Raw genomic sequence first — 57,671 nt, 5'->3', positions numbered from 1 at the left:
CCTTTGAACAAGGAGGAACCTACCACGTAAATAAGCATTTGCGAAAGAGCAAAGCGTGTAACCTTGATAAAATCAATATTACACGCTGTTAGAATAAGGCTGAAACACGCGCAATCAGACCACTTTGCAGTGCACGGTTCCAAGTTTATCAATGCCGCCTTCAATAATATCACCACGCTGAATAGCGCCAACTCCGGCCGGTGTTCCGGTGAAAATGAGGTCGCCAGCTTTCAATTCAAACAGGGAAGAAAGATAAGCAATGCTCTCGCCCGCTTTCCAGATCATCTGATTGAGATCACCGCTCTGGCGTGTTTCACCGTTGACTTTCAACCAGATGGAACCCTCGGAAAGGTGCCCCGCTTCATCAACACGCACCAGATCACCACAAGGTGCCGAATGATCAAATGACTTGGCTGTTTCCCATGGGCGGCCGGCTTTTTTGGCCACGGCTTGCAAGTCACGGCGCGTCATATCAATGCCCACCGCATAGGCATAAACATGATTAAGCGCATCTTCCACGGCAATGTCGGCGCCGTCTTTACCAATTGCCACCACCAGCTCAATCTCGTGATGCACATCATTTGTCTGTGACGGATAAGGAAAATCAGCGCCGCCTTCCACCAGACAGTCAGGACTTTTCTGGAAGAAAAACGGGAAAGAACGGTTGGGATCACCACCCATTTCCACCACATGGTCAGCATAATTTTGACCAACGCAATAAATACGATGCACCGGAAAGCGTTCATCAATCCCTTTTACAGGCAGGCTTGCCTGCGGCTGAGGCGCGAAAACATAAGTCTGTGACATGGAATATCCTGTCTTTGCCAAGCTGCTTTTTAAAGTGTCATGATTTAGACGTATAAAAGCTAAGCGCACAAGTCCGAAAGATTAAACTTTTGCAAAGGTTTAAGCGGGATAAAATAAAGCAGCTATACAAAATAAAAATTGCTTTCATGCAACTAAAGCGGCAGACACGGATTATTATCAAACCAGCGCAATATTGATATCATAACACCAGCCGAATGCGCTAAACAGCATTGCAGATCATTCAAAAAACCAAAGAAGAACCGGAGCGCCGTGACAAAGATGAGTGATGATATAGTGATTAAAACTGTAGCAACCAAGCCTTATCTGGATCAGATGCCCGGCACGTCGGGATTGCGCAAGAAAGTTCCGGTCTTTCAGCAGGAAAATTATCCCGAGAATTTCATTCAGTCGATCTTTGATGTCAGCGGTGATGTAAAAGGCAAAAAACTGGTGATTGGCGGCGATGGCCGCTTTTATAATGATCAGGTCATTCAAAAAGCCATCCGTCTGGCCGTTGCCAACGGCTTTGGCCATGTGATGATCGGCCAAAATGGTATTTTATCGACGCCAGCCGTTTCTAATCTGATCCGCAAATATAAAGCGCTGGGCGGCATTGTGCTTTCTGCCAGCCATAATCCGGGCGGCCCGAAACAGGATTTCGGCATCAAATACAATATCAGCAATGGCGGCCCCGCACCGGAAAAATTCACTAATGCAGCCTTTGAGCGCTCAAAGGTTATTGATCAATATCTCACTGTTGAAACCAGCGACATTGATTTAAGCCAGATCGGCAAACATCAGATTGGCGCGACCACCATCGAGATTATCGACAGCGTTGCCGATTACGCCGAGATGATGGAGGACATCTTCGATTTTGATGCCATCCGCGCCTATATCCAATCCGGTTTCACCCTGCAATTTGATGCGATGCACGCCGTCACCGGCCCTTATGCCAAAGAGATTTTTGAAAAGCGTTTGGGCGCAGCTGAAGGCAGTGTCATCAACGCCGTGCCCCTGCCGGATTTTGGCGGCCAGCATCCTGATCCAAACCTGATTTATGCCAAGGGTCTTTATGATCTGCTGATGTCGGATAATGCCCCCGACTTTGGTGCGGCCTCTGACGGTGACGGCGACCGTAACATGATTATCGGACGCGGTATGTTTGTAGCACCTTCCGATTCTCTCGCAGTCCTTGCCGCAAATGCGCATCTGGTTCCGGCCTATTCAGCCGGATTAAAAGGCATTGCCCGCTCGATGCCGACAAGCTGTGCGGCTGACCGTGTGGCAGAAAAACTGAAAATCGGCATGTATGAAGTTCCGACCGGCTGGAAATTCTTTGGCAATCTGCTTGACCATCAAATGGCAACCATTTGCGGTGAAGAAAGTGCCGGAACAAGTTCCGATCATGTGCGGGAAAAAGACGGGCTTTGGGCCGTGCTGCTCTGGCTCAATATTCTGGCCGTGCGCCGCCAAAGTGTGGCCGATATTGTCAATGAACATTGGCGTCATTTTGGCCGCAACTATTATTCACGCCATGATTTTGAAGGCGTCGATACGGAAGTTGCCAACAAGGTGATGCAGCGTCTGCGTGGTGAGCTTGCCTCACTGGCTGGCACCAGCATTGATGGTCAAACTATCGAGAAAGCCGATGATTTCGCCTATCATGATCCGGTTGATCAATCGGTCAGCGCGCATCAAGGCATCCGCATTTTGTTTGATAATGGTTCGCGCATTGTTGTGCGTCTGTCAGGCACCGGCACCACAGGCGCCACCATCCGCATTTATATTGAACGCTATGAAGCAGATGAAGATAAGCTGGCGCTCGACACACAAGAGGCTTTGGCCGAACTGATTGCGATTGCAGAAAAGATCATACAGGTCAAAGCCATCACCGGCTTTGAAACCCCGACTGCGATCATTTAAAGCATAAAAAAAGGCCGGTTAACCGGCCTTTTTTATATCAATCAAAAACAATATTGGGTGCCTGACGACCACTGCCGCCCTCACCTGCATTGATATTGTCCCAAACCTTTTTAGCGATATCACGGTAGATTTTTGCGTGTTCGCTTTCTGGTTCTTTCGCCGTGATTGGTGTTCCGGCATCCGAATAAGCACGCACATCCATATGCAAAGGCACTTCACCTAAGAACGGTACGCCGATACGTTCGGCTTCCGATTTGGCTCCGCCATGACCGAAAATATCATAACGCGCACCCGTATCCGGCGCGATAAAGTAGCTCATATTTTCCACCACGCCCAGCAAAGGAATTTCCACTTTGCGGAACATGTTCAGGCCTTTACGCGCATCAATTAGTGCCAGATCCTGTGGTGTGGAAACAATGACAGCACCGGAAAGCGGCACTTTCTGCGCCATGGTCAGCTGCACATCGCCGGTGCCCGGAGGCATATCCACCACCATCACGTCGAGATTGCCCCAGTTCACTTCGCGCAGCATTTGCGTCAGCGCTGAAACCACCATAGGCCCGCGCCAGATCATCGGCGCATCTTCATCTACCATGAAACCCATCGACATCACTTTGATGCCATAGCGCTCCATGGGCTCAATACGCTTATCGCGGGTTTGTTCCGGCTGACCGGAAATGCCCAGCAAACGCGGCATCGACGGGCCGTAAATATCGGCATCCAGAATACCGACCTTCAAACCATTAGCCTGAAGACCGAGCGCCAGATTGACGGTGGTGGTGGATTTTCCCACCCCGCCCTTGCCCGAAGCTACAGCGATAATATGTTTAACACCCGGCACACCGGCTTTAGGCGGCAATGTTGGTGCCCCTTGCGGACGACCAGCCTGTGGCTGAGCTGCCGAACTAGCCGGACGCGCCTGCGGGCGTGGCGGCGGCGCATCATCACTGGTACGGCCACCGATTTTTTCAGCCGTCAGCGTCACCAGCGTGCTTTTAACACCCGGAAGGCTCGAGACCACTTTTTCAGCCATGCTACGCAGCGGCTCCAGCGCCTCAGCACGATCCGACGGCACAGTGATGGAAAAGAACACTTTACCATCGGCTATAAAAATATCCGAAACCAATCCCAGCGAAACAATATCGCCTTTAAAGTCCGGCCCTGTGACCTGCCGGAGTTGGGAAAGAACCTGTTCGCGCGTTACACCTGACATTGAGCCTTCATCCCGCATCATCATTTTGATACATATAGGGATAAAGCAGTTTGCAGGAAAAGGCCAACCCCTCAAAAGCACTTCACTGCAAATTCCGCTTATAGCCGCTTACCTGTGCTTCATTGCCATTTCACACGGGAGTGTTAAAACAGGCCAAACCATATCAGGAGCACTTTATGGCTAAAGCTATTCACAGTATGATCCGCGTGTTTGACGAGCAGAAATCAGTTGATTTTTATGCACGCGCCTTCGATCTTAAAATTGCCGAACGCATTGATTTTGAAGCCTTTACGCTCGTCTATCTGCGCAATGACGAAAATGATTTCGAGCTGGAACTGACCATCAATAAAGACCGTGAGACAGCTTATGATCTGGGTGACGGTTATGGCCATCTGGCCTTTGTCGTCGATGATTTGGATGCAGAACACAAACGCGTGACCGATTTGGGTTTTGCACCACGCGACATTGTGGAGTTTAAAAATGGCGACACACTCGTTGCCCGTTTCTTCTTCATCAGCGATCCGGACGGATACAAAATCGAAGTCATCCAGCGCGGCGGGCGCTATATTTAGCCCTTGGCAAGAGTACCTGTTCCAAGCTAAATATGCCTGTCATTACAGCAGATTGAATCCGGCAGAGGTTGAATGGTGCGAAACGCAAAGACAAAAACAGCATTTCTGATACGCTTTTTAAGCGTATTAGCGCTGTTTTTTGTCGCTTTTGCCCATAAACCAATTGAATTACGCGCGACAGAAAATTCAGAATTTTTACGTGCGGAATTCAGGCTGCCGGATGGTACTTTTCCGGTCATCTGCCTTGATAGCACACGTGATATAAACGGCAAACCCGGCGAAGGCCGTCATCTGCATGTGGCAGATTGCGATGCCTGCCGCCTAACTGCCAAGTTCATTTGTCCTGCGCCCGATGTTTCAAACGCCGCAGTGTTCCGGCTTGCTTTGGCTCATGGCGATATTTTACCTGAACCAGCCATGCGCCGTGCTGTCTACCCGCCGGCTGCACCTCCACGGGCTCCACCCGCCGCCTGATTTTTTCAAATTCCAAAAATTGCGCATGCCAGCAAAGCACTGCGCAACTAATAATTATTAAAAATCAGGATATTAAAATGTCAGTACGTTTTTTGGCAGCTACATCTGCCGTCGCGCTTCTCATCAGCCTTTCAGCCGCTCAGGCCCACTCGCATAACCCGGCTAAACACGAAGCCAATGCGCAGACAACCGAGCATGCCCATAAAAAAGATGGTCATGGGGAAAAAGAGCATGAAAAGCACGGTCACGACAGCCATGCTATGCATGCACAGCCGGTTAAGCTTGGTGATCTGACACTTAACAATCCGGCCGTACGTGCCACTGTCCCAGGCGCCAGCGTTGCCGGTGGCTACATCACCATCAACAATGGCGGGAAAGAAGCTGACCGCCTTATTGCGGCCTCCACTGCCACCGCTGATCACATTGAAATCCATGAAATGTCCATGGAAAATGACGTGATGAAGATGCGCCAGCTTAAAGACGGCCTGGAAATTCCTGCCGGTGAAACGGTCGAGCTTAAATCTGGCGGTTACCATTTAATGCTGATGAAACCGGCCAAACCATATGTGGAAGGTGAAAAAGTACCGGTCACTCTCGAATTTGAGAAAGCCGGCAAAATCGACATGGAATTTAATGTCACATCCGCCAAAGGTAAGGCTGCTTCCGGGCATAGTCACCACTAAATGATTTTAGCCTCCAAACGCTGAAAACGTTAAAAAATGCCGGATAAAGCCGCACGCTTTAACCGGCATTTGATTATCGCAACTATTTTAAAAAAAGTTTCAACAACGTGCCCTCTTACCGCCTTGGTTGCACTTTAACATCTGTAGTCGCGCAATTTGTCACAGCGCTTAAGAAAAGCGGCCAAGGCACTTTTCAGCTAAAATAATATTTGCTACTAGCAATGCAACAAACATGACTATTTTAGTCTAGAATAATTCTAAACTATTGAAATATAAAGAAAATACCTAAATTTCATTTGACAGATTGAAGAATCCAGCGTTCTATATCTGCAAATGAGCCTGACAAAGATGAATTCCTCATCTCAGTCAGTTTCGTTCAACCTTTAATGTCTGGGCCTTGAACCCGTTCGATTGGAGGACCTTATGTTTGGTCTTAAAAAAGACCGTTACATTGCGGAAAACGGATTGCAGCTGCAATTCCTAGCCGTAAGCAATGGTCAGCGCATATTAGCTTCTGCCTCTGGGGTTACGCCTTTTGCAAAAGCCCCTTATTCATATCACTGGGTTGCAGATAAAGCCTGTGAAGCAGCTCCGCGGAGGCTCGCATGAACCCGCGTATTGCCGAATTAAATGGTAGCAACACCTCATATTTTGACCGCATGCCGGAACGGCTGGTGCTGGAAGGTTATCGTCGCTGGATTGCAGGCTTCGAAACAGGCTCTGTGCTGCCATGGGAAATGACCTGGGCACTTTATAGCGATGCAGTTGGTGTTGATGCCAGCAAAGGTCTGATTGCAGAACTGTCGCAATTTGTGCGCGTACTGCGTCATTGCGCTTTATGCCCGCTGCATAGTTTCCCGTTTGATTCCCATCAGGTGTGTCAGGCTGAATGCTTAACCCTCGGGCTCATTTCCGCCATGCAAAACGGTGACCAAGTAACGATTGATGCCTGCCTTGGCTCTATCGCCTGCAAAAGCCGCTGTCTGGAAGTGGAAAAAGCAGCGCAGGATTTTGCTGATGCCCTGATGGCAGCAGATCAGATTTTGCTGCCGATACCGACAAATGCATTGATGAGTGCGCTTAGCCGCACATCGGCAGTGACCGTACATTAGAGTTCAATCGTGTATGAGGCGGTGCGGTCTTAATCAGTTGCCCCAATCCTCCCCCAGCCCTTAAGACTGACACTTAAGATACGCATCGCCGGACGACCAGTTAACCCCAAGCATTTGAGCGCAGTCTCCTCAAATGCCTCACACAACGGAGTGTGTTATGCTTGCCAGTACTGAAAAACGCCTCGGTCTGATTGCGGCTTCAGCTTTGACAGCAGCCTCACTGCTGATGATGAGCCAGCAGCATCCGATGACCACTTATAAAATGGCTGCAACCACAGCCACCACAGTTGTCCAGACAGTGGCAGAAACAAGCCTGCCGCAGCCTGCCAAAATGGTGATGAATTTTACTGATACACAACAGAGCGGCCAACACGTAGCAATGCGTTAAGCCTGCAGCACTTTAATCACCCAAACTTGTTAAAGTGCGCCGGATGGGGCTTTTCCTGACCTCTGGCCTCATCCGGAATTTATGAGATATCATCAGGCGCGCACAACGATCGGCGCTTTGCCTTCAGTGCGGTTATAGAGATCGATAATATCCTGATTCATCAAACGGATGCAGCCGGACGACATTGATTGTCCGATCGACCACCATTCCGGCGAGCCGTGAATACGATAGCCGGTATCCTGCCCGTTTTGGTAAATATACAGCGCACGTGCACCGAGCGGGTTTTGCGGCCCCGGCTCCATACCATTACGATATTTTTCCAGCTCCGGCTGGCGTTTAATCATTTCCGGTGGCGGTGTCCAACGCGGCCATTGCTTTTTATATTGCACATTGGCACGTCCCGACCACTCAAAGCCGGCACGACCAATCCCAACGCCATAGCGCAGAGCATCACCGCCCGGTTGCACCAGATAGAGATAATGATTGGCTGTATCGACAACAATCGTGCCTGGTGCCTCTCCGGTCGGATCAGGCACGATCTGACGGCGGAACTCTTTGGGTACTTTTTCATAGGGAATGGCAGGAAGGTTATAAGAACCTTCATTCACCGCCGCATACATCACATCCGGCGTGGTGATGGCTTTATCAACGCTGATCTGCGGACGCATCGGCGAAATGCCGCCGGTGCTCATCGGATCAACATCCATCTGAAAAGCCGACATATCCATCGACTGACAGCCAGCAATCGCAGTTAAAGCGAACGAGCCGGAGCCCAGCAGAAATATGCGACGGGTAAAATGCGCGTCAAGCTTCGCCATAAGTGTTTTCCGGTCATCATTAGTATGGGGTATGACCTTGCGCTTTTATGGTTTAAGAAGCGTTAATCCGGCAGGCAGATCAGCTTAAAAAGCCACCTGCCGGATCACAAAACAAAACGCTTTATGGCTTAGTAATCACGCTCATAAAACACACCAGCGCTGGAATTACCATCCGAGCCGACAGATGCTTTGGCCTTCAGATGACGGCTAATATCCATATTAACCGTACCCTTGGTCGCTCCCGCTGAACCGGCTTCAACGCCCAGATAGATATTATCACGGATATAGGTACCGGCGCGCACAGCGGTATTACCCTTCTGGTCGGTCACCACATCCAGATCATCCAGCCCGACGCCCTGACGGATACTACCCATCAAAGAGGTGCTCTTGCCACCAGCAAGCTCTGCCGCAGCAGCGGCCAGCTGTGCAATCTGGAAGGGCGACAATTCACTGATCGAACGATTGAAGAGCAAACGCGCCAGAACTTCATCCTGCGGTAATTCAGGTTGCGAACTAAAAGAGATGTCGAGATTATCGACAGTACCTTTAACCGTTACCAGTACGATGATGTCATTGCCTTCAGTGCGTGCAACAAAGTTGACCTGCGGATTAAGATCACCAATCAAGGTCACCTGTCCTTCGTCAAAGGTGATACGCTGCCCCATAATGCCGATACGACCACGCAGCAGATCAAAACCACCGACAGGCTGGATATTGGTCACAGGGCCGGTCAGACGCAAGCGTCCGCCCAGTTCCGTATCCAATCCACGACCACGAACAAAGATCTTGTTCGGAGCGTTGACCAACACATCAAGCTTGGCAACGCTTGGACGCGCGGAAGGGGTAGGAATTGGTCCTTTGCGGGTTTCAACCTTTGCCCGTGTGAGTGTGCGCATCACCGCAAGCGGTGTGTTGATATGATTGACATTGATGCTGGCCGCACCACCGCCCATGCTTTCCGGCACGGAGATTTCTGCACGCTCAATATCAATGCGGCCACCAATCAGCGGATCACGCAGCAACGGACCGGTAATCGACAAACCACCATTAACGGTTGCCACCACCAGCGTGCCATCAGCATATCGCGCACGGTTAAACTTGATTTCAATATTGGCAGGCATTGCAGCTGCCACATTGGTGGAAATCGTACCGCTGGCGCTCAGTGAACCGCCACTACCCAGATCAGCACTGACCTGACGCAGCGAAATGGTTTCACCGTCCAGACTACCCATCACATTGATATTGTTAAGACGGACATTGGTTTCCGGATCAATGAACTGCGCGCCATTGGTTGAGAACATACCGCGCAATTGCGGACGATCAAAACTACCTGAGACCGAAGCGGTCAAAGACAGTGTACCGCTCGCCTGCGAACCACGATCAGCGATAAAGCGATTGGCAAGCGCCAAAGGCACATTACCGGTCACATTAGCACCCAAGCCCTGACCGGAAAGCGGCACTTTACCACTGGCGCTGACATTCAGGCCTTTTGGCCCGTCAACTGTCAGACTGGAGAAGTTAACTGCCTGTCCGGCAAATTCACCGGCTGTATTGAGTGTTAAAGGCGCCAATCCGTTTTCACGCAAAAATGACGTTGAAAGCTCATTGCCCTTCAACGAGAACTTGGCATTCGGATTTTGCAATGTGCCGGTCACACGTGCTGTGCCCGTGACAAGCCCGCGCAAATCCTGCCCCTTTACCGCACCGTTCAAAACAGTGAGCGGCAATTGGGTGAGGTTCACATCCAGCGCCAGTTCGCCCTTGCCCAACGGCACACCACCATTGGCACGCACATCAATGCCACCACCGCCAAAGACGCGCGCATCAACATTGAGACGATTATTGGCTGACGTGCCTTTCGCATCTGCATCCAATGCTGCAATGCCCTGCTTTTTCAATTCAGCAGCGGTCACACCGCGTGCCTGCAAATCAAAACGGACATCCGGCGCATCGGCAGTACCAGTGATATGGGCTGTACCATTAACGATACCGCCAAGACCCAGAGCCGGCTGAACCGCATTGGCAAGCGCCAGCGGCAAGTCAGAAACAGCAACAGACAAATCAAACTTATCTGCCAGACCGCCATTCACTTTAACCTGACCACTATTGCCGCCATTGCTGGCATTAATCAGGACGTCGCCAAAGGAAATACGGCCATCATTCATGGCAATATCAGCAGGTGCTGCAAGGCTTGCATTAAGCTGCGCCTGTTTCACCTCTGCTTTTGCCAAGCTTAACAGGAAGCCGCCATCTTTTGGCTCCAGCGAACCGGCTGCATTGGCAACGGTGCCGATTGCAAGCTTGGTATTGGCGGTAAACTGTGTTTTCGAGCCTTGAGCATTCGCTTGCGCATCAAGCGTATCAATACCGAAATCACCAAGTTTGACTTTGCGTGCAGTTGCCTGACCATCAACAACCGGAACGCCCAGCAAATCCTGCGCTTTCATTGCAATATCGGCAGAATCAATGTGGTTGCCATTCGCCTTCAGGCTTTTAACTGTCGCATTAACCACGGCATTCTGGGCTTCACCATTATGATCAAGGCCGATTTCAGCTTTGACACTACCAGCCGCTTCAACCAGAAACAGCGCGGCAGCAGTGGAAACATCCGGTGCATCAACCTGCAACTGACCTTCAAACAAACCTTTGGCGGTCTGCGTGACATTACCACGAACTTCGGCACCACCTGCTTTAAAGAGCAAGTTGCTCAGACGTTTTTCATCATCGACCAGATCCACTAAAGTGGACAGATCAACACGCTCGCCATTAAGAAAAGCATGACCGGCAAGCTGACCATTCAGCACAGTGCCGGTTTTCGAATTGCCATCCATCACAGCGTTAAAGTCAAACGCACCATTGCTCAGCTTTTGGCCGGCCAATGTTCCTTCAGGCGCAGCCGCACGAATAGCAACAGCAAACACGCCGTCATTGCCACGCGCACTGCCTTTGACAGTCAGTTTACCTGATGTCTGATCGGAGACATAAGCCATATCGCCAAGCGAGGCTGCGAAGTTGAAATCCGCATCTTTACTGGCAAATACGCCATTGGCTGTCAGTTCTGTCTGCTCGTTACCGAGACGGAAATTACGGGCTGCAAAACCTTCCGGCCCACGCGCAATACCACCTGTCAGACGTGTCTGTCCGGCCAGCACTTTATCCGCGGCCTCAATGCCGGTGCGCATGCCATCCGCACTACCATCAAGATCAAGGTCAAAAGCGCCGGTCAGAGGCTCGATTTTGCCTTTGGCTGTCAGATGCAGCGCACCGCCAAGATCACGTCCGGCCAGCGCACCAAATGGAGACAGGCTCTCAATTGCTGCATTGATATCACCCTTAAAGTGATTGTCCTCAATGATGCCTTTCAGGCTCAGCTTGGTATCCTGCGCAATAATATCGGCACGGTTCAGATCAACCGGCTGACCGGCTGTCCATTGACCATTGATCAAAAGTTCGATTTTTTCGCCAAGCGCTTGTGCCAAATCATCATGCGGAGAACCAAGGCCGCCAACATTACCCTTCACATCAAAACTAATATGACGGGCATCAGGCTGATCGAGGTTTTCGGCCACACCACCCATATCAAAGCTGATATGATCACTGGTAAGGTCAGCAGTTTTAAGCTTAGCGACATCAAGACGGCCAACCCAGTCATTGGTCGGGCGGTCACCAAATGCAAGCTGGAAACGGGCATTAGCGACAGAGGTTTCACCGCCCGCAACCGGCAGCAAAACGCGTCCCTTTTCAGCGTCAGCCAGTGTAAGATCCACACGCAGACGATTTAAGAAGCCGTCTTTGCCACTTTCGGCAGAAGCCGCAAGTTTCAAGGCTGCGCTATCGAGAGCCAGATCATCAAGGCGCATACCGCCTTCATCCTTAATCAGGCCAAGTGCTGACAATTTAGTATCTGCACCAAAGAAATCACGAAACTGCTGCGGCACCAAAGCTGCAATCGGACCATTGAGGCGAGCGGTAAAAGCACGACCCTTATCCTGACCGGAATCTTTACGATCCACGGTCAGAGCGCCGGTCAGAATACGTTTGTTATCGGCATCAAGGTTCAGATCAATCTTGAGATCATCAAGAACGCCTGCGCCCTGCACATCCAGCTTCATCGGAGGTCGGCCATCGATCTTCAGCACATTGGCAATGATACCATTAGCCGGTTCTTCCGCCTGTAAATTCAGATCAAGCTTTTGCGTGCTGTTGGTAAAGTCGGCTTTAAGGTCAAATTTACCACCCGGACCGTCAAGACGATCGATCGCAAATTCAGACTGCAACGAGCCATCAGCCAGCGCCAGTTTGCCCTTGGCAGAAACTTCAGATTCAAGACCGAAAATATCTTTGCCGAAATGGATTTTAGCAATATCAAGCTGATCCAGATGCACGGACAATGGCAGCTCCGGCACACTGAAACCAGACGATTCAGGTGACGGCACATTGCTGTCCGGCAATGGGGTGCGGAAAAAATCCACACGATCAGCCGAAAGATTCTGAATGCTCAAATTGCCGCGCAAAAGTGCCAGACGGCTCCAGTTCAGGGTTGCATTTTCAATACGCAGCCACACACCTTCACGGTCGGCAACAGTGATCGCGCCAACTTTAGCTTCGGAAGACAAAACACCATTCAGACCAGAAAATGAAATTCTGCGATTAGGCGCGGATAATTGATTTTCGATGAAGGATAGAAAATACGACTTCTCTTCCTCCGCCTGATCCTGTGCAAAGGATGGCAGAGCAAACAGAAGAACAAAAAGAAGTGTCAGTAATCGTGTCAAAACGACTGTCCTATACCCACATAGAAAGAAAATTTAGGATCGCCTGAGCCGCGATTGAGCGGCACGGCTGCATCAAGGCGGATGGGGCCGAGGCCTGTGTGATAACGCAAACCGCCACCAACACCAACGCGCAGCTTTTCAGAGAAGTCCGGATAGGATTTCTCACCAACATAGCCCGCATCGGCAAAAGCCACCACGCCAATGGATTCGGTCACCTTAGCGCGCACCTCACCCGATGCCTCAACCAATGAACGACCACCAATGATTTCGCCCGTTGATGTTTCAACACCAACATTGCGATAAGCATAGCCACGGATGGAACCGCCACCACCTGCAAAGAACAATTTATCCGGCGGCAATTCACTGATATCAGCACCGACAATCGAGCCAACTTTGGCACGGCCTGCAAACGTTACGCGATCACCTTTGCCAAAGCTGTAATAAGCGCGGCCTTCAGCGGTGAACTTATTGATGAAATTACCATAAGTTGCCTCATAAAACGGCTCAAGAAAGAGCTCGCCATAAAGGCCGTGCTTGGCATCATTCTTGTCATCACGACCATCATAAAGCAGGCTGCCTTGCAGACCAATCGTCGTGAACCGGCGCTTGCCGTGATAATCATCGCTAAAGTGCGACCGCCCGACATTGGCATAAGCACTGCCGGATAATTCATCCGAGAAGATATGCGTAAAGCCGCCCTTAAGGTTTACCGATGTTTCCGTATAGGCGTCGATTACTTCACGACGCGCATTCAGTCCGGCAACAAAATCCGTATCCGGCGTAAAGACTCCCGGCTTGGTAAAGCTTGTGCCGAGCAAATAAGTATAGTTCTGCGGATTGAACGATTTTTCCTGCGAACCACCAATGCCGCTGACCTTACCTTCAACGCGCAAACGCTCGCCTTTGCCCAGCAGATTGCGGTGCATCCAGTAAGTTTCAGCTCCGAAACCATCCAGAGTTGAATAGCTGCCACCAATACCGAAACGGCGCGGTTTACGCTCCTGCACATTGAGTGTCATCGGCAAAGTGCCGTCCGGATTAATCTCTTCGGCTTCCTGAAAACTCATTGCACGGAAGACTTCCATGCGTGCCAAACGCTTTTTAGCACGTTCCAGATCTGCCGGATCAAAATCTTCACCTTCTTTGAGGCCGGTCATCCATGCCACAAATGCGGGATCCATCCGCTCTGTTCCTTCAACAGTCACAGAGCCATATTGCGCATGCATACCCGGTTCGATGGTAATTTCTGCCGAAACCTTATTACCCTGATGGTCGGCTGTGACCTCTTCATCAGACATGCGAGCCTTAGCATAACCCTGCTGGCGCCATGCTTCAACGGCCAGACGCTCAGCACGCAAGATCGTGCCGGACTTCGCCACAGCCCCATCAACAAAGCCTGATTCTGCTGGTGTCTTCACCTGATCACGACGCGGCTTTGCCGGTGGCGGCGCCATATTCACAATGCTCGCACGCGAAAACAAAAATTGCGGGCCCGGATCAACATTAATTACAATATTGACGTGATCAGGCATTTCCGCATCAGGCGGAATATCGCTGGCCTCACGGCCATTCACTAAAATGGAAATCGTACCGCCATAGCGCCCTTCATTATAAAGGGCTGCCAGAATGCGGCGATAGTCACCCCGCGCCTTAGCGAGCAAACCTGCTGAGCCGGATGCAGGCTTCTCCTGATCGGCAACCAAACCGGATGCACCCTCAATAATTTCCTTGCTATTATCCGCTTTACCGTCCGGATTAATCTGAACGCCGCCGATAACCACTTCAACATCATAATTTTTTGGTTCTGCGATCACAGCATCAGGATCATTTACCGGCTTTTTCTCGCCCCATAAATGAATGCCGAAAAGTTCAAATGCTTGTGCCGGAGAAGCAAGGAAAGGTGAAAGCTGGGCAGCCATCAGCAATGCCAGTACGCTTGCTTTGTAAATTGGCTTTGCCTTCAGTCTCATATGCTTGTGCATTCCTATACTAAACTTATACGAACAGACTGAACCGGATAAATTTCTTCAATAGAAACCTTATCTGTTCGACCTGTATTTGTCGATTGCAGCAGCATGATTTTCACTGCGCAATGCTCTCACCCGACAGAAACACAAGATCAAAAATCACGCTCTATCGAGATATACAGTGAATAGCACGGGCATGGTTAACGGGCGCACAAGAGAAGACGCAATTCAACTTTTAGGTGAATAAAGAGTTAACGCGAAATGCAGGCATATCCGGCACATTTGAACGGCCGGACAAACCCTTATAAAATATAAGCAATTTCTGAATTACTGATTTTTGAGCGCAAGTTTTGTGCCAGATATTGTTTACAAAAAACGCGCTCAAATTGATGGAAATCATAATATCTAAATGCGGAAGAGCATCAGGTTCTTAATTTTCGTCCAGCTCAATGGAATCAGTTGCAGGCTCTTAGCCTCCAAACGGCCTTACGCCCCCACCAATGGGAACGTTACCCATGGGCGGATAAACCGGTCCGCTACCTGCATTATTATAAGGATCATAGAAAGGCGGTGAAGGTGCCGGCTGCGGCGGCAATGGCCGAGGCCGGTCATGACGGCGGGATGGCCGGTAATAGCGCCAATCATCATCACCCCATCCCCAGAAGGGCGCACGCCTGATCACCGGGCCGCTTTCAATAATGACAGTCGGTTGACGCGTATAATATGGAGCCGGCTGAACGGCACGGTTGAAATTTAAATAACGCGCCGATGCCCAGCCATAAAGACGACCGACACGCACATGACACCATCCGGCCTGACATGGCCCTGCCTCCACCTGCCAGCCTGGTCTTAATGTGCCGATTTTTTTATAGCGCGTCGATGCCCCTTCCCGCACATTGACATTTCCCGTGACAATGGCCGGAGCCGCATAGCTTGCGACAGGAACACCAATCAGCAAGCTCAACAAGGTAAGTATGGCAATATGTTTTGGACTGCCAATCCATTGTTTCAATAACATCAGCATACTCCGTCAATACCGGAGCAAGACATCAAGCACACCTTAAGTCCTTCCGGTCGAAGATAGGCTTCATATCACTTTAGCAAACATGAATACAACCAATGAGTGTTTTAATGGATTTACACACGCAATATAAAAAAAGCGCTCCGGATCTAAAAAATCCGGAGCGCCCGATGCGGCTTTTGCGGGGGGAGAGGAGAGAAAAGCCGCTAAAAACAGTCACCTGGTCAGATCAAGGCAGGTTGCGGGCTGCCTCTGGGGTCATCTGCATTGGCATCATATTGGTATCCAGATGATGCATAATCCAAACCGAACCGATCAGAACAATCGCCAGAATGATGACAGTGAACAACAGCGCCATCATGTTCCAGCCACCCTCAGATTTCGGGCTCATATGCAGGAAGTAAATCAGATGAACGACCATCTGCACTGCTGCAATTCCCAAAACGATGGCAGCTGTAACCGCCGGAGTAAATGTTCCGACCATTACCAGACCAAAAGGTACCGCAGTGAGAATAACCGCCAATACAAAACCGATCAGATAGGTTTTCAGATCACCGTGATCAGCACCATGATCAGTTGTTCCGTGTGTATCTTTCACAGCACTCATCACAATACTCCCATCAAATAGACCAGCGTGAAGACACCAATCCAGACGATATCCAGAAAGTGCCAGAACAGGCTGAGGCACATAATACGTGTCTGATTGCTCTTGGTGAGACCGGTACGCATAACCTGCGCAACCAGCACAACAATCCAGATCAGACCGGTGAGAATGTGGAAACCGTGCGTGCCTACAAGGGTGAAGAATGCCGACAGAAACGCACTGCGGTCCGGACCTGCACCAATCTCAATCATGTGATGGAATTCATAGATTTCCATCGCAAGGAAGGTAGCACCGAGCAGGAAGGTAACGCCGAGCCAGCGGATTAGACCGGCACGATTACCTTTGAACATCGCCAATGTCGCCAGACCATAGGTCAAGCTTGATACCAGCAGCAATGCAGTTTCAACCGCAACAAATTGCAGGTCGAACAATTCGCGCCCCGTTGGCCCACCAGCGAACTGGTGGGATAAAACGGCATAAGTTGCAAAGAGCCCTGAGAACAACACGCAGTCGCTCATCAGGTAGATCCAGAAACCTACCAGCGAGGTGGAGCCTGCATCGTGATGATCTTCATGCGCTGCTTCCACATCAATAGAAGCGCTGTGATTATCTAAAACAGCTGAGGAACTCATGATCAGGCCTCCTGTGCTTTGAGCTGAGCAGTGCGGATATCTTCAACCGCCTGCACTTCATCGGCAGATACATAATAGTCTCTGTCCAGCGAGAAGGAGTGACCGATACCAACAGCCAGCATGCCCACCACACCGACGATCGCCAGCCACCAGATGTGCCACACCATAGCAAAACCAAAGACAATGCTGATCATGGCAAGGATGAAACCTGCGCCGGTATTTTTCGGCATATGAATGCGGGCGAATTTCTGTGTGCGACGTGGTACGCCACTTTTTTTGATCTCCCACCAGGCATCAACATCTTTGATCGGCGGAGTTTCGGCAAAGTTGTAGAAAGGCGGTGGTGAAGAAACTGACCACTCGAGTGTGCGGCCTGTGCCCCATGTATCGCCATTGAGATCGCGCAGTTTTTCACGGTCACGGATCGAGACAAGCACCTGCAGAACCTGAAAGACAATACCGACCAGAATGATTGCCGCACCAACAGCTGCGATGATCAGATAGATCTGCCATGCAGGATTTTCGGTGTGGTTCAGACGACGGGTCATACCCATCAGACCCAGCACGTAAAGCGGTGCGAAGGCGAGAATGAAACCGGTGAGCCAGCACCAGAAAGCATAGCGGCCAAGACGTTCATTGAGCTTGAAGCCGAAAGCTTTCGGGAACCAGTAGATCATACCGGCAAAGCAACCGAACAATACGCCCGAGATAATAACGTTATGGAAGTGTGCAATCAGAAACACGGAGTTGTGCAACACGAAATCTGCCGGCGGAACAGCCAGAAGAACACCGGTCATACCACCGATAACGAAGGTGCACATAAAGCCGATGGTCCACAGAACCGGCGTTTCAAAACGCACACGGCCTTTATACATGGTGAACAGCCAGTTGAACACTTTCGCACCCGTCGGGATGGAAATGATCATTGTTGCAACACCAAAGAACGCGTTCACACTTGCGCCGCCACCCATGGTGAAGAAATGGTGCGCCCAGACGAGAAACGACAGAACGGTGATGGCAACGGTTGCATAAACCATTGATGTATAACCGAAAAGTCGTTTGCCGCTATAGGTCGCAATGACTTCAGAAAACACACCGAAGCAAGGCAGAACCAGAATGTAAACCTCAGGATGCCCCCAAATCCAGATGAGGTTGATATACATCATCGCATTGCCACCAAGATCATTGGTGAAAAAATGGAAATCGAGGTAACGGTCAAGCGTCAGCATAGCCAGCGTGACAGTCAGGATCGGGAATGCAGCAACGATCAGGATGTTGGAGCAAAGCGCTGTCCATGTGAAAACCGGCACCTTCATCATATCCATGCCAGGGGCACGCATTTTGATGATTGTGGTAATCAGGTTCACACCGGAAAGCAGCGTCCCCATACCGGAAATCTGCAATGCCCAGATATAATAATCGACGCCGACATCAGGACTAAACTGCATACCGGAAAGCGGCGGATAAGCCAGCCAGCCGGTTTTCGCAAATTCACCGACACCCAAAGACACGTTAAGCAAAATGGCACCGGCTGCGGTCAGCCAGAAGCTTAAATTGTTCAGGTAAGGGAAAGCAACGTCACGCGCACCGATCTGCAACGGCACAGCAAAGTTCATCAAACCAACGATAAACGGCATAGCCACGAAGAAGATCATGATCACGCCATGCGCGGTAAAGATCTGGTCGTAGTGATGCGGTGGCAAGAAGCCCTCTTCCGCCCCGCTGGCAATAGCCTGCTGAGCGCGCATCATCACGGCATCGGAGAAGCCGCGGAACAGCATCACCAATGCAAGAATGATATACATGATACCGACGCGTTTATGATCAACCGACGTCAGCCAGTCATGCCACAACACGCCCCATTTGCGATAATAGGTAATCGCGGCAAATAGTGCCAAACCACCACCAAACACGGCCGCCAGGGTAACCATGACGATCGGCTCATGAAATGGAATCGCATCAAGCGTTAATTTTCCGAACATTTTAAAGCTTCACTTGAATTTTTGTCAGCCGCGCGGGGGACGTGGTGACGACGTTTTCATTGAATCCACAGCAGTCAGATTCACCGGAGTAGTCAGGCAAATCACATCATCTGCCCACAAGCTCATGTCGATCGGCGAAGACTTGCGTAAATTGGCGCGTGCGGCACGAGCCATCTGCACGCGATGCATTTCATCGTCCATGCAAACGGCCTTGCCATCAACACAACGATTGATAATGTCATGGAACAGTTCCGGATCATTGTAGGTGAAATACTGAACCGGATGTTTCTCGCTTGGCTGCTCAAGTGACAAATAACGGGTGCGATCCATCACTTCGCCCTTGGTTTTCACCTCGGCAACCCATTTGTCGAAACCAGCCTGATCGAAGCTGTGCGCCTTAAAGCGCATCTGGGCAAAACCGGCACCACTATAATTGGCCGACATACCATCAAAAACGCCTTCATGATTGGCGATCAGGTGCAGTTTTGTCTGCATGCCAGCCATGGTGTAAACCTGACTGCCCAAAGCCGGGATGAAGAATGAATTCATCACGGTGCCGGAGGTCAGTTTAAAATTGACCGGCACATCCACAGGCATAGCCATCTCATTGACGGTCGCAATGCCATATTGCGGATAGAAGAAAACCCACTTCCAGTCGAGCGCGGTGACTTCCACTTCCAGCGGAGGAACATCGGAATCCAGCGGACGGTATGGATCGAGCTTGTGAGTGGCAAACCATGTCACTGTGCCGAGCACAACAATAATGGCGCATGGAATGAGCCAGACAGCCAATTCGATTTTTGTGGAGTGATGCCAATCGGGCTGATAATCAGCCTCTTCATTTGAGGCGCGGTATTTCCAGGCGAAATACAGGGTCATAAAAATGACCGGAATAACAACCAGCAACATAAGACCTGTTGCAAAATAGATAAGGTTGCGTTCCTGCATCCCGACTGCGCCCTTAGGGTCCAGCAGAACCTGCTGGCAGCCACTCATAAAAAGGGTCAGGACTGCAAGGCTCAACAGAGCCAGCACGCGCGATGATCCAAATTTCATTTACGCTTCCGTTTCGTGCATTGCCCGAAATGGGGGAAGACAACACACGCCTCAATTTCTCAATTTACGGTAATTACTGAAAGTTTGAAAGGTACAGTTATACCTATTACCTCAGATTGTCACGCGTCTTCTAAAATAATTATCAGTCAATTAGAAGATACTAAAAATGGCTCACGCAAAAAAAATGCAACGCCGCAGACCACAAAAAACTTATAAAATTTCAATATTAGATATATAAAATAGAATATTTGTAACAACAGTCATAAAACTAAGAATTATTGTTTATTTTCAATGTTATACCACAATAACCAACAAAAAGAGCCGCTCCTTTAACAGAAGCGACTCTCATAAAATCCATTATATGAGCTGTATCAAACCTTATTAGGCAATACGCGATCCGGCGGGCGATGTCCGTCAACAAAAGCGCGGATATTGATGATGACCTTGTCACCCATATCAATACGCCCCTCCAAAGTGGCCGACCCCATATGCGGAAGAATCACAACTTTGCCTTTTTTGGCCAAGTCCAGCAGCCGCGGATTAACAGCCGGCTCATGTTCAAACACGTCCAGACCTGCACCCGCGAGCTTACCCTGCTCGATCTGTTCGATCAGCGCCATTTCATCAATAATCTGCCCGCGTGCTGTATTCACCACATAGGCATGCGGCTGCATCAAAGCGATGCGGCGTGCAGACAATAAATGGAATGTTGCCGGTGTTGACGGGCAATTGACGGAAATAATATCCATCCGCGCCAGCATCTGATCCAAGCTGTCCCAATAGGTCGCTTCCAGCTCTTCCTCAACTTTAGGGCTGACATTTTTGCGATTGTGATAGTGGATCGACATGCCAAACGCCTTGGCACGACGTGCAACCGCCGTTCCGATACGCCCCATACCGATAATACCGATGCGCTTACCCCAGATGCGGCGCCCCAGCATCCATGTCGGCGACCAGCCCGGCCATTGGCCATCATTCTCATGCAAAGAATTGGCACCTTCCACCAAACGACGCGGCACGGACAGTAGTAAAGCCAGTGTCATATCGGCGGTATCTTCGGTCAGAACATTGGGCGTATTGGTGACAGTGATGCCGCGTTTAGCGGCCGCAACCACATCAATATTGTCAACGCCATTGCCGAAATTGGCAATCAGCTTCAGATCAGGCCCTGCCTGCTCAATCATTGATGCATCAATAATGTCATTAATGGTCGGCACGAACACGTCCGCATCTTTCAATGCCGCAACGATTTCCGCCTGCGTCATGCGGTGGTCATCAATATTCAGCCGCGCGTCAAACAGTTCCCGCATCCGTGTTTCAACCGAATCGGGCAATTTGCGAGCAAGAACAACCAGCGGCTTCTTCCTGACGGACATATTCACCTCTTTTTTGGTCGAATCCACACCGAATTAATCTGTGTTGAGACCTCCTTAACCAAGAAGGTGCAAAATCACAAAAAGCTTCATGCGCTTCTTATCTATCAAGGCGCATTCACAAAGACAAAGGAAAACGGGTTCATGATGCAGCAATTTCACATCATCATGCAAATCCGCACCTGAAATAACCGGCCGCAAGCAGCTTAAAGCTGTTTTCAGCCAGTGGAAATGACGCGAATAAAAGGGTCAAAGCGAGGATAAGTGTACCGGGTTTTTCTTGCTAAACTATTGAAATTAATCACTATCGCAGTTGCAGCAGCAGTTTTAGGCCTCAGCCTGAACATGTCTGCACACGCACAATCTGAAGAAAAAATCGAAACACCGGTGGGTAAAAGCGGCCTGCCCCTGCCTCGTTTTGTCAGTTTGAAACCTGCGCGCGCCAATATTCGTGTGGGTCCGGGACGTGAATATGCGGTATCATGGCTTTTCATGAAAGCCGGTCTGCCAGTGGAAATCATTCAGGAATATGACAACTGGCGCCGTATCCGCGATGCGGATGGGACAGAAGGCTGGATTTACCAATCGCTTTTATCGGGCAAACGTACGGCCATTACCGCACCTTGGGAAAAATCCGAACGCTTGCTGGAACTGCGCTCTTCACCTGAGCCAACTGCCTCAATCGTCGCGCAAGTGGAAGGTGGCGTCATTGCCAATATCCGCGAATGCAATGGTGAATGGTGCCGTTTGGAGGTTAATAAAGTGCGTGGCTGGCTGCCGCAGCGCGAGATTTGGGGCGCTTATCCGGGCGAAGTTTTCGATTAAAGCTGAAATTATTTCTGCTATTGAGATAATAAAAAAGCTCACGGACATATCCATGAGCTTTTTACCATTTAGCACTTTGAAAGCATTTTTAGCTTTTGCGGCGCAGACGCACAATAATATCCACATTGACAATTTCCATGCCCTCAGGCGCATCAGGCATATTCGCCACGACCGGCTGGCCTTTCGCGCTGTGCGGAATGTCAAACACCACATTTTCTCCTTCAAGGAAGAAATGCTGGTGATCGGAAATATTGGTATCAAAATAAGTTTTGGCACCTTCAATGGCGATGATGCGCAGCATGCCGGCTTCAGTAAACTGATGCAGCGTATTATAAACGGTGGCCAGAGAAACCGGCACATCAGCAACCACTGCCTCTTCGTGCAGCTCTTCTGCCGACAAGTGGCGGTCACCGCGTGCGAAAATCAAATTGGCGAGTGCGACTCGTTGTCGTGTAGGCCGCAAACCTGCGTCACGTAAACGGTGTTCCATCAACATCGAATCTGCATGCAAAACAGGTATATTCACGTTTTATCCGTTACAGCTCGTACCAAATTCGCCAAAATTGCAACGAAGTGTTGCTCATTGGCCTTCTCCATTGATATATGCAGTCACAATAATACTATCAATAGCCTTCCTCATAGCATTGATTGCGGGAAAAAGCTATCAGGATGGTTTTACTGTTGGAAACAGTCTGTGCTAAGACTATTTACAACATAAACTTATCATTCATGACCGGCATGGACGGTCACAGACAGAATTTGATTTGGAGGCGTAATGGCAGAACAAAAATCGAGCTACGGGTACGAGGAGCTCCTTTCTTGCGCTCGCGGCGAATTGTTTGGTCCAGGCAATGCCCAGCTCCCGCTGCCACCAATGCTGATGGTACACCGCATCACCGAAATTTCGGAAACCGGTGGCGAACACGGCAAAGGTTATATCCGCGCTGAATATGATGTATCGGCCGATGATTGGTATTTCCCATGCCATTTTCAGGGCAACCCGATCATGCCTGGCTGCCTCGGTCTCGACGGCATGTGGCAGCTAACCGGCTTTTTCCTCGGCTGGCTCGGTGAACCTGGTCGCGGCATGGCGCTTTCAACCGGCGAGGTCAAGTTCAAAGGCATGGTGCGCCCGCACACCAAGCTGCTTCAGTATGGCATTGATTTCAAACGCGTTATGCGTGGCCGTCTGGTACTGGGCACCGCTGATGGCTGGCTGAAAGCAGACGGCGAAACAATTTATACGGCAACCGACTTGCGCGTTGGTCTTTCTAAAGACACATCGGCCGAATAAGTCAGTTTTATAAAAAATTGATTGCTCCAGAGTAAAAGTTTGGGCAAATTTTCATGAGCGTGGCGTTCAGAAAAGTGATTTTCTTTAACGCCGCGCTCAAAACATGTGAAGAACACACCTATCTGTCCTGACATAACTTTAAGAGCAGCACAGGTGTCAAAGGAGAGCGCTATGCGGCGTGTAGTCGTCACCGGAATGGGGATCGTATCCTCAATTGGAAACAATACCGACGAGGTGACAGCCTCGCTTCGTGAAGCGAAATCCGGCATCAGCCGGGCGCAGGAATATGCCGATCTGGGCTTCAGATGTCAGGTTCACGGCGAACCAAAGATCGATGTTGAAGCATTGGTTGATCGCCGTAACATGCGTTTTCATGGCCGTGGTACGGCGTGGAATCACATTGCCATGGATCAGGCAATTGCCGATGCCGGCTTAAGCGAAGAACAGGTTTCCAACAACCGCACCGGTATCATTATGGGTTCCGGCGGTCCGTCCACACGCACGATTGTCGAATCAGCTGACATCACCCGTGAAAAAGGTCCTAAACGCGTTGGTCCTTTTGCTGTGCCGAAAGCGATGAGCTCGACAGCATCCGCCACTTTGGCGACCTTCTTCAAAATCAAAGGCATCAATTATTCGATTTCTTCTGCCTGTGCGACCTCCAACCATTGCATCGGCAATGCGGTTGAGATGATCCAGTATGGCAAGCAGGATCGTATGTTTGCCGGTGGCTGTGAAGACCTCGACTGGACGTTGTCGGTGTTGTTTGACGCCATGGGCGCCATGTCTTCAAAATATAACGACACTCCGTCCACAGCGTCCCGCGCCTATGACAAAAACCGCGATGGTTTTGTGATTGCCGGTGGTGCCGGTGTACTGGTGCTTGAAGACCTCGAAACCGCCCTTGCACGCGGCGCCAAAATTTACGGCGAAGTGGTTGGCTACGGTGCGACATCAGACGGTTACGACATGGTTGCCCCATCCGGCGAAGGCGCTTTGCGCTGCATGCAGATGGCACTTTCCACAGTGGAAGGGAAGATCGACTATATCAACCCGCATGCGACCTCGACCCCTGCCGGTGACGCACCGGAAATTGAATCGATCCGCAAGATTTTCGGCTCCGGCGACAATTGCCCGCCGATTGCTGCAACCAAATCCCTGACCGGTCACTCACTGGGCGCAACCGGCGTTCAGGAAGCCATTTACTCGCTGCTGATGATGCAGAATAACTTTATCTGCGAGAGTGCACATATTGAAGAAATAGATCCGGCTTTTGCCGATATGCCAATTGTGCGTAAACGTATTGATAATGCTGAAATAAATACAGTCCTGTCTAACTCGTTCGGGTTTGGGGGCACGAACGCGACGCTGGTTTTCCAGCGCTATAAGGGCTGACGGAGAAAAATATGGAAGGTCTTATGAAAGGCAAACGCGGCCTGATTATGGGGGTCGCGAATAATCACTCAATCGCTTGGGGCATTGCAAAAAACCTCGCCGATCAGGGCGCAGAACTTGCTTTTACCTATCAGGGCGAAGCATTGGGCAAGCGCGTGAAGCCATTGGCTGAACAGGCCGGCTCAAAATTCGTACTGCCTTGCGATGTGGAAGATATTGCCTCTGTCGACAAAGTATTCGAAACCATCGAAAAAGAATGGGGCGGATTGGACTTTGTTGTGCACGCCATTGGTTTTTCCGACAAGAACGAGCTGAAAGGCCGTTATGCGGATGTAACAACCCGCGAAAATTTCAGCCGCACCATGGTGATTTCTGCCTATTCCTTCACCGAAGTGGCACAGCGCGCAGCCAAGCTGATGAAAGACGGCGGCTCGATGCTGACGCTGACCTATGGCGGCTCCACCCGCGTGATCCCGAACTATAACGTTATGGGTGTCGCAAAAGCTGCTCTCGAAGCTATGGTTCGCTATCTGGCCTCCGATTACGGCCCGCAGGGTATCCGCGTTAATGCGATTTCCGCCGGCCCTGTGCGCACACTGGCCGGTGCCGGCATTGGCGATGCACGTGAAATCTTCACCTATCAGCGCCGCAATGCGCCGCTGCGCCGTACCGTTGATATTGATGATGTGGGTAAAGCAGCGCTTTACATGCTGTCCGATCTTTCCAGCGGTGTGACCGGTGAAATTCACTTTGTGGATTCAGGCTATAATATCGTTTCGATGCCATCAATTGATGAGCTGAAAAAAGTGCCTGACACCAGCAACGACTAAAAATACCGAAATAAAAAACGCCGCCTTAACACTAAGGCGGCGTTTTTGTATCTCAATAACCATGAGAACCGCGTTATTTACGCGCTTCGATCACCTTAAAGCCGCCCTCGTCTTTCAACAAATTGACGACACGGAAAGAGCCTTTCAGCACCGCTTCATATGGCAGCTGACGATTGGCCACCAACAGCAATCGCCCGCCGGTTTTCAAACGTCTGGCCGCAGCGGTAATAAAGCTTTGTCCCAAAGAAACATCTGTCGCGCGCCCTTCATGGAAAGGCGGGTTCATAATCACCGTGTCATAAATACCGGTAACCGCTTCTTTGGTCAGATCAAACCAATGAAACTCGACAGGCTTTTCGGCGTGCTTCAAATTTTCACGCGCCGCCTGAAGCGATTCATAATCAGCCTCATAAAGATCAAGACGTTCAAGCTTCGGCGCATGCGCCAAGGCCTGTGCGCTTAAATAGCCCCATCCGGCACCGTAATCAGCGACATTACCAAAGAGAATATCCTTCATATAAGGCACGAGGAGCGCTGAGCCACGATCAACCGCATTCGATGAGAACATACCTGGCTGCGTGTAATAAAGCGCGTCCACAAGGTTGTGTGCAGGTTTTAAGCCCGCTAATTGCTCATCCGGAATATCAGCCGGGCGTCTGAACCAAAAAGCCACCGCATGGTTTTTCGACATCCGGTCTTCGATTTCCGCAATGCCGGTCGCCATTTTCCGGAAACTATCAATGCCAAGTTTTTTGTCACCCGACACAATGATCGTGCCGCCCGGTTTAACCCGCGCCAAAATCTCGGCAAGCCATGCTTCGTTGCGGCCACGATGCTTGCCAAGCAGCAACAGACCGCCATCAAAGCTCTCATTACCTTCCAGACGTGGCACGGCTTTGAAGCCTTCGCGTTGCAGCGCCAGAAAATCCGGCCGCTGTGGTTGCAAGCAGGTCAGCACCGATTTCCATGATGCGTCCAATGACCGGTCAGCAGCAATACCACAGGCAAGAAAGCTTGCGCCTTCTTCCGGCATGTCAAAAATCTCATGTTCAAATGGTAGAAATAATGTCTGTTGCGCGCCTGAAATCATTTTCGCATCACCTGCATCAAATTAAGATGAATAAAAAAGCGCACCTTTTGGGTGCGCTTTTCTGTTTGCTAAGAAACGAGCTGATTACTCAGCGTCTGCTTCAGCTTTCTTTTCGGCAACAACTTCTTTGCCGGTTTCCTGATCAACGACTTTCATCGACAAGCGAACTTTACCGCGCTCATCAAAGCCCATCAGTTTAACCCAAACCTTCTGGCCTTCCTTCACCACATCAGTGGTTTTGGCAACGCGGTCAGAAGCAAGCTGCGAAATGTGTACCAAGCCGTCACGCGGACCGAAGAAGTTCACGAATGCACCGAAGTCAGCAGTTTTAACAACTGTACCTTCGTAGATTTCGCCGACTTCCGGTTCAGCAACGATGGAATGAATCCACTTTTTAGCAGCTTCGATTTCTTTCGCCGAAGAAGAAGCAATTTTAACGGTGCCGTCATCTTCGATGTTGATTTTCGCGCCGGTCTTTTCAACGATTTCACGAATAACCTTACCGCCGGAACCGATTACATCACGGATCTTGTCGGTTGGGATATTCATAACTTCGATGCGTGGGGCAAATTCACCCAGTTCTTCGCGCGAACCGCTCAGTGCATTTGCCATTTCGCCGAGGATATGGATGCGACCACCCTTAGCCTGTTCCAGCGCGATCTGCATGATTTCCTGTGTGATGCCATCAATTTTGATGTCCATCTGCAGAGCGGTAATACCGTTTTCTGTACCGGCTACCTTAAAGTCCATATCGCCGAGATGATCTTCATCACCCAGAATATCGGACAGAACTGCGTAACGGTCACCTTCCTTGATCAGACCCATTGCAATACCTGCAACCGGACGCTGAAGAGGAACACCGGCATCCATCAGAGCAAGCGATGCACCGCAAACAGTTGCCATGGAAGAAGAACCGTTTGATTCAGTAATTTCCGAAACAACGCGAAGGGTGTAAGGGAACTGTTCTTTAGCAGGCAGCATCGGATGAATTGCGCGCCATGCCAGCTTGCCATGACCGATTTCACGACGGCCAGGCGAACCCATACGGCCGGTTTCACCAACGGAATATGGCGGGAAGTTGTAATGCAGAAGGAATGATTCCTTGTACATGCCGGTCAGAGAATCGATAAACTGTTCATCTTCACCGGTGCCGAGTGTGGCAACAACGAAAGCCTGTGTTTCACCGCGGGTAAACAGCGATGAACCGTGGGTGCGTGGCAGCAAACGAACCTGTGAATCAATCGCACGAACAGTGCTCAGATCACGGCCATCAATGCGGCTGCCGGTATCCAGAATGTTCCAACGAACAATCTTGGCCTGCAAGCTCTTGAATACAGTATCAACCTGTTCTTTAGAGAATTCAGTTGTTTCTGCATCTTCCGGCAGGAAGTGTGCTTTAACTTTTGCCTTGGCAGCATCAACAGCGGCATAACGAGCCTGCTTGTCGATGATTTTGTAAGCAGCGCGCAGATCATCTTCTGCAATCGCCAGCATTTTGCCTTCGAGGTCGGACAGATCTTCTGCTTCAAACTCGCGTGGCTCTTTAGCCGCAACTTCAGCCAGCTTGATGATGGCATCAATAACAGGCTGGAATGCTTTGTGACCGAACATCACAGCGCCGAGCATCAGCTCTTCGGAGAGTTCCTGTGCTTCGGATTCAACCATCAAAACAGCTTCTGATGTACCGGCAACAACCAGATCAAGGCTGGATTCCGGCAGAACATCAATGCTTGGATTGAGCACATATTCGCCATCAATCAGACCAACGCGCGATGCGCCGATAGGGCCCATGAAAGGAACACCGGAAAGGGTCAGAGCTGCTGAAGCTGCAACCATCGACAGGATGTCCGGATCATTTTCCAGATCATGCTGAATAACAGTGATGACAACCTGTGTGTCGTTCTTGTAACCATCAGCAAAAAGCGGACGGATCGGACGGTCGATCAGGCGGGAAACGAGAGTTTCGTTTTCGCTTGGACGACCTTCACGCTTGAAGTAGCCGCCCGGAATTTTACCGGCAGCATAGGTCTTTTCCTGATAGTTTACGGTCAGCGGAAAGAAATCCTGACCCGGTTTTGGTTCCTTGGCAGAAACGACAGTTGCGAGAACCATTGTTTCACCGTAAGTGGCAATAACCGCACCGTCAGCCTGACGGGCAACTTTACCTGTTTCGAGAATGAGCGGACGACCGCCCCATTCGATTTCCACTTTGTGGGTATTGAACATCATATGTCCTTCAATTGGAGATGCCGCGCAATGTTATGCAGCCGCACCCCAGTGGTTGGCTTAATGGCCATGGGCAAGACAACAAGTGGTTTTAACTCCAGAGAGTGGCGATACATATTCAAACCACGCGCTCTGTTTATTGTATATAAGTTTTCAAAAACGGTTCCCGCTTTTGGAAAACATATTTTTAAAACCACCGGCAATCCTGCCCCATGACGATCATTTCAGAGCTCAATTACAAGCCCATAGAGTAACGGGCGACGTTTAAACAACATCGCCCGTAATTTATTTTAGCGACGCAGGCCAAGACGGCTGATGAGCGCCTGGTAACGAGCATGGTCAACGCCCTTTACGTAGTCGAGAAGACGACGACGCTGGGAAACCAGCTTCAACAGACCGCGACGTGAATGGTTATCATTCTTGTGGCCTTTGAAGTGCTCGGTCAGGTTTGCAATGCGTTCAGAAAGAACAGCAACCTGTACTTCAGGTGAACCGGTGTCACCTTCTTTGGTTGCATATTCTTTGATCAAAGCTGCTTTACGTTCTGCTGTAATCGACATCGTAATACCTTTCTAAAGAGAGGGAAATGGGATGCCCGAGCCGGGATGTCGTCCAGCTAAGGCCGTTAAAATGAGTCTGAACTTTTAAAAATACAGAACCAATGCAGTGCATATAATCGAAATAAGGCAATATTACTAGAGCGTGTCGCGTTTAATTGGCTTTCAGCCTGCTGAGTATGCTGCTCATATTTGGCTTTGCCAGTAATTTGCTTATAATCAAGTCACTGAAAACAAGTTCTGGCGACATGGAAGACACACCGCCAGAAAGCTTCGTCAAAGTGAAGTAAATACGCGTTTCGGCTTGAACTGACCTTGTTCAATCAGGCCAATCGCCAGAAGCTTACCCTTAGTAGTAACGCAAGCTTCATCAGCTTCCAGCGGCGCATCACGGCCACGCAAAATCACCGGATTGCCAAGGCGTACACGATGCGCCTGATCATCAGACAATGGCACTTGCGGTAAGCACTCAAGCGCTGCCAAAGTGTCAATCACCAAAGCATCAAGGGCTGAAAAATCACGAACGATAAACGGACGGTCTTCAACTTCTTCGCCTTCTTCAGGCTTTGGAGGCAGAGGCGGCCAGGCTTGTTCCAGCTCCGTTAATGTAACGAAATCTTCTGCGATAAAAGGGGACACTTCAATGCGGCGCAATTCGGCAATATAGCCATAGCAGCCCAGATCCAGCCCCATGTCACGGGCGAGTGAGCGCACATAAGTGCCTTTAGAGCAAACAACTTCAAATTCGGCAAAATGCTCATCCGGCATTTCCACCAGATCAAGACTGTCGATTTCCACTTCGCGGGACGGAATTTCAACGGATTCACCGCTGCGCGCCAGATCGTAAGCCCGTTCGCCATCAATTTTAATGGCGGAAAACTGTGGCGGAACCTGACTGATCACCCCGACATATTTAGCCGCAGCAGCTAAAATCTCGTCACGCGAAGGACGCTTATCGGAAGAATGGGTTACAACACCTTCCATATCATCGGTCGAGCGCTGCTCGCCCCAACCAACGCGAAAACGATAAACCTTGGTGCCGTCCATAACATAAGGAACAGTCTTGGTGGCTTCGCCCAATGCAATCGGCAACATGCCTGAGGCCAGAGGGTCAAGCGTGCCGGCATGGCCTGCTTTTTCCGCATTAAAAAGCCATTTTATCTTCGAGACGGCTTCTGTCGAGCCCATGCCTTTCGGCTTGTCAAAAATAACCCAGCCTGAAACCGGACGGCCTTTTTTCTTACCGCGTCTTGCCATGCTTATTCTGCTCCGCGCTCGCTCTTGCTGTCATCCAAATCATCAGCTTCATCTGCAGAATGATCCAGATCACGAGCCACTTCAGGAGAACGCAACAAGGCATCAATTTTTGAGAAATTGTCAAAGCTCGTATCAATGCGGAAGCGGAATTCCGGCATATATTTCATCTGGCTCAAATATGGAGCCATTTTTCCACGCAAAAATTTAGCGTGTTTGGCCAGAGCTTTCACTACCGCCTGTCCGTCAACATCACCCAAAGGTGTGATAAAGCAGGTGGCAATTTTCAAATCCGGCGACATACGCACTTCGGATACAGAAACAACAGTTTGCTCCAGCAAATCGTCGTGAATTTGTTCGCGTTGCAGCACCTGCGCAATTGCATGGCGCACTTGTTCGCCCACACGAAGCTGGCGCTGCGAAGGGCCATTCCCTTGATGACGTGACATGGTTTTAAATCCCGATTTTTATTATTCGAGAACATTCCGTCTTTGTGACAACAAAAGGAAATGCTCTGTTTATTTGTTGACCGTGCATCCGTCTGAAAATTCACTCGCATCTTCAGGATGCATTTTGCACCATACTTTGCGGGGATCAGACCCGCCAGCATATCAAATCCGGCTCGTTCATTCATGGAGCGCAGGCGGATTATAGCAGTCGCATGCAATCTTATTCAAAGTCTCATTCTGCTTGCAGAAGAAGAAACGGCGTGCGCAGCTTTAATGCCGCGCACGCCCGCAATTAGCTTCTCAAAAGCCGTCCAATCAGAGCGTACGGGTAATATGCTCAACGCGGAAGGCTTCAATGACGTCGCCTGCGCGCATATCATCGTAATTTTCAAAGGCCATACCGCATTCCTGACCCATCGGCACTTCGGATACTTCATCCTTGAAGCGCTTGAGCGTCTTGAGCTTACCTTCGTGGATAACAACGTTATCACGGATAAGGCGAACACCTGCACCACGCTCAACCTTGCCATCAACAACACGGCAACCAGCCACTTTACCAACTTTGGTAATGTTGAAGACTTCAAGAATTTCCGCATTACCGATAAAGGTTTCACGGCGTTCTGGTGACAACAGACCCGACATTGCTGATTTCACATCATCCAACAGATCGTAGATGATGTTGTAGTAACGAATTTCAATGCCCTGTTGTTCAGAGGCGGCGCGCGCCTGCTGGTTAGCACGGACGTTAAAGCCGATGATCGCAGCGTTTGAAGCTTCTGCCAACGCAATATCGCTCTCGGTAATACCACCGGCACCCGCATGAACGATACGTGCACGAACTTCATCCGTACCAAGCTTGTCGAGCGAAGCGATAATCGCTTCAACCGAACCCTGCACGTCACCCTTGATGACAAGCGGGAATTCTTTCAGGCCGGTATCCTGCAAGTTCGACATCATCTGTTCGAGCGAACCGCGCATGACCGACTGACGGGCAACAGCCTTGTCACGAGCCAGGCGCTGACGATATTCAGAAATTTCACGAGCCTTGGCTTCGTTTGCCACAACAGCGAAACGGTCGCCAGCCTGCGGTGTACCAGACAGGCCGAGGATCTCGACCGGCATTGCAGGACCAGCTTCTTTGACGTGAGCGCCATGGTCGTTGACCAGTGCGCGTACACGACCCCATTCACCACCGGCGACGATGATTTCACCCGGGCGCAAAGTACCCTTCTGTACCAGAACGGTAGCAACAGCACCGCGACCACGGTCCAGCTGCGCTTCGATGACAACACCTTCAGCAGTACGCTCAGGATCAGCTTTCAGATCCAGAATTTCTGCCTGCAGCAGAACAGCTTCAAGCAACTTGTCGAGGTTCATACGCTGTTTGGCGGATACTTCCACATCAAGCACTTCACCGCCCATGCTTTCGACAAACACATCGTGCTGCAAGAGGGTTGTGCGGACTTTCTGCGGATCAGCAGTCGGCTTATCGATCTTGTTGATAGCAACAATGATCGGAACGCCAGCAGCTTTCGCATGATTGATGGATTCAATCGTCTGCGGCATCACGCTGTCATCAGCCGCAACCACCAGAATGGCGATGTCGGTTGCCTGTGCACCGCGCGCACGCATCTGTGTAAATGCGGCGTGACCAGGTGTATCGATGAAGGTGATCTTCTGGCCGTTCTGTTCAACCTGATAAGCACCGATGTGCTGGGTAATACCACCAGCTTCACCCGATACCACATTGGCTTTACGAATCGCATCAAGAAGCGAAGTTTTACCGTGGTCAACGTGACCCATAATGGTCACAACCGGCGCACGTGGCAACAATGCACCTTCGTTATCCTCTACGTTAAAGATACCATCTTCAACGTCAGATTCAGCAACGCGCTTGACGGTATGGCCGAATTCTTCAGCAATCAGCTGAGCCAGATCGGAATCGATCACATCGCCCGGCTTCATCATCTGACCCTGTTTCATCAAGTATTTGATGATATCAACAGAGCGCTCGGTCATACGCTGTGCCAGTTCCTGAATGGTAATGGTTTCAGGAATAGTCACTTCGCGGGAAATTTTTTCACGCACTTCCTGCATCTGGGAGCGCTTGAACTTTTCCTGACGGCGACGCATCGCAGACAATGAACGTGAACGTGCACCGTCTTCTTCAAGGTTGCTGTTGAGTGTCAGTTTACCGCGACGGCGATCCTCTTCGCCCTTCACAACCTTTGGTGCGCGCACTTCAGGTTTTGCAGGCGTAGCAGCACCGCCACGACGGGCACCAGGACCACGACGATCATCATCGTCATTATTGTTGTTTTTGCTACGTGACAACACGCCAGATGTATTCGGCTTAAGCGGAACCTGATCAATCGGCGTTGCCGCAACAGGAGCAGAACGCGAACCACCGCGCTGATTGTCAGAGCGATGCTGTGTATTACGTACCTGAGCAGCAGGTGCGGGTGCGTTTTTAGCAGCTTCTTTTTCCTGAGCCTGACGGGCTTCTGCCTCGGCTTTCAGACGTGCATCTTCAATAGCTTGCAAGCGGGCAGCTTCTTCACGCTCTTTCGCAAGGCGTGCATCTTCTGCGGCCTGACGAACAGCTTCTTCCGCGGCACGTTTTTTCTCTTCCGCATCGCGCAACAATGCATCTTCCAATGCGCGGCGACGAGCGTCCATTTCATTGCGTGACAAAGTGTTCAGTACTGCGCCACCCTGGTTATTAGAACGCGAACGGTTCTGCTGGCCATCACGCTGCGGGCGACCGCCGCCCTGATTACGCTGACCTTGGCCCTGCCCTTGACGCTGGCCGCCACGTTGTGGCTGCGCTGGGGCAGACGCCTGCGGCTGTGCAGGTTTAGGTGCAGCAGGCTTGGCTGCTTCAACAGGCTTTGCGGGTGCCGGCGCTTCCGCAGGCTTAACCACAACAGGCTTCACTTCAGCAGCCGGCGCCGAAACCGGAGCAGCAGGCGCTGCCGGAGCAACCGGTGCCGGAGCTGGTGCCACAGGTGCTGCCGCTTGCGGCGCAACAGGGGTTTCAGCTGGCTTAGCTGCTACAGCTTCTGTTGCTGCAGGCTTGTCGTCTGGTCGCGAAAACTTGCGTTTTTTCGTTTCCACGACGACAGCTTTCGTGCGTCCGTGGCTGAAGTTTTGGCGCACGGTGCTCTGTTCAACGTTTGACCGTTTAAGGGTCAACGTTTTTTTGTTATCGACGCCCAGCGTCTTGTCGTCGTTAGATTTGCTGTCGCTCATTCCGTTTCCGTTTCCCTGACGGCCTACGCCGTTTCACTTTCCGAATTCGCTGCGCTCAACCCGCGATAATTTCGCAACATTTGCGCCCGCTTTACGAACCCGTTCGCCGCCATTCCTTGGAGCACGGCAGCATGTATCACATTTCCACCCCCGAATGCCAAATCCATTTCCTCTCCTGTGAAAAGAGAGAAAGCGGGGATGTCACGCCCCAGCGTATGGATCACAGCACGGCGGGCCTGATCAAGTTTTCTCACGCCATCCGGCGAAGCTTCCAAAGCATGCAAAACCATAATTGCATTGCCTGAACGTATATCCGCATCAACCTTGGCAGAGCCTGTTACGACCACACCAGATTTACGGGCAAGGGCTAAACTCCCGATCGCAGACTTTGTCAGCAGCTGATCCACCAGCGCGCCAAGGTCGGCATGAACTGTTACACCCTTTTTAAGGCTGCGCGCAAATAAATTACGCTTAACAGCCTCATCTACTTTCCCGCGCTCTGCTGTAACCCAACAACCGCGCCCGGGTAAATTCGCTTTCAGATCCGGCACAACCGAACCATCCGGCCCTTCGACAAACCTTATCATGTTTTCGACAGAGCCGCTCTCACGCGTTACGATACAACTTCTGTCATTCATGGCAATTTCTGTCATTCATATGGGCCTCACTGAAGAACCCCTGCTTATGGCAGGCAAGAACTCCCGCCTTATGGCAGGTTGGCGCGCAAACGCCAACCCCTTAACGTCAAGAAACCTTAAACCGCTTCTTCAGCCGTCTCGACACCATCGTCTGTTTCGGTGGCAACCGCTTCTTCTTCGGTGATCCAGCCGCACTTCAGACGTGCCTGCAAGATCATCTGTTCTGCTTCAACGCGTGACAGTTCGAAGTTGGACAAAATACCGGCATGGTTGATTGTCTCACCTTCTTTACGCTCACGCCAGCCAACCAGATCATCAACCGCATAACCAGCGAAATCTTCAATGGTTTTGACGCCATCTTCACCGACCGCAACCATAATGCCTGTGGTCATGCCCGGCAGCTCACGAAGTTCGTCTTCAACACCCAGTTCAATACGGCGTGCATCCTGTTCACCTTCAAGGCGATCCAGATATTCACGGGCACGATCCTGAATTTCACCGGCAGTTTCATCACCAAAACCGTCAATCGACGAAATTTCTTCTGCTTCCACATAGGCCAGCTCTTCAACAGAAGCAAAACCTTCAGAAGCCAGAACCTGACCTACCATCTCATCAACATTGAGCGCTTCCATGAACAATGCTGAACGTTCGGCAAATTCTTTCTGACGACGTTCGGATTCTTCATTTTCGGTCATGATGTCGATATCCCAGCCGGTCAGCTGCGAAGCCAGACGCACGTTCTGACCGCGACGACCGATTGCCAATGATAATTGGTCATCCGGAACCACAACTTCAATACGCTCTGCATCTTCATCCAGAACAACCTTGGCAACTTCAGCAGGCTGCAAGGCATTGACGATGAAAGAAGCAGCATCAGGTGACCATGGAATAATATCCACTTTTTCACCCTGCAATTCTGCCACAACCGCCTGAACACGGGAACCGCGCATACCAACGCAGGCACCAACAGGGTCGATAGAGGAATCACGCGACACAACAGCGATTTTAGCACGGGAACCCGGATCACGGGCAACCGACTTGATTTCGATAATGCCGTCATAGATTTCCGGCACTTCCATGGTGAACAACTTAGCCATGAATTGCGGATGGGTACGCGACAGGAAAACCTGCGGACCGCGCTGCTCACGACGAACATCGTAAACATAAGCGCGAATACGATCACCATAGCGGAATGCTTCACGCGGGATCAGTTCGTCACGGCGCACAATCGCTTCACCGCGACCAAGATCAACGATCACATTGCCATATTCAACGCGCTTGACAGTACCATTGATGATTTCACCAACACGATCATGAAATTCGTCATACTGGCGGTCACGCTCAGCTTCGCGCACTTTCTGCACGATAACCTGCTTGGCGGATTGCGCTGCAATACGGCCGAAATCCATTGGCGGCAACTGGTCAGCCAGAAAGTCACCGATCTGCGCATCAGGATTACGCTCGCGTGCTGTCTCCAGCGCCACCTGCGTATTGTAATCTTCAACCAGTTCAACCACTTCCAGCAAACGCTGCAATTTGATCTCGCCTGACTTCGAATTAATATCAGCGCGGATATTGGTTTCCTGACCATAGCGCGAACGCGCAGCTTTCTGGATGGCATCGGCCATCGCCGCGATTACGATTTCGCGGTCGATAGACTTCTCACGGGCGACCGCATCGGCGATCTGCAGAAGTTCCAGCCTGTTTGCACTGACTGCCATAAGTCTCTCCTTGGTGCCGCGCCCGCCTTTTCCTCTTCGACGGGTGCTTAAATCTTAATTTTCTTCGCCGACGTCGCCTGCTTCAGCGTCATCTGCATCAGTACCGGACACTTCGCCCGGCTCACCACTTAATTCATCGCCGGGAATACGTCCCTCACGCAGGTCTTTATCTTTACGCAGGGCATCACGAATCAAATCATCCGTCAAAACCAGACGTGCATCTGAAATGACATCATAAGGAATGGTTACGACCTGTTCATGACCATAAGCGACCTGATCATTTTCAATCGTCACACCTTCATCATCATGAGTCGTGATTTTACCACGGAACTTTTTGCGGCCATTGATGATCATCGATGTCTCGATACGCGCCAGATGGCCTGACCAGTCAGCAAAATCTGACACGCGAACCAGCGGGCGATCGATACCAGGGGAAGAAACTTCCAAGTGATATTTACCACTGATCGGATCATCCACATCAAGGGCCGGCGATACGTTGCGGCTGATCAGCTCGCAATCTTCAACGGTCATAGTGCCGTCAAAGCGTTCAGCCATAATCTGCAAGGTGGCGCCGTTCAAGCCGGACAGGCGAACGCGCACCAGCCGAAAACCAAGCACCTGCAAAACAGGCTGGACGATAGCTGCAACCTTCGCATCAACACCGGTTTCACGAATGATGCGAGTGTCGGCCACGGCTTCAGCAGCGTTTGTTTGTGCAGTGTCTAATTGTTCGGACAACCCAGATTTTTCCTTAATAGCTATATCATCAAACAAAAAAGAGCGGGACCGACCGGACCCACCCTTGTTCAATCGACCAAGAATTTGAAATGAATATACTGACTTTTCACGTTCTTTTCAAGTACGCAGTTCAGATGTAGCAATATTCATCCCATTCAACAACCATTTACCCGCCTACCGGCGGATAAATGTAAGATAGGCACCGACACGTCCCTCGCGGAAAGCCTTAGCTTCATAGCGTGTGCCCGGCCAACCTTCATAAGGTGTTTTCCAATCAGCAGAAGAAGATGCCTGCCACTCAAATGCTTCATGGGCATCGCAATGCTGCAATGTCCAGTTCACATAAGATTCAATGTCGGATGCGAATCGGAAGCGACCGCCGGATTTCAACACCCGCGCGAAACGATCAAGATTCTTCTGACTTACAAAGCGCCGCTTCCAATGGCGTTTTTTATGCCATGGATCAGGATAAAACAGATCAATTCCTGACAGAGAATTATCAGGAAGCCAATCCAGCACTTCCGTTGCGTCATCATCATAGAGACGAATGTTCTGCAATGGCTTCTCGTGCAAAGTGCCGAGCATTTTCGCCATACCATTGACGAAAGGCTCAACGCCGATAAAGCCGCTTTGCGGTGTGCGGCCTGCTTCATGCATCAAATGCTCGCCGCCGCCAAAGCCGATTTCCATCCGGACATTCTCAACAGGAGCCGCAAAAAGCGTGCGCAAATCCTGCGGGGCAGGCACGTTCAAATCAATCAGCAGTTCAGGCAGCAAGCCTTCACGCAGCATTTTTTGATGCGGGCGTAATGGCTTGCCATGACGGCGACCGAAGAAAGCCTCGGTCGCGCGTGATTTTTTCATCTCATCCGACATAAATATTTCCGTCAGGCAACAAGTGCGTTTTTAAGCGCCTTGCCCAGATCTGTTTTTTCCCATGAGAACGAGCCGTCACGACCCGGCTTGCGGCCAAAGTGGCCATAAGCAGCAGTCTTGGCATAGATCGGCTTATTCAGATCCAAATGCTTGCGGATACCGGTTGGCGAAAGATCGACAACTTTGCGCAATGCATCTTCAAGTGCAGCTTCGTCCACCTTGCCGGTGCCGTGCAGATCTACATAGACAGACAGAGGCTGTGCGACGCCGATGGCATATGACAACTGAATGGTGCAACGATCCGCATATCCGGCAGCAACAACGTTTTTCGCCAGATAACGGGCAGCATAAGCAGCGGAGCGATCCACTTTCGTGGTGTCCTTGCCGGAGAATGCACCGCCACCATGAGGAGCCGCACCACCATAAGTGTCAACGATGATTTTACGGCCTGTCAGACCGGCATCGCCGTCCGGACCACCGATGACAAATTTGCCGGTCGGGTTGATATACCATACGCAATCCTGCGCAATTGGCAGACCATCAAGCGCTTGCAAAATATAAGGCTCTACAACGGTGCGAACCTTGGCAGAATCCCAGCTTGCATCCAGATGCTGTGTCGACAATACAATCTGCGTGACTTCCGCAGGCTTGCCGTTAACGTAGCGCACGGTAACCTGACTTTTAGCGTCCGGTCCAAGCTTGCCGGCTTCGCCCTCATTGCCATGACGCGCTGCGGCCAGAAGCTCAAGAATTTTATGAGAATAATAAATCGGCGCCGGCATCAGATCAGGCGTTTCACGGCAGGCATAGCCAAACATGATACCCTGATCGCCTGCACCTTCTTCGCCCTGACGATCGGCAGCATTATCAACGCCTTGCGCAATATCCGCAGATTGCGAATGCAGCAATACGTCGATTTTAACGGTCTTCCAATGGAAGCCATCCTGCTCATAACCAATCTCACGAATGGCTTTGCGTGCGGCAGAGCGGAAACGAGCCGGATTGATAACCGGATTTCCCTTGTCATCCTTAATGACGTTGCCTTGCTTATCCTTTTTCAGGAATGTGTCAGGCACGCGCACTTCACCGGCAATGACCAACCGATTGGTCGTCGCCAAAGTTTCACAAGCGATACGAACTGTCCAAGGATCGACACCCGAACGGCGCGCCTCCTTATAAATCATATCAACAATTTCGTCGGAAATACGATCGCATACCTTATCCGGGTGGCCCTCAGATACGGATTCGCTGGTAAAAAGATAAGAACTGCGCGACACGGGAAACCCCTCTAGAAAATCTTGCGGAGCCAGATCTCCGCTTCAGACAAGCACAGTAAAGGCGATTTTTCGGATGTAAACACAAGAAATGTGCATGCCCGAAACTATCACCTTAACTTTTTATGTCTTTGCCAACATAGTTCTTTAGCGTCAACAGCAATTGTGCCGATAACACTCTTCTCATCACGAATTGTTGAGGGAAACGATTATTCCGCCTCCGGATCCAGCGTCTTGACCAGATCAATAATCTTGCGGCGGATTTTAGGGTCGGTAATTTTGGTGAAAGCGCGCGTCAGCTGAACACCTTCATTAGAATTCATGAAATCGACGATATAGGTTGAATCATTATCTTCGGCAAAACCGGCAGCCTGGGTTTCAGAGCCTGGCGCATCTTCGAAGAAAAAAGAAACAGGAACATTGAGAATGGAGGAAATGGCTTGCAAACGGCTGGCGCCGACACGGTTGGTGCCTTTTTCGTATTTTTGAATCTGCTGGAAAGTAATGCCTAAGCTTTCGCCCAGCTTTTCCTGACTGAAGCCCAGCATATTCCGCCGCAGGCGTATACGGCTGCCGACGTGGATATCAATTGGGTTGGGCTTCTTTTTATTCTGTACCATTCAATGCTCCTCGCGATTTGCGAGCTTTCTTGCAAGTGCTTCCCTCAACGGTACAACACCATACGATTTCAAATTACGTGATATTTCAGAGACTGCGCTGCTATGTGATTTCAAAATGACAGCATGATGAAACTATAACAACCGATGAATATTGCGATGTCAATCGCGCTGTGGTTTTCTTTTATACACAATTGCTAATAAACCACAAAGTAGTAATTCAGATAAAGCCCACGCCTGACGCGAAATTTCGTGCGAAGTCTGGCGTAAATTAATTCTCTCCCTCATGCTAATCTTTGGGCGGCGGCAACACCGCATCAACCACGCCAACCTCATTCAGGTTCAGCGAGGCGATGATTCGGCCATAACTGTCTGTGATCGCCGAAATACCGTTATTGGCGGCGCGTAACAGCGGCATTCCCTGCTCCACTGCACGCAATTGCGCCTGCCGGAAATGCTGGTAAGGCCCTGGTGTATTGCCATACCATGCATCATTGGTGACATTGACAATGGCACTGGCACGCTCTCCCTCGTAGCCCAGCTCATCGGCAAAAATCGCCTCGTAGCAAATCAACGGCAGGATAGCCAGCTTCTCGCCGATTTTCAGTGAATGGCGGCTTTTTCCGGCTTTAAAGCCGCCTGGCATTTCCACAACTTCTTGTAAACCCAGCACACGCAAAACGCCTTCCAGTGGCAAATATTCGCCAAAAGGCACCAGATGCACCTTGTCAAAAGAGCTGACAATAAAGCCCTGATCATTAATCACGGTGATTGAGTTATAATAATTGAGCCCCTGCGGTGTTTCTTCCTCACGCACTGCGCCAACCATTAACAGTTGCCCGTCCTGCAATACTTCAGCAATACGCGCCAAGGCATCCGACGTCTGGCTCAAAATATAAGGAACAGATGTTTCCGGCCAGATAATAATATCGGGACGCGGCGCACCATTTTCCGGTGCTTGCGCCGTCAGGCTTAAATGACGCTCAAAAATATTGCGTCGCTCGGCATTATCCCATTTGAGATCCTGCGCAATCGATGGTTGCACAATACGGATATGCGGGCTGTTTGCCGCCACCTCAACCGGCTGTTGAAGTTGCCATGCGCCATAGCTTAAGTGACAAGCAACAAGCGCCACCCCAACAGCCATGCCGCCTAACCTGTGACGCTTGGCAGCCAGCAAGGCCGGCATCGCAAAAACCATAACCGCCAGCACATTCATGCCGCTCAATCCGATCAGCTTAGCAGATTGCATGAATAAGGGGGTCGGCATTGCCGTATAACCGACAGCATTCCATGGAAATCCGGTCAGAATAAAGCTGCGCACATATTCAACCAGACCAAAGGCCAGACTCAGCGCCAGAATACGCCCCAAACCCGGCGACCAGCAAAGCTTTGCCAGCACCGTGGCACAGCCATAAAAAACCGCTAAAAAAGCAGGCAGCCCCAAAACGGCCAGCGGCAAAGCCCATGCAAATTGCTCGGCATCCACCAAAAGTGCGGCACCAATCCACCATAAGCCACCGACAAAATAGCCAAAGCCAAACCACCAGCCGGTCGCAAAGGCAGGCAAATGCCTGCGCAACCAGCCTTTGCCGGTTTGCGTAACAGGCCGGTCAAGCAGCCACACCAGCATCGGAAAAGCGATAAAACCAACCGGCAAAAAGTCATATGGAGGAAGCGCCAGCGTCAAAAGCAGACCGGCCAGCAAGCTTAAAAAGCGATGCGGCCATTTCCCTGACAGGGTTATTTTTTGAGCCAATTGCGCAAACATGAAAATCCCTACCAGGTGCAGATCAGTTCAATAACAGGCGAAAAGCATTGCAGACACAATAGTTTTCGCCTGTTTGGTTTTTAATGTTCTGTCAGATGTTCTTCGCCGGATTTTGTAGCTACACCGGCGCGCGCCTGACGACGACGATCGGCTGCAGACAGCGGAATAATCCGCACCCGACGAATGCGTCGCGGATCAACTTCCAGCACATGAAACTCATAACCCGGAATGGCCTGCACCACCTCGCCGCGCGACGGAATACGCCCCAGCACCGAGAAGATCAGACCGCCGACAGTGTCCACATCTTCGCCATGCTCGCCAACGACAAAAGACGGGCCGATTTGCTCGGTCAGTTCGTCCAGATCCGCACGGGCATCAACGACAAAAATGCCGTCCGCTTCCTGCAAGATCATGATTTCTTCGTCATCATGCTCGTCTTCAATATCACCGACGACCATTTCAACAATATCTTCCAGCGACACCAGACCATCGGTGCCGCCATATTCGTCAATAACCAGCGCCATCTGAATGTGGCTGGCCTGCATACGCGCCATAAGGCCGCTGGCCAACATAGATGGCGGCACAAACAGCACTTTACGCATCAGGTTAAGTTCGCCGATTGTCTTGGTCAGATCAATGCGGCCAATATCAAATTTGGTGGGTGTTGTGCCGGCAGTTTTAGCGGCTGCACCATTACGGCGGCCAGCCTTCTGACGTGACTGACGGGTGATGAAATTCAACACGTCGCGAATATGAATCATACCGCGCGGATCATCTAGCGTTTCAGCATAGACCGGCATGCGTGAATGGCCGGATTTTTCAAATTGCTCCAGAACGTCGCCAAGCGGCGTTGAGATTTCCACTGCCTCCACATCGGCGCGCGGGATCATCACATCTTCAACGCGAATTTCGCGCAAGCGCAAAATATTATTGAGCATCGCCCGTTCTTCAGGCGAGAAAACCGTATCGGTACTGTCCTGCCCGGACAGAGCGTCTGCCAGATCTTCACGCAATGAAGATGTTTGGCGACTGCGTAAAAACGGCAAGAAATTGCCTAAGAAAGAGCGCTTCTCTGCTGGAGAGGCTCTGTGCGTACTCTGCCCCTCCGGATCAGCATTTTGCGGGGCATCGCCCGACGGAGGAACACTAGTTTGATCAGACATGGTCAACCGGCTTTGTTAGGTGAAAGGGTTTGTGAATAAGGATCAGGAATAGCAAGAGCGGCCAGAATATCGCGCTCCCATTGCTCCATAAGTTCGGCCTCAGCATCATCTTCATGGTCATAGCCAAGCAGATGTAAAAAGCCGTGCACGATCATATGGTTCAAATGATGCTCGAAGGGTTTTCCCTCTTCCTGCGCCTCACGCATCACCGTCTCCCGCGCGATAACAATATCGCCGAGCATTGGTCCGGGCTTCGCCCCCGCTTTGACAGGAAAGGCCGGAAAAGACAAAACATTGGTTGCCTTATCCTTATTGCGCCATTGCGCATTCAGCTCCTGAATAGAAGCATCATCGGTAAAAACGAGACTTAACTCACTTTGCCCATCATCGGTAAATAGGCTTTTCCATGCGGCATCAACCGCTTTTTGCGCCACTTGGAGTAAGGCGTCCTCTTCGGGCCAGCCTTCTGCCTCTATCAATATATCGATGTCGATCACTTTTAAAACGGCAGTTGCGGCTATTAAGAAACCGGCTGACGCATAGTCCTTTCTCTTACAAACTCTAAGGTCGTATTAAATAGCATATAAACATGAATAGATCATAGCGCTCATCACAAAATACAAGGCTCACACCTCATAATTGTGCCACTTAACCTGCCGATCTGCCGTCATTGTCATAAGCTTCAACAATTGCCGCCACCAGCGCATGGCGCACCACGTCTTTCTGGGTGAAGCGAACCGTCACAACACCATCGACATTATCCAGAATGCGCAAGGCTTCAACAAGGCCGGATTTCTGACCGGCCGGCAAGTCAATCTGGCTCGGGTCACCGGTGACAATCATGCGGGAGCCCTCACCCAAACGGGTGAGAAACATCTTCATCTGCATGGAGGTGGTATTTTGCGCCTCATCCAGAATAACCGCTGCATGCGCAAGGGTACGGCCGCGCATGAAAGCAAGCGGTGCAATTTCAATCACACCGGCCGTCAAAGCACGCTCCACCTTATCGGCAGGCATCATGTCATAAAGCGCATCATAAAGCGGACGCAGATAAGGATCGACCTTCTCTTTCATATCGCCCGGCAAAAAGCCCAGACGCTCGCCCGCTTCCACCGCCGGACGTGACAGAATAATGCGCTCAACCAGTCCGCGTTCCAGCAGCATCGCTGCATGGGCAACCGCCAGATAGGTTTTACCCGTACCCGCAGGCCCGACACCAAAAACCAGCTCCGAACGATCAAGCGCGCGCATATAGGCATCTTGTGTCGGCGTGCGGGCAAAAATGGTTTTCTTGCGGGTGGAAATTTGAGCAGAAGCCAGCTTGCCTTTATTTTCCATTGTAGGAAGCGGCAATTGGCCTTCCGCAGTCGTGGTTATATTTCCGGCCATACGCAAAGCGCCATCCACATCGGAAAGCGTAATCTCACGCCCTTTTTGTAAAAAACCGTAAAGCTCATCCAATGCGCGTCGCGCCTGCTCGGTCGCTGAAGGTGTGCCGCGAATCGTCAGCTCATTGCCTTTGGAGCGTACATCCACACCGAGCTTTTGCTCGATGCGTGCCAGATTTTCATCAAACTGCCCGTAAAGCGCAATCGCATGACGATTATTGTCAAAAGTCAGCACTATATGCGCCATATCCGAAGCGCCATTAGATAATTTGGTCTGTGTTTCAGTCTTACTCTTATCGGTCTTCAGCTGTTCTGTAGCGCTCAACCGGCTCTCCTCATGACACGAAAAACACCCGCGAAACTATATGATGGTCTTATCATGCCTTTAAGACAGTTTTTTCGCAACCAAACTATTGGTTCCTGTGGAAATGATTTCAACATCAATAATATCACCGATCTGGTCGTGATTATTATCAATAATAACCGGCAGCAACCAAGGAGAGCGACCAACCATCTGATGCTCTTCACGACCCGGCTTTTCAATCAGCACGCTGGTTTTCTTACCAACCAGACTATCCTGAAACGCATATTGCTGCTCGTTGAGCAAAGCCTGCAAGCGCTGCAAACGCTCGTCTTTAACCGCTTCATCCACATGATCCGGCAGATCTGCGCCCGGTGTTCCGGGACGGCTTGAATATTTGAACGAATAGGCTTGCGCATATTTTACATCACGCACCAGCTGCATCGTATCTTCAAAATCCTGATCTGTTTCGCCCGGAAAACCGACAATAAAGTCACCCGAAAGCGCCATATCAGGGCGTGCTTCACGGATACGTTCGATCAGACGACGATAATCATCGCTCTTATGTTTGCGGTTCATCGCCTTCAAAATACGGTCAGAACCAGCTTGCACCGGCAGATGCAGATAAGGCATCAGTATATCAAGATCACGATGCGCATTGATCAGTGCATCATCCATGTCACGCGGATGGCTGGTGGTATAACGAAGTCGTGTCAGCTCCGGCACTTCGGCCAGACGGTAAAGCAATTCACCAAAGCCCCATTCGCGACCATCATCGCCAAGCCCGTGCCATGCGTTCACATTCTGGCCAAGCAGGGTAATCTCACGCACACCACCGGCGACAAGCTTTTCAGCTTCGGCAACAATTTGCGCAACCGAGCGCGACACTTCTGAGCCGCGTGTATAAGGCACAACGCAGAATGTGCAGAATTTATCGCAACCTTCCTGCACTGTCAGGAATGCGGAAACACCGCGCTTGCGCACCACTTCACGCTGCGGTGCCGGCAGATGTTCAAATTTATCTTCCAGCGCATATTCGGTTTCAACAACCTTTTCACCATCGCGCACTTTAGCCAGTGCCTGCGGCAAGCGGTGATAGGTCTGCGGGCCGATCACAAGATCAACTGAAGGCGCACGGCGCAGGATTTCTTGTCCTTCGGCCTGTGCGACACAACCAGCCACACCAATGGTCAGCTCTTTGCCCTTGGCAGCATTTTTATCTTTAAGTTTACGCAAACGACCAAGAGCTGAATAAAGTTTTTCAGAAGCGCGCTCACGAATATGACATGTATTGAGCAGAACCAGATCCGCATCTTCAGGCGTTTCGGTCGTGACATAGCCTTCCGCCGCCAAACTATCGGCCATGCGCTGACTGTCATAGACATTCATCTGGCAGCCATAAGTTTTCACAAAAACCTTGCGCGGATTGGCATCCGTGCTTGCCGGTGTGTTTGCAGCTGTTTTTGCATCAGCTTCAAGGGACGAAGAAGGGGTCAGGGTCGTTTCAAGAGTGCTCATAGGCTGGCTTCTAAACCTTTTATCGCCGTTTGAGAATAGTTAGTCTGATGATATTTCCATCAGTCCGGTTTAATTTCGCGCCCGAGAAGCGAGGACTGCAATTGCGAGCGTACCCGCTCTTCCATCACTCTGGCCAAAAGCTTACGGTCGGTATTGGTATCAATCACCATCGGCTCACCGAAAGTAATTTCCACATCAATTGCACCTTCTTTCAGAATGCCTTTCAGATGTGGCATTAATTCGACATCACCCGGCCAGGACGCAATCGGGCGATGATAGCGCCCCATCGGCATACCATGCACACCCGTATAGGCGATGGAAACTGGCTGAACTGTCACTTGGCTCACGCCGCCCTCACGGATGGCAGCATGGGCAGCACCAAAAAGCGCCGTCTTAAACGGTAATAAACGGTTACCATCTGATGTTGTCCCCTCAGGAAACAGTACCATTGCATCGCCCGCAGCCAGTCTTGTGGCAATTTCAGAAGCCTGCTTGCCGGTTTTGCCGCGCTTTGCCCGCTCGACAAAAACCGAGCGTTGCAAATACGCCAAATAACCAAAAACCGGCCATGTCCGCACTTCGGATTTAGCGATAAAGGACACTTCGCCGACGGTTGAAAGCACAATAATATCGCTCCATGAAACATGGTTCGATACCAGTAATAGCGGGCGGTCTTCGCTCATCGTGCCAATGGTTTTAACGCGAAAACCAAAAAGCCTTGCCACTAAGCGATGAAAAAAACGCGGCAAACGGCGCTGGAATACATGGTTCAGCTTCATGAAAACATACTGAAACGGCACCAGCGAAACCACCAGCAGAATGAAAGCCGCCAGCACAAAAATGATTCTGACAGCACCGATCATGTGGCAGCCACCAGATCACGGCGTAAAATCAACGCTGAAGCAAAAGTACCATCAGCATGCTGATAATAGCTGGGGCGATCACCTACTTTGATAAAGCCAAGGCGATTATAAAGTGCCTGCGCCGCCACATTGCTTTTATCCACTTCCAAAAACAGGCTTGCCGCCCGCTCATGGTGCAAATGGCGCAAAACAGCATCCATCAGCCCGTGTCCGGCACCTAATTTACGCGAAGCGGTAGCCACAGCAATGGTCAGAATCTCAGCCTCATCTACCACCAGACGCGCCAGCACAAATCCGGCCATTTTGTTTGGTTCGCCCTCAGGGCGCGCCAAAAAGCCAAACACTGTCGGCTCGCTCAACAGCCCGCGAAAATCTTGCTCACTCCAGCCCTGATGGAAAGAGGCCATATGCACATCTTCCAGCGCAGCGCTGTCATCAGGCGTCAATGGCGCAATTGAAAAGCCTTTTTTACCAAAGTGCTCCATCAAACGTCCCATTATTTTCTTCGCTGATAACTTGCCCCTCAGGCCGCACATTTTGTACTTTTCGCCTCACCCCTATGATACCTGCTCGTTCTGGCCGGATTCTGCTTTTCTGGGCAGAGCAAAACCAACCTGCGGCTTGGCATCAGGCCCGCGCAAATAAAGCGGCTTTGGTGCTTCACCCGCCTGCTTTGAAGCTGCAATTTTCGCATAAACAGCAATATCTGCGGTTGGCTCCGTTTGCGCAATCATGCGGCTTTCACCCAGCGCCTGACTAACAGCCGGCGCAGCCGACCCCGTCAGCACATGATCAGGTTTTCCGGCACATAATGCGACTGCCTCTTCCAAGGTCAGTGCCAAAGGTTCCGTTTCCGGCACACCAGTTTCATCAAAGCTTTGTGCAAAAATTTCGCCGCGATGCGCATCAAGCAGCACTAAAACCGGACGCCCGCTATTATTTTCCTGCGCTTGCACACAAAGCGCTTCAAAAGCGCTGACGCCAATGGCTGTCGTTTTCAGTGCTAAAGCAAAACCGCGCGCTGAAGAAACAGCAATGCGCACGCCGGTGAAAGAACCCGGCCCCACATTAACCGCAACGCGATCAATCTGGTGAAAATCAATCTTTGCCTCTGCCAGCACTTCATCCACATAAGCCATCAGCACTTCAGCATGGCCTTTGCCGATATTTTCACGGCGCTGCGCCAGCACTAAAGCTTTTTCACTATCATAAAGCGCGGCAGCACAAAATGAGGCCGCAGTATCAAGGGCAAGTATTTTCATAATCTATCAGGTAAAACAGATATTGCGATCCGGCAAGCTTCCAAGCCTTTTTTCCGCAACCAGAAACACTATATTTTATATAAACCTGTTATTGAGAAGGAACCAACTGTCATTAACAGCGTTTAGTATAAAGAAATGTGACTCTTGCGGGCTCCCGATCGCATGAACCACGCATATGATATTTTGTAAAGTAAGCGAGGATATAATGGCTAAAACCCATAACACACGTAACGATCTGCCATCCAATGCTAAGGCAACGGTTATTTCCCTGCTTAATCAAAATCTGGCGGCAACGCTTGATCTTTCACTGGCAACCAAGCAGGCGCATTGGAACCTTAAAGGCCTGCAATTTATTGCCGTGCATGAAATGCTTGATGGCTTCCGCGACAGTCTGGATGAGCATACCGACACGATCGCCGAGCGCGTTGTCCAATTAGGCGGTACCGCTTTTGGAACAGTCCAAACTGTCGGTAATGACACCAAACTGAAACCATATCCGACCGATATTTATAATATTCACGATCATCTCAATGCACTGATCGAACGCTATGCGGATGTGGCTAATCTGGTGCGCCAGTCCATCAAGGATGCCGATGAAGCCGGTGATGAAACCTCAGCTGACGTATTGACGGCTGCCTCGCGCGACCTCGACAAATCCCTGTGGTTCCTCGAAGCGCACCTGCAAGAAAAGAACTAAAGCTTTAAATGCTATCAGCCCTTTTTAGCGGTAACTTGTGTAATGCAAACTTTTGTATGACCGGCATTGATAAAGCCCAAACGGCTTGCCGCACCTTTTGATAAATCCAGCACGCGGCCTTTGATGAAAGGGCCGCGGTCGTTTATCCGCACCACCAGCGACTTACCATTCGCCTGATTGGTGACTTTAATTTTTGTACCCAATGGCAATGTGCGATGTGCAGCGGTCATAGCCGACGGGTTCATTCGCTCACCTGACGCGGTTTTAGAGGTCAGCGCATACCATGAGGCACCGCCGCATTGTCCGGCAGCGGCCAGCGCCGTATTAGCGGAAAACGCAAAAGCCATACCAACGGCCAATAAAGCTAGATATTTTTTCATCGTCTCAAGCGTCCACAATTGCATCTCAGGATTTGCAAAGCCGCACTTTTACCGTTTCTTATTGAAAGCAATAAAAGGCAGATTTTAAAAACGCTGCCCGATTGGCCGGTAAATGTGGCGCTCAAGTGGACGAAATAAAGATGATTTAAGGCATTTTGAATCTATAGTTAAAAGGAAAATCATCCCAAGATCCCAAATTATACAATTTATATTGCAGTATAGATTTTCCACGCCGTGATTATATTCACATGAATTAATTTTAAAATATGATTACCACCAATGTACCACTGGGAAAAATCGTTAAATCTTACCTTTTCAAAGTGACGCCCGCTATTTTCACTATTGTGAAATGGAACCTGTATGCGCATTGAGGCGATTTTTATTCTGCACCCAAGTGTTCATGCCCATCGACACAGTTAACATTTGTGGCTTTTTCGTGGCGAGAAACATGCATGAACCGCATAAAGTAACACGGCGCAACAGTTTGTGATTATGTAAAGTCTACTTTTTTACACTGGTTTTAGTCAATCCGGCACTTTGTACACTGGCGATTCCATGCACAAAGCAGTATCAGAATAATCGTCCGTCATTTATCGACATCGGCACTTTGAAAGACATGCAGTGAGCAATCCGCAACCTGACGACAGCAATGCACAACCAAACGGGGCAGAAACAGCCAGCCGTGGAAGCGTTGCGTCAAAAGCACAACGGATTATTTATATGCTGCTCGGCTTTATGATGCTTGCGCTTGGCATTATCGGGGCATTTCTGCCTGTTATGCCGACAACCATCTTCATTATTCTGGCGGCATGGTTTTTCGGCCGTTCTTCGCCCAAATTTGAAGCAAAGCTTTTAGCGCATCCGCAATTCGGCCCCATGCTGATTAAATGGCGCGAAAAAGGTGCAGTGCCGGTTAAAGCCAAGTTCTTTGCCTGCGGGGGCATGACATTGGGCTATGCGATTTTTTGGTGGGGTGCGCAGCCCGGCCTCTGGCTTGCATTGGCAGTTGGTATCTTCATGCTGGCCAGCGCACTTTATGTTGCCAGCCGTCCAAGCGGCTAGATATAATAAACGCCGTCCAAACGGCTAAACATAATAAACGCCGTCCAAACGGCTAAAGCCACACTTAAAAAATGCCCGTTATTTCTTGATAAAATTCATATGACACAAAGCTGTAATATTACTGTCATATGACTGTAATAAACAGCGCCTAGACGGTTAGTGACATTAAACGTCATTGTCTTTACCCAACTGGAGCTACTCCTATGAACACGTTGATTTCCACAACCGCTGCACTGGCTATCGCGGCTGTTATGTCCGTTTCCGCAGCTTCCGCTCGCGATCAGATCCAAGTCGCTGGTTCTTCAACCGTTCTGCCATATGCAAAAATCGTTGCCGAAACTTTCGGTGAAACCTACCCAGACTTTAAAACTCCGGTGATTGAATCCGGCGGTTCGGGTGCAGGTATTAAAGAATTCTGTAAAGGTGTTGGTGAAAACACAATCGATATCGCCAATGCTTCCCGTGCAATGAAAGATTCCGAACTGAAATCCTGCATCGAAGCAGGTGTTAAAGATGTTCAGGAAGTTCGCTTCGGTTATGATGGTATCGTCTTTGCAACCGATGCAAAGGGCCCTGAATGGAAGCTGAAGCCGGTTGATCTTTATCAGGCATTGGCTGCAAAAGTGATCGTAGACGGCAAGCTCGTCGACAATCCAAACACCAAATGGAATCAGGTTAACGCTGCTCTGCCGGATTGGGACATTGCTGCCTACATTCCTGGTGAAAAGCACGGCACCCGTGAAGTTTTCGAAGAAAAAGTTTTGGCTGAAGGCTGTAAAGCTGCCGGCGCTCTGGACGCTATCAAAGCCACCGGTCTTGATGGCAAAGCAGCAGCTTCGGCTTGTATCGCAGTGCGTAAAGACGGCAAAGCCGTTGATATCGATGGCGATTACAGCGAAACGCTCGCCCGCATCGACTCAAACAAAACCGGTGTTGGTGTTTTCGGCCTCTACTTCTACGAAAACAATGCTGACAAGCTGCGTGTAGCAACCGTCAATGACGTTGTTCCTTCAGCTGAAACCGTTGCTTCCGGCGAATATCCGGTATCGCGCCCACTGTTCTTCTACGTGAAAAAAGCGCATCTCGGTGTTATCCCAGGCCTGAAAGAATATGTAGACTTCTTCCTGGCCGACCAGATGGTTGGCCCGGACAGCCCATTGGCTGAATATGGTCTGGTTCCTGCCCCTGAAGCAGAGCGCGAAGCACAGCGCGCTGATTTTGCAGCCGGTAAAGTCCTCGCTGCTAAATAAGACAACAACTGTAAATGCGGCCGGCCTGTGCCGGTCGCATTTATACACTTCAAGACTTTGCGGTTTTTCCGCTGCATAAGCATAATCGTCTAAACACTTTCACTAAAGTTTACATAGCGCGCTTTAAGGAAATTGAATGTCCGCCTTGCTGGTTTTACTCACAGTCATACTGATCGGTTTGGCTGGATTTTTTATGGGGCGTCAGAAAGCGCTTTCACAATATAAATCCGTGCCCCAAAACGAAAAAATGCACTCACGGCCTCATTATCACGGCTGGTGGGTGTTTTTAGTTTCTGCCCTGCCTGCCACCATCTTTCTCGTCATCTGGCTTATCGGTTCCTCGACCTATATTGAGCACAATGCGACATCTCAGCTTTCAGACGTTTCAACAAGCAATAATAATCTGAATTTGAGCATGGTTCGTGGCCTTGCCAAAGGTATTGAGCGCCTTTCACCTGCTGAAAAAGAAGCTCTGCCGACAGATTATCAGGCGGTGCGCGAATATATGGGCAATAAAGGCATTGCGCTTGCCACTGAAGGCCAGGACTTCATGGTGCCGATTGCGCAATATTGGACGAAGGCATCCGCAGTTGCACAAAAAACCGGAACCGCTATCGCCATTGTACTCGCCCTTGCCGGTCTGGTCTTTGGTATGGCCACCATTAAAGTGCGCACCCGTGCGCGCAACAATGTTGAGAAAATCGTCCTCTGGGGTCTGATTGCCGCTTCTGGCATCGCCATTTTAACCACCATCGGCATTATCTTCTCAATGCTGTTTCAGACGATTACTTTCTTCCAGTCTGTTTCTTTCTCCAACTTCTTCTTCGGCACCGTATGGGATCCGCGCTTTGCAGCCGCCGGTTCTGATGGCGCTGTTGGTCAGTTTGGTCTTATCCCGCTTCTGGCCGGTACACTTTATATCGCTTTTGTAGCAATGCTCTTTGCGGTGCCGGTTGGCCTGTTTTCAGCCGTTTACATGGCAGAATATGCCTCCCCAAAAGTGCGCAGTGTGGTCAAGCCGGTGCTGGAGCTACTGGCCGGTATCCCGACCATCGTTTACGGCTTCTTTGCCATGGTCACAGTTGGTCCGTTCTTACGTGATCTTAGTATCGCCATTGCAGGCGGTCAGGGTTTCATCATGGCGCAGAGCGTACTCACCGCTGGTCTGGTGATGGGCGTGATGCTGATCCCGTTTGTGTCTTCGCTCTCCGACGACATCATCACCGCGGTACCCAATTCTATGCGTGACGGCTCGCTCGGCCTTGGTGCGACACAATCAGAAACGATCAAAAAAGTCGTGCTGCCTGCGGCTCTTCCGGGCATTGTCGGCGCGCTGCTTCTCACCGCTTCGCGTGCAATCGGTGAAACCATGATTGTGGTACTGGCTGCCGGTGTTGCCGCCAATCTGACGCTCAACCCGTTTGAAGCCATGACCACTATTACCGTTAAAATCGTCAATCAGCTGACCGGTGACCTTGAATTCAACTCACCACAGACCTTGGTCGCTTTTGCCCTTGGCATCACCTTGTTCTTTCTGACGCTGATCATGAACATTTTTGCGCTCTATATTGTTCGCAAATATCGGGAGCAGTACGACTGATGAGTGATACCAGCCTTTCTTCCAATTCTACAGGTGCCCCGATGAGTGCAAAACCAGCGCGCCGTGATATCGGCATCAAACGCCGCTACGCCTCTGAACGCCGTTTCCGCCTTTATGGCGTTCTGGCTATCTGCATCGGTGTCTTTTTCCTCTGCGCCTTGCTTTTTACCGTTTTTTCCAAAGGCTATACCGCTTTCTGGCAGACCACTGTCAGTATTCCGGTCATGCTGGAACAAAAAGTAATTGACCCGGGCAATAAGCGGGCAGAAGACCCGAATGTGCTGATAACCGCCAATTATCCGGTTTTGGTACGCAATGCTTTGGCCCAGCATTTGAACGTTCCTGCCAGTGACAAATCCGCCATGCGTGAACTGGGCAAGTTCTATTCTGATGGTGTGCGCGTACAGCTGCGCCAGATGGTCATGGATAATCCGTCTCTGATCGGCACCACCAAGAATATCAATTTCCTTGCCAGTGCCGACATTGATTCTGCCTTTAAAGGCCAGATTGATCTGAGCGTTCCGGAAGCAAACCGTAAAGTTTCCGACCGTCAGGTAACATGGATGAACACACTTTCAGAAGAAGGTGTGATGGGACAGAGTTTCAACAGTGGTCTCTTCACCTTTGGCGCATCCAGCCGCCCTGAAACTTCAGGTCTGGGTGTCGCCTTTGTCGGCTCACTTTACATGATGCTGATCGTGCTTGGCGTCGCGCTGCCTGTTGGCGTTGCTGCTTCCATTTATCTGGAAGAGTTTGCCAAGAAAAACCGCTTTACCGATCTGGTGGAGGTCAATATCAACAATCTGGCAGCGGTTCCTTCCATCGTTTTTGGTCTGCTGGGGCTTGCTGTTTTCATCAACCTCTTCGGCCTTCCACGCTCGGCATCACTCGTGGGTGGTCTGGTGCTCTCGCTGATGACACTGCCAACCATCATCATTGCCACCCGTGCGGCACTCCGCGCTGTTCCACCATCTATTCGTGACGCAGCATTGGGTCTTGGCGCATCCAAAACCCAAATGGTATTCCATCATGTGCTGCCGCTGGCTGCGCCGGGCATCCTCACCGGCACCATTATTGGTCTGGCGCAGGCTTTGGGTGAAACTGCACCACTGCTTCTCATTGGTATGGTTGCATTCGTAGCCAACGTACCGGTTTCACCACTTGATCCTGCTACCGCGCTGCCGGTTCAGATCTTCATGTGGGCAAACGAAGCCGAGCGCGCCTTTGTGGAGCGCACATCCGGTGCCATCATTGTACTTCTGGCATTCTTGGCCATTATGAACATTGCTGCCATCATCCTGCGCCGTCGCTTCGAGCGTCGTTGGTAAGCGGAGCCTTAACGATGAATTATGTATCAGAACATCCTCAGGACAACACACCGGGAGTTAAAATGAACCTCAGCGCCCAACCAATCAAAATGCGCGGTGAAAAAGTCAGCGTATTTTATGGCGCAAAACAAGCGCTGTTCGGAGTTGATCTCGACATTCCTGAAAAGATGGTGACCGCCCTGATCGGCCCTTCGGGTTGCGGCAAGTCCACCTTCCTGCGTTCGCTCAATCGTATGAATGATACGATTGAAGGCTGTCGCGTTGAAGGCAAAATCACCCTCGACAATGAAGATATTTACGATCCGAAAATTGACGTGGTGGAACTCCGTGCCCGCGTTGGCATGGTATTTCAAAAGCCTAATCCTTTTCCGAAATCCATTTTCGACAATGTGGCTTATGGCCCGCGTATTCACGGCCTTGCCAAAGACCGCACCGATCTGGAAGAAACCGTTATCACCAGCCTGAAAAAAGCCAGCCTTTATGAAGAGGTGAAAGACCGCCTTCATGATGCAGGCACCGGCCTTTCCGGTGGTCAGCAGCAGCGTCTGTGCATTGCCCGCGCTATTGCGGTCAGCCCTGAAGTTATCCTCATGGACGAGCCTTGCTCGGCGCTTGATCCGATTGCGACCGCCAAAATCGAAGAGCTGATCGACGAATTGCGCCAGAATTATACCATTGCAATCGTCACCCACTCCATGCAGCAAGCCGCGCGTGTTTCGCAAAAAACAGCATTTTTCCATCTTGGCAATATTGTCGAAGAAGGCGAAACCGAAGCGATCTTCACCGCACCAAAAGAAAAACGGACACAGGACTACATCACCGGCCGCTTCGGCTGATTGTTGTATCTATATTCTTTTAAGAGGTTTTTTCATGCCTATAAAACACACTGTCCGCTCATATGATGAAGAACTGAAGTTCTTGGCCCATAAGATTGCCGAAATGGGCGGCCATGCCGAGCGTATGGTCGAGCAATCCATTGCCGCAATCGTCAATGCCGACAATGAGCTGGCACAGCGCGTCATTGCAGACGATCTGTTTCTTGATGCAGCAGAACGCGAGATTGACGACAAGGCCATCACCATCATTGCCAAGCGTCAGCCAATGGCAATTGACCTGCGCGAAATCATCGGTGCTATCCGTATTTCCGCTGATCTGGAGCGCGTTGGCGATCTGGGCAAAAACATTGCCAAGCGCGTCGCGGCTGTTTCCGACACCCGCCAATCCGTCAAGCTTTATCGTGGCCTTGAAACCTTGGCCGAACTGGCTCTCACCCAGCTGAAAGAAGTGCTTGATGCCTATGCCACCCGCTCTGTGGCACAGATCAATATTGTACGTGACCGCGATGATGAAATCGATGCCATGTACACCTCAATCTTCCGCGAACTTCTCACCTATATGATGGAAGATCCGCGCAATATTTCTTCCTGCACCCATTTGTTGTTCAGCGCCAAAAACATTGAACGCATCGGCGACCACGCCACCAATATTGCCGAAACGGTTTATTACATCGTCACCGGCCTGCAAATGCCGGCTGAACGGCCGAAGGAAGACCTCAGCCACGACATCATCGTGGATGAAGCCAGTAAACCTTAAATGACCGGAAAGGCGGACAAGATTTTAATGAAATTCATTGTCCGCCAACGGTTTAATATGCAGTTTTCAAGAGCGGTGCTCCCGCTCTGCACCCTTGTTTTGTCGCAATTTCAGCCTGCCAACCTTAGATTTCAACTGCACAGCCTGACTTTTGCGCCAATTGACTGAAGGAACCTTGTGATGTCACATGCCCCCAAAATTGCCGTCGTGGAAGATGAAGAAGCGCTGAGTGTTTTGCTGCGCTATAATCTGGAAGCGGAAGGCTATCAGGTCACAACCATCATGCGCGGCGATGAAGCAGAAATTGCTTTACGCGAAGATGTGCCCGACCTGTTGATTTTGGATTGGATGCTGCCAGGTGTTTCCGGCATTGAACTATGCCGTCGTTTGCGCCAGCGCGCAGAGACCGAACGTCTGCCGATTATCATGCTGACAGCACGTGGCGAAGAAAGCGAGCGTGTGCGTGGTCTGGCCGTTGGTGCTGATGACTATGTGGTCAAACCTTTTTCCACACCTGAGCTGATTGCCCGTGTCAAAGCCATGCTGCGTCGTGCCAATCCGAGCTTGCTTTCGCATGTGCTGAAAGTCGGCGACCTCATCCTCGACCGCCAGCAGCACCGTGTCTACCGTAAAGACAAGGAAGTGCATCTGGGCCCGACAGAATATCGCCTGCTTGAATATTTCATGATGGCACCAGGGCGCGTATTTTCCCGCAGCCAATTGCTGGATGGTGTTTGGGGTGCAGATATTTACGTGGATGACCGCACCGTGGACGTGCATATCGGACGTCTGCGCAAAGCTATTAACCCGAATGGCTCAACCGATCCGATCCGTACTGTGCGTGGTGCCGGTTACTCATTCGGTTAAGGGTGAGAGACGCACAGTTTTTCTGAGCGCATGTCTTCATCCCGAAACCGGTGCCCACTTTCGGGAGACATGCGTGCGCGGCGCCGGTTACTCTTTCGGTTAAGGGTGAGAGACGCACAGTTTTTCTGAGCGCATGTCTTCATCCCGAAACCGGTGCCCACTTTCGGGAGACATGCGTGCGCGGCGCCGGTT

Annotated in this window: 50 protein-coding genes and 1 pseudogene; 18 read left to right on the top strand and 33 right to left on the bottom strand. The window is 50.6% G+C overall.

Annotated elements, in window-relative coordinates; all coding sequences use genetic code 11:
• Positions 1-114: 114 nt before the first annotated feature.
• Positions 115-807: a fumarylacetoacetate hydrolase family protein gene (locus tag FHS77_RS08415; RefSeq protein ID WP_184222289.1), complete on the bottom strand. Its 693-nt coding sequence runs from the start codon at positions 805-807 to the stop codon at positions 115-117.
• A gap of 291 nt (positions 808-1,098) precedes the next feature.
• Between FHS77_RS08415 and FHS77_RS08410 the strand changes: the two genes are divergently transcribed.
• Positions 1,099-2,730: an alpha-D-glucose phosphate-specific phosphoglucomutase gene (locus FHS77_RS08410; RefSeq protein WP_184222401.1), complete on the top strand. Its 1,632-nt coding sequence runs from the start codon at positions 1,099-1,101 to the stop codon at positions 2,728-2,730.
• Positions 2,731-2,767: 37 nt separating this feature from the next.
• Here the strand turns inward: FHS77_RS08410 and FHS77_RS08405 are convergent, their stop codons facing one another.
• Positions 2,768-3,943, bottom strand: a complete 1,176-nt coding sequence (locus tag FHS77_RS08405) for an Mrp/NBP35 family ATP-binding protein (protein ID WP_184222287.1) — start codon at positions 3,941-3,943, stop codon at positions 2,768-2,770.
• Between the two features lie 176 nt (positions 3,944-4,119).
• Here FHS77_RS08405 and FHS77_RS08400 point away from each other — a divergent pair, with 176 nt between their 5' ends.
• The 5 genes from FHS77_RS08400 (at position 4,120) to FHS77_RS08380 (ending at position 7,172) form a co-directional block, all read left to right on the top strand.
• Positions 4,120-4,515, top strand: a complete 396-nt coding sequence (locus FHS77_RS08400; RefSeq protein WP_184222285.1) for a VOC family protein — start codon at positions 4,120-4,122, stop codon at positions 4,513-4,515.
• Between the two features lie 72 nt (positions 4,516-4,587).
• Entirely contained in the window at positions 4,588-4,989 is a 402-nt protein-coding gene (locus tag FHS77_RS08395) for a hypothetical protein (protein WP_184222283.1), read from the top strand.
• Between the two features lie 77 nt (positions 4,990-5,066).
• A complete protein-coding gene (locus FHS77_RS08390) occupies positions 5,067-5,672 on the top strand; it encodes a copper chaperone PCu(A)C (RefSeq protein ID WP_184222281.1) in 606 nt (201 codons plus the stop codon).
• Positions 5,673-6,277: 605 nt separating this feature from the next.
• On the top strand, positions 6,278-6,784 hold the full coding sequence (locus FHS77_RS08385) for a hypothetical protein (RefSeq protein ID WP_184222279.1): 507 nt from the start codon (positions 6,278-6,280) through the stop codon (positions 6,782-6,784).
• Positions 6,785-6,941: 157 nt separating this feature from the next.
• Positions 6,942-7,172: a hypothetical protein gene (locus FHS77_RS08380; protein WP_184222277.1), complete on the top strand. Its 231-nt coding sequence runs from the start codon at positions 6,942-6,944 to the stop codon at positions 7,170-7,172.
• Positions 7,173-7,264: 92 nt separating this feature from the next.
• On the opposite strand, the gene FHS77_RS08375 is transcribed toward FHS77_RS08380, so the two are convergent.
• The 9 genes from FHS77_RS08375 to FHS77_RS08335 all read right to left on the bottom strand — a co-directional run bounded on the left by FHS77_RS08375 (position 7,265) and on the right by FHS77_RS08335 (position 21,403).
• A complete protein-coding gene (locus FHS77_RS08375) occupies positions 7,265-7,990 on the bottom strand; it encodes a L,D-transpeptidase (RefSeq protein WP_184222275.1) in 726 nt (241 codons plus the stop codon).
• A gap of 128 nt (positions 7,991-8,118) precedes the next feature.
• Complete coding sequence (locus FHS77_RS08370) at positions 8,119-12,765, bottom strand: translocation/assembly module TamB domain-containing protein (RefSeq protein ID WP_184222273.1); 4,647 nt, start codon at positions 12,763-12,765, stop codon at positions 8,119-8,121.
• Positions 12,762-14,735 carry an autotransporter assembly complex protein TamA gene (locus FHS77_RS08365; protein WP_184222271.1) on the bottom strand — a complete coding sequence of 658 codons (1,974 nt, stop codon included), beginning with the start codon at positions 14,733-14,735 and terminating at the stop codon, positions 12,762-12,764. The genes FHS77_RS08370 and FHS77_RS08365 overlap by 4 nt, the downstream gene beginning before the upstream one ends.
• Positions 14,736-15,201: 466 nt before the next feature.
• Positions 15,202-15,750: an SH3 domain-containing protein gene (locus tag FHS77_RS08360; protein ID WP_184222269.1), complete on the bottom strand. Its 549-nt coding sequence runs from the start codon at positions 15,748-15,750 to the stop codon at positions 15,202-15,204.
• A gap of 232 nt (positions 15,751-15,982) precedes the next feature.
• Positions 15,983-16,360, bottom strand: coding sequence for a cytochrome o ubiquinol oxidase subunit IV (cyoD, locus tag FHS77_RS08355; protein WP_210307072.1), 378 nt, complete (start codon positions 16,358-16,360; stop codon positions 15,983-15,985).
• A complete protein-coding gene (gene cyoC, locus FHS77_RS08350) occupies positions 16,360-16,989 on the bottom strand; it encodes a cytochrome o ubiquinol oxidase subunit III (protein WP_184222267.1) in 630 nt (209 codons plus the stop codon). Before cyoC ends, cyoD begins: the two co-directional genes overlap by 1 nt.
• 2 nt (positions 16,990-16,991) lie before the next feature.
• On the bottom strand, positions 16,992-18,971 hold the full coding sequence (gene cyoB / locus FHS77_RS08345) for a cytochrome o ubiquinol oxidase subunit I (protein WP_184222265.1): 1,980 nt from the start codon (positions 18,969-18,971) through the stop codon (positions 16,992-16,994).
• Positions 18,972-18,995: 24 nt separating this feature from the next.
• A complete protein-coding gene (gene cyoA, locus FHS77_RS08340) occupies positions 18,996-20,027 on the bottom strand; it encodes a ubiquinol oxidase subunit II (protein WP_184222263.1) in 1,032 nt (343 codons plus the stop codon).
• A 371-nt stretch (positions 20,028-20,398) separates the two neighbouring features.
• Positions 20,399-21,403, bottom strand: coding sequence for a 2-hydroxyacid dehydrogenase (locus FHS77_RS08335; protein WP_184222261.1), 1,005 nt, complete (start codon positions 21,401-21,403; stop codon positions 20,399-20,401).
• Between the two features lie 342 nt (positions 21,404-21,745).
• Here FHS77_RS08335 and FHS77_RS08330 point away from each other — a divergent pair, with 342 nt between their 5' ends.
• Complete coding sequence (locus FHS77_RS08330) at positions 21,746-22,225, top strand: SH3 domain-containing protein (RefSeq protein WP_184222259.1); 480 nt, start codon at positions 21,746-21,748, stop codon at positions 22,223-22,225.
• 88 nt (positions 22,226-22,313) lie between these two features.
• Here the strand turns inward: FHS77_RS08330 and irrA are convergent, their stop codons facing one another.
• On the bottom strand, positions 22,314-22,721 hold the full coding sequence (gene irrA, locus FHS77_RS08325) for an iron response transcriptional regulator IrrA (protein ID WP_374786228.1): 408 nt from the start codon (positions 22,719-22,721) through the stop codon (positions 22,314-22,316).
• A gap of 279 nt (positions 22,722-23,000) precedes the next feature.
• On the opposite strand from irrA, the gene fabA reads away from it, so the two are divergent.
• From fabA to fabI, 3 genes are all read left to right on the top strand, one after another.
• Positions 23,001-23,519 carry a 3-hydroxyacyl-[acyl-carrier-protein] dehydratase FabA gene (gene fabA / locus FHS77_RS08320; protein WP_184222255.1) on the top strand — a complete coding sequence of 173 codons (519 nt, stop codon included), beginning with the start codon at positions 23,001-23,003 and terminating at the stop codon, positions 23,517-23,519.
• Between the two features lie 171 nt (positions 23,520-23,690).
• The gene (gene fabB, locus FHS77_RS08315) at positions 23,691-24,914 is read left to right on the top strand and encodes a beta-ketoacyl-ACP synthase I (protein WP_184222253.1); all 1,224 of its coding nucleotides are present in this window, start codon (positions 23,691-23,693) and stop codon (positions 24,912-24,914) included.
• Between the two features lie 11 nt (positions 24,915-24,925).
• Positions 24,926-25,744: an enoyl-ACP reductase FabI gene (gene fabI / locus FHS77_RS08310; RefSeq protein WP_184222250.1), complete on the top strand. Its 819-nt coding sequence runs from the start codon at positions 24,926-24,928 to the stop codon at positions 25,742-25,744.
• A 73-nt stretch (positions 25,745-25,817) separates the two neighbouring features.
• Here the strand turns inward: fabI and FHS77_RS08305 are convergent, their stop codons facing one another.
• The 20 genes and pseudogenes from FHS77_RS08305 to tsaB form a co-directional block, all read right to left on the bottom strand.
• A complete protein-coding gene (locus FHS77_RS08305) occupies positions 25,818-26,834 on the bottom strand; it encodes a methyltransferase (protein WP_184222248.1) in 1,017 nt (338 codons plus the stop codon).
• Positions 26,835-26,918: 84 nt separating this feature from the next.
• Positions 26,919-29,060 carry a polyribonucleotide nucleotidyltransferase gene (gene pnp, locus FHS77_RS08300; RefSeq protein WP_184222246.1) on the bottom strand — a complete coding sequence of 714 codons (2,142 nt, stop codon included), beginning with the start codon at positions 29,058-29,060 and terminating at the stop codon, positions 26,919-26,921.
• Positions 29,061-29,350: 290 nt separating this feature from the next.
• Complete coding sequence (rpsO, locus tag FHS77_RS08295; protein WP_184222244.1) at positions 29,351-29,620, bottom strand: 30S ribosomal protein S15; 270 nt, start codon at positions 29,618-29,620, stop codon at positions 29,351-29,353.
• 273 nt (positions 29,621-29,893) lie between these two features.
• Positions 29,894-30,874 (bottom strand): tRNA pseudouridine(55) synthase TruB, encoded by a 981-nt coding sequence (gene truB / locus FHS77_RS08290; protein WP_184222243.1) that lies wholly within the window; start codon positions 30,872-30,874, stop codon positions 29,894-29,896.
• Positions 30,875-30,876: 2 nt separating this feature from the next.
• A complete protein-coding gene (gene rbfA, locus FHS77_RS08285; RefSeq protein WP_184222241.1) occupies positions 30,877-31,320 on the bottom strand; it encodes a 30S ribosome-binding factor RbfA in 444 nt (147 codons plus the stop codon).
• A gap of 315 nt (positions 31,321-31,635) precedes the next feature.
• Positions 31,636-34,572 carry a translation initiation factor IF-2 gene (infB, locus tag FHS77_RS08280; protein WP_184222239.1) on the bottom strand — a complete coding sequence of 979 codons (2,937 nt, stop codon included), beginning with the start codon at positions 34,570-34,572 and terminating at the stop codon, positions 31,636-31,638.
• Positions 34,573-34,595: 23 nt separating this feature from the next.
• On the bottom strand, positions 34,596-35,225 hold the full coding sequence (locus FHS77_RS08275; RefSeq protein ID WP_184222236.1) for an RNA-binding protein: 630 nt from the start codon (positions 35,223-35,225) through the stop codon (positions 34,596-34,598).
• Between the two features lie 101 nt (positions 35,226-35,326).
• The gene (gene nusA, locus FHS77_RS08270; protein WP_184222234.1) at positions 35,327-36,931 is read right to left on the bottom strand and encodes a transcription termination factor NusA; all 1,605 of its coding nucleotides are present in this window, start codon (positions 36,929-36,931) and stop codon (positions 35,327-35,329) included.
• Between the two features lie 54 nt (positions 36,932-36,985).
• The gene (rimP, locus tag FHS77_RS08265; RefSeq protein ID WP_246431273.1) at positions 36,986-37,669 is read right to left on the bottom strand and encodes a ribosome maturation factor RimP; all 684 of its coding nucleotides are present in this window, start codon (positions 37,667-37,669) and stop codon (positions 36,986-36,988) included.
• Between the two features lie 174 nt (positions 37,670-37,843).
• The gene (trmB, locus tag FHS77_RS08260; protein WP_184222232.1) at positions 37,844-38,545 is read right to left on the bottom strand and encodes a tRNA (guanosine(46)-N7)-methyltransferase TrmB; all 702 of its coding nucleotides are present in this window, start codon (positions 38,543-38,545) and stop codon (positions 37,844-37,846) included.
• Positions 38,546-38,556: 11 nt separating this feature from the next.
• Entirely contained in the window at positions 38,557-39,822 is a 1,266-nt protein-coding gene (metK, locus tag FHS77_RS08255; protein ID WP_184222230.1) for a methionine adenosyltransferase, read from the bottom strand.
• A gap of 206 nt (positions 39,823-40,028) precedes the next feature.
• Positions 40,029-40,439 carry a helix-turn-helix domain-containing protein gene (locus FHS77_RS08250; RefSeq protein WP_184222228.1) on the bottom strand — a complete coding sequence of 137 codons (411 nt, stop codon included), beginning with the start codon at positions 40,437-40,439 and terminating at the stop codon, positions 40,029-40,031.
• 289 nt (positions 40,440-40,728) lie between these two features.
• Positions 40,729-42,207: pseudogene (gene lnt, locus FHS77_RS08245) on the bottom strand (apolipoprotein N-acyltransferase); the annotation flags it as partial.
• 80 nt (positions 42,208-42,287) lie between these two features.
• Positions 42,288-43,370, bottom strand: coding sequence for a hemolysin family protein (locus FHS77_RS08240; protein WP_184222224.1), 1,083 nt, complete (start codon positions 43,368-43,370; stop codon positions 42,288-42,290).
• A 2-nt stretch (positions 43,371-43,372) separates the two neighbouring features.
• Positions 43,373-43,867 (bottom strand): rRNA maturation RNase YbeY, encoded by a 495-nt coding sequence (gene ybeY, locus FHS77_RS08235; protein WP_184222222.1) that lies wholly within the window; start codon positions 43,865-43,867, stop codon positions 43,373-43,375.
• 151 nt (positions 43,868-44,018) lie between these two features.
• Positions 44,019-45,083, bottom strand: coding sequence for a PhoH family protein (locus FHS77_RS08230; protein ID WP_184222220.1), 1,065 nt, complete (start codon positions 45,081-45,083; stop codon positions 44,019-44,021).
• 60 nt (positions 45,084-45,143) lie between these two features.
• Positions 45,144-46,577, bottom strand: coding sequence for a tRNA (N6-isopentenyl adenosine(37)-C2)-methylthiotransferase MiaB (miaB, locus tag FHS77_RS08225; RefSeq protein ID WP_184222218.1), 1,434 nt, complete (start codon positions 46,575-46,577; stop codon positions 45,144-45,146).
• 59 nt (positions 46,578-46,636) lie between these two features.
• Complete coding sequence (gene olsA / locus FHS77_RS08220; protein ID WP_184222216.1) at positions 46,637-47,440, bottom strand: lyso-ornithine lipid O-acyltransferase; 804 nt, start codon at positions 47,438-47,440, stop codon at positions 46,637-46,639.
• On the bottom strand, positions 47,437-47,940 hold the full coding sequence (locus FHS77_RS08215; RefSeq protein ID WP_374786227.1) for a GNAT family N-acetyltransferase: 504 nt from the start codon (positions 47,938-47,940) through the stop codon (positions 47,437-47,439). Before FHS77_RS08215 ends, olsA begins: the two co-directional genes overlap by 4 nt.
• A gap of 57 nt (positions 47,941-47,997) precedes the next feature.
• Positions 47,998-48,702, bottom strand: coding sequence for a tRNA (adenosine(37)-N6)-threonylcarbamoyltransferase complex dimerization subunit type 1 TsaB (gene tsaB, locus FHS77_RS08210; RefSeq protein WP_184222214.1), 705 nt, complete (start codon positions 48,700-48,702; stop codon positions 47,998-48,000).
• Between the two features lie 205 nt (positions 48,703-48,907).
• Between tsaB and dps the strand changes: the two genes are divergently transcribed.
• Positions 48,908-49,399 carry a DNA starvation/stationary phase protection protein Dps gene (gene dps, locus FHS77_RS08205; protein ID WP_184222212.1) on the top strand — a complete coding sequence of 164 codons (492 nt, stop codon included), beginning with the start codon at positions 48,908-48,910 and terminating at the stop codon, positions 49,397-49,399.
• A 14-nt stretch (positions 49,400-49,413) separates the two neighbouring features.
• On the opposite strand, the gene FHS77_RS08200 is transcribed toward dps, so the two are convergent.
• Positions 49,414-49,779 (bottom strand): septal ring lytic transglycosylase RlpA family protein, encoded by a 366-nt coding sequence (locus tag FHS77_RS08200; RefSeq protein WP_184222210.1) that lies wholly within the window; start codon positions 49,777-49,779, stop codon positions 49,414-49,416.
• A gap of 711 nt (positions 49,780-50,490) precedes the next feature.
• Here FHS77_RS08200 and FHS77_RS08195 point away from each other — a divergent pair.
• The 7 genes from FHS77_RS08195 to phoB all read left to right on the top strand — a co-directional run bounded on the left by FHS77_RS08195 (position 50,491) and on the right by phoB (position 57,479).
• Positions 50,491-50,841, top strand: coding sequence for a YbaN family protein (locus FHS77_RS08195; protein WP_374786226.1), 351 nt, complete (start codon positions 50,491-50,493; stop codon positions 50,839-50,841).
• A gap of 203 nt (positions 50,842-51,044) precedes the next feature.
• Entirely contained in the window at positions 51,045-52,091 is a 1,047-nt protein-coding gene (locus FHS77_RS08190) for a PstS family phosphate ABC transporter substrate-binding protein (RefSeq protein ID WP_184222208.1), read from the top strand.
• A 136-nt stretch (positions 52,092-52,227) separates the two neighbouring features.
• Entirely contained in the window at positions 52,228-53,691 is a 1,464-nt protein-coding gene (gene pstC, locus FHS77_RS08185) for a phosphate ABC transporter permease subunit PstC (protein ID WP_184222206.1), read from the top strand.
• Positions 53,691-55,019 (top strand): phosphate ABC transporter permease PstA, encoded by a 1,329-nt coding sequence (gene pstA / locus FHS77_RS08180; RefSeq protein WP_184222204.1) that lies wholly within the window; start codon positions 53,691-53,693, stop codon positions 55,017-55,019. Before pstC ends, pstA begins: the two co-directional genes overlap by 1 nt.
• Positions 55,020-55,081: 62 nt before the next feature.
• The gene (gene pstB, locus FHS77_RS08175) at positions 55,082-55,855 is read left to right on the top strand and encodes a phosphate ABC transporter ATP-binding protein PstB (protein ID WP_184222202.1); all 774 of its coding nucleotides are present in this window, start codon (positions 55,082-55,084) and stop codon (positions 55,853-55,855) included.
• A gap of 34 nt (positions 55,856-55,889) precedes the next feature.
• The gene (gene phoU / locus FHS77_RS08170) at positions 55,890-56,612 is read left to right on the top strand and encodes a phosphate signaling complex protein PhoU (RefSeq protein WP_184222199.1); all 723 of its coding nucleotides are present in this window, start codon (positions 55,890-55,892) and stop codon (positions 56,610-56,612) included.
• A gap of 180 nt (positions 56,613-56,792) precedes the next feature.
• On the top strand, positions 56,793-57,479 hold the full coding sequence (phoB, locus tag FHS77_RS08165; protein WP_184222197.1) for a phosphate regulon transcriptional regulator PhoB: 687 nt from the start codon (positions 56,793-56,795) through the stop codon (positions 57,477-57,479).
• The last annotated feature ends 192 nt before the right edge of the window (positions 57,480-57,671 follow it).

The organism is Paenochrobactrum gallinarii (genome assembly GCF_014205685.1).
GTDB classification, from domain to species: domain Bacteria; phylum Pseudomonadota; class Alphaproteobacteria; order Rhizobiales; family Rhizobiaceae; genus Paenochrobactrum; species Paenochrobactrum gallinarii.
The sequence above is the reverse complement of the archived record's forward strand: the minus strand, read 5'-3'. Positions and strand labels throughout refer to the sequence as shown.

What these genes read in the sequence shown, in the direction of transcription:
- FHS77_RS08390 (WP_184222281.1), top strand. Translation starts at nt 5,067, where the DNA reads ATGTCAGTACGTTTTTTGGCAGCTACATCTGCCGTCGCGCTTCTCATC.
- trmB (WP_184222232.1), bottom strand. Translation starts at nt 38,545, where the DNA reads ATGTCGGATGAGATGAAAAAATCACGCGCGACCGAGGCTTTCTTCGGT.
- cyoA (WP_184222263.1), bottom strand. Translation starts at nt 20,027, where the DNA reads ATGAAATTTGGATCATCGCGCGTGCTGGCTCTGTTGAGCCTTGCAGTC.
- rbfA (WP_184222241.1), bottom strand. Translation starts at nt 31,320, where the DNA reads ATGTCACGTCATCAAGGGAATGGCCCTTCGCAGCGCCAGCTTCGTGTG.
- rpsO (WP_184222244.1), bottom strand. Translation starts at nt 29,620, where the DNA reads ATGTCGATTACAGCAGAACGTAAAGCAGCTTTGATCAAAGAATATGCA.
- truB (WP_184222243.1), bottom strand. Translation starts at nt 30,874, where the DNA reads ATGGCAAGACGCGGTAAGAAAAAAGGCCGTCCGGTTTCAGGCTGGGTT.
- FHS77_RS08365 (WP_184222271.1), bottom strand. Translation starts at nt 14,735, where the DNA reads ATGAGACTGAAGGCAAAGCCAATTTACAAAGCAAGCGTACTGGCATTG.
- pnp (WP_184222246.1), bottom strand. Translation starts at nt 29,060, where the DNA reads ATGTTCAATACCCACAAAGTGGAAATCGAATGGGGCGGTCGTCCGCTC.
- dps (WP_184222212.1), top strand. Translation starts at nt 48,908, where the DNA reads ATGGCTAAAACCCATAACACACGTAACGATCTGCCATCCAATGCTAAG.
- FHS77_RS08380 (WP_184222277.1), top strand. Translation starts at nt 6,942, where the DNA reads ATGCTTGCCAGTACTGAAAAACGCCTCGGTCTGATTGCGGCTTCAGCT.
- FHS77_RS08190 (WP_184222208.1), top strand. Translation starts at nt 51,045, where the DNA reads ATGAACACGTTGATTTCCACAACCGCTGCACTGGCTATCGCGGCTGTT.
- tsaB (WP_184222214.1), bottom strand. Translation starts at nt 48,702, where the DNA reads ATGAAAATACTTGCCCTTGATACTGCGGCCTCATTTTGTGCTGCCGCG.
- pstB (WP_184222202.1), top strand. Translation starts at nt 55,082, where the DNA reads ATGAACCTCAGCGCCCAACCAATCAAAATGCGCGGTGAAAAAGTCAGC.
- FHS77_RS08395 (WP_184222283.1), top strand. Translation starts at nt 4,588, where the DNA reads ATGGTGCGAAACGCAAAGACAAAAACAGCATTTCTGATACGCTTTTTA.
- FHS77_RS08200 (WP_184222210.1), bottom strand. Translation starts at nt 49,779, where the DNA reads ATGAAAAAATATCTAGCTTTATTGGCCGTTGGTATGGCTTTTGCGTTT.
- nusA (WP_184222234.1), bottom strand. Translation starts at nt 36,931, where the DNA reads ATGGCAGTCAGTGCAAACAGGCTGGAACTTCTGCAGATCGCCGATGCG.
- cyoD (WP_210307072.1), bottom strand. Translation starts at nt 16,360, where the DNA reads ATGAGTGCTGTGAAAGATACACACGGAACAACTGATCATGGTGCTGAT.
- infB (WP_184222239.1), bottom strand. Translation starts at nt 34,572, where the DNA reads ATGAGCGACAGCAAATCTAACGACGACAAGACGCTGGGCGTCGATAAC.
- FHS77_RS08405 (WP_184222287.1), bottom strand. Translation starts at nt 3,943, where the DNA reads ATGTCAGGTGTAACGCGCGAACAGGTTCTTTCCCAACTCCGGCAGGTC.
- cyoC (WP_184222267.1), bottom strand. Translation starts at nt 16,989, where the DNA reads ATGAGTTCCTCAGCTGTTTTAGATAATCACAGCGCTTCTATTGATGTG.
- FHS77_RS08360 (WP_184222269.1), bottom strand. Translation starts at nt 15,750, where the DNA reads ATGTTATTGAAACAATGGATTGGCAGTCCAAAACATATTGCCATACTT.
- pstC (WP_184222206.1), top strand. Translation starts at nt 52,228, where the DNA reads ATGTCCGCCTTGCTGGTTTTACTCACAGTCATACTGATCGGTTTGGCT.
- FHS77_RS08240 (WP_184222224.1), bottom strand. Translation starts at nt 43,370, where the DNA reads ATGTCTGATCAAACTAGTGTTCCTCCGTCGGGCGATGCCCCGCAAAAT.
- FHS77_RS08330 (WP_184222259.1), top strand. Translation starts at nt 21,746, where the DNA reads ATGTCTGCACACGCACAATCTGAAGAAAAAATCGAAACACCGGTGGGT.
- FHS77_RS08385 (WP_184222279.1), top strand. Translation starts at nt 6,278, where the DNA reads ATGAACCCGCGTATTGCCGAATTAAATGGTAGCAACACCTCATATTTT.
- FHS77_RS08375 (WP_184222275.1), bottom strand. Translation starts at nt 7,990, where the DNA reads ATGGCGAAGCTTGACGCGCATTTTACCCGTCGCATATTTCTGCTGGGC.
- FHS77_RS08335 (WP_184222261.1), bottom strand. Translation starts at nt 21,403, where the DNA reads ATGTCCGTCAGGAAGAAGCCGCTGGTTGTTCTTGCTCGCAAATTGCCC.
- olsA (WP_184222216.1), bottom strand. Translation starts at nt 47,440, where the DNA reads ATGATCGGTGCTGTCAGAATCATTTTTGTGCTGGCGGCTTTCATTCTG.
- fabA (WP_184222255.1), top strand. Translation starts at nt 23,001, where the DNA reads ATGGCAGAACAAAAATCGAGCTACGGGTACGAGGAGCTCCTTTCTTGC.
- FHS77_RS08400 (WP_184222285.1), top strand. Translation starts at nt 4,120, where the DNA reads ATGGCTAAAGCTATTCACAGTATGATCCGCGTGTTTGACGAGCAGAAA.
- FHS77_RS08275 (WP_184222236.1), bottom strand. Translation starts at nt 35,225, where the DNA reads ATGACAGAAATTGCCATGAATGACAGAAGTTGTATCGTAACGCGTGAG.
- phoB (WP_184222197.1), top strand. Translation starts at nt 56,793, where the DNA reads ATGTCACATGCCCCCAAAATTGCCGTCGTGGAAGATGAAGAAGCGCTG.
- cyoB (WP_184222265.1), bottom strand. Translation starts at nt 18,971, where the DNA reads ATGTTCGGAAAATTAACGCTTGATGCGATTCCATTTCATGAGCCGATC.
- fabB (WP_184222253.1), top strand. Translation starts at nt 23,691, where the DNA reads ATGCGGCGTGTAGTCGTCACCGGAATGGGGATCGTATCCTCAATTGGA.
- irrA (WP_374786228.1), bottom strand. Translation starts at nt 22,721, where the DNA reads ATGTTGATGGAACACCGTTTACGTGACGCAGGTTTGCGGCCTACACGA.
- FHS77_RS08305 (WP_184222248.1), bottom strand. Translation starts at nt 26,834, where the DNA reads ATGATTTCAGGCGCGCAACAGACATTATTTCTACCATTTGAACATGAG.
- phoU (WP_184222199.1), top strand. Translation starts at nt 55,890, where the DNA reads ATGCCTATAAAACACACTGTCCGCTCATATGATGAAGAACTGAAGTTC.
- miaB (WP_184222218.1), bottom strand. Translation starts at nt 46,577, where the DNA reads ATGAGCACTCTTGAAACGACCCTGACCCCTTCTTCGTCCCTTGAAGCT.
- fabI (WP_184222250.1), top strand. Translation starts at nt 24,926, where the DNA reads ATGGAAGGTCTTATGAAAGGCAAACGCGGCCTGATTATGGGGGTCGCG.
- FHS77_RS08250 (WP_184222228.1), bottom strand. Translation starts at nt 40,439, where the DNA reads ATGGTACAGAATAAAAAGAAGCCCAACCCAATTGATATCCACGTCGGC.
- FHS77_RS08415 (WP_184222289.1), bottom strand. Translation starts at nt 807, where the DNA reads ATGTCACAGACTTATGTTTTCGCGCCTCAGCCGCAGGCAAGCCTGCCT.
- pstA (WP_184222204.1), top strand. Translation starts at nt 53,691, where the DNA reads ATGAGTGATACCAGCCTTTCTTCCAATTCTACAGGTGCCCCGATGAGT.